This window comes from Variovorax sp. F042, from assembly GCF_057814215.1.
In genome coordinates, this window is record NZ_JBVASX010000016.1 from 1 (window position 1) to 57,671 (window position 57,671).

52 protein-coding genes (1 of these 52 running past the window's edge) are annotated in these 57,671 nt (G+C 64.8%); 24 read left to right on the forward strand and 28 right to left on the reverse strand.

Annotated elements, in window-relative coordinates; all coding sequences use genetic code 11:
• Positions 1-119: 119 nt before the first annotated feature.
• From ACZYSP_RS30820 to ACZYSP_RS30840, 5 genes are all read right to left on the reverse strand, one after another.
• A complete protein-coding gene (locus ACZYSP_RS30820) occupies positions 120-773 on the reverse strand; it encodes a tyrosine-type recombinase/integrase (protein ID WP_489018243.1) in 654 nt (217 codons plus the stop codon).
• 301 nt (positions 774-1,074) lie between these two features.
• Positions 1,075-2,124: a porin gene (locus ACZYSP_RS30825; protein ID WP_489018245.1), complete on the reverse strand. Its 1,050-nt coding sequence runs from the start codon at positions 2,122-2,124 to the stop codon at positions 1,075-1,077.
• Between the two features lie 137 nt (positions 2,125-2,261).
• Entirely contained in the window at positions 2,262-3,233 is a 972-nt protein-coding gene (locus ACZYSP_RS30830; RefSeq protein ID WP_177192783.1) for a Bug family tripartite tricarboxylate transporter substrate binding protein, read from the reverse strand.
• A gap of 129 nt (positions 3,234-3,362) precedes the next feature.
• Positions 3,363-4,232: an OmpA family protein gene (locus ACZYSP_RS30835; protein WP_489018248.1), complete on the reverse strand. Its 870-nt coding sequence runs from the start codon at positions 4,230-4,232 to the stop codon at positions 3,363-3,365.
• Positions 4,233-4,264: 32 nt separating this feature from the next.
• Positions 4,265-8,659, reverse strand: a complete 4,395-nt coding sequence (locus ACZYSP_RS30840) for an ESPR-type extended signal peptide-containing protein (protein WP_489018250.1) — start codon at positions 8,657-8,659, stop codon at positions 4,265-4,267.
• Between the two features lie 438 nt (positions 8,660-9,097).
• Here ACZYSP_RS30840 and ACZYSP_RS30845 point away from each other — a divergent pair, with 438 nt between their 5' ends.
• Positions 9,098-9,925 (forward strand): DUF7822 domain-containing protein, encoded by an 828-nt coding sequence (locus ACZYSP_RS30845; protein ID WP_489018252.1) that lies wholly within the window; start codon positions 9,098-9,100, stop codon positions 9,923-9,925.
• Here ACZYSP_RS30845 and ACZYSP_RS30850 read toward each other — a convergent pair whose 3' ends face one another.
• The 6 genes from ACZYSP_RS30850 to flgA form a co-directional block, all read right to left on the reverse strand.
• Complete coding sequence (locus tag ACZYSP_RS30850; RefSeq protein ID WP_489018254.1) at positions 9,926-10,717, reverse strand: 4'-phosphopantetheinyl transferase family protein; 792 nt, start codon at positions 10,715-10,717, stop codon at positions 9,926-9,928.
• Positions 10,718-10,987: 270 nt separating this feature from the next.
• Positions 10,988-11,821, reverse strand: a complete 834-nt coding sequence (locus tag ACZYSP_RS30855; RefSeq protein ID WP_489018256.1) for a winged helix-turn-helix domain-containing protein — start codon at positions 11,819-11,821, stop codon at positions 10,988-10,990.
• A 50-nt stretch (positions 11,822-11,871) separates the two neighbouring features.
• Positions 11,872-12,294: a YadA-like family protein gene (locus tag ACZYSP_RS30860; protein ID WP_307616167.1), complete on the reverse strand. Its 423-nt coding sequence runs from the start codon at positions 12,292-12,294 to the stop codon at positions 11,872-11,874.
• Positions 12,295-12,299: 5 nt separating this feature from the next.
• The gene (locus ACZYSP_RS30865) at positions 12,300-12,758 is read right to left on the reverse strand and encodes a flagella synthesis protein FlgN (protein WP_489018259.1); all 459 of its coding nucleotides are present in this window, start codon (positions 12,756-12,758) and stop codon (positions 12,300-12,302) included.
• Positions 12,755-13,078 carry a flagellar biosynthesis anti-sigma factor FlgM gene (flgM, locus tag ACZYSP_RS30870; RefSeq protein ID WP_093178608.1) on the reverse strand — a complete coding sequence of 108 codons (324 nt, stop codon included), beginning with the start codon at positions 13,076-13,078 and terminating at the stop codon, positions 12,755-12,757. The genes ACZYSP_RS30865 and flgM overlap by 4 nt, the downstream gene beginning before the upstream one ends.
• A gap of 74 nt (positions 13,079-13,152) precedes the next feature.
• Positions 13,153-13,881: a flagellar basal body P-ring formation chaperone FlgA gene (flgA, locus tag ACZYSP_RS30875; RefSeq protein ID WP_489018262.1), complete on the reverse strand. Its 729-nt coding sequence runs from the start codon at positions 13,879-13,881 to the stop codon at positions 13,153-13,155.
• A 220-nt stretch (positions 13,882-14,101) separates the two neighbouring features.
• Here flgA and flgB point away from each other — a divergent pair, with 220 nt between their 5' ends.
• From flgB to ACZYSP_RS30990, 23 genes are all read left to right on the forward strand, one after another.
• Positions 14,102-14,512, forward strand: coding sequence for a flagellar basal body rod protein FlgB (gene flgB, locus ACZYSP_RS30880; protein WP_093057952.1), 411 nt, complete (start codon positions 14,102-14,104; stop codon positions 14,510-14,512).
• A gap of 24 nt (positions 14,513-14,536) precedes the next feature.
• Complete coding sequence (gene flgC, locus ACZYSP_RS30885; RefSeq protein ID WP_093057951.1) at positions 14,537-14,959, forward strand: flagellar basal body rod protein FlgC; 423 nt, start codon at positions 14,537-14,539, stop codon at positions 14,957-14,959.
• Between the two features lie 50 nt (positions 14,960-15,009).
• Positions 15,010-15,693: a flagellar hook assembly protein FlgD gene (locus tag ACZYSP_RS30890; protein WP_489018265.1), complete on the forward strand. Its 684-nt coding sequence runs from the start codon at positions 15,010-15,012 to the stop codon at positions 15,691-15,693.
• A 49-nt stretch (positions 15,694-15,742) separates the two neighbouring features.
• On the forward strand, positions 15,743-16,963 hold the full coding sequence (flgE, locus tag ACZYSP_RS30895) for a flagellar hook protein FlgE (protein WP_093057949.1): 1,221 nt from the start codon (positions 15,743-15,745) through the stop codon (positions 16,961-16,963).
• Positions 16,964-17,006: 43 nt separating this feature from the next.
• Positions 17,007-17,753 carry a flagellar basal-body rod protein FlgF gene (flgF, locus tag ACZYSP_RS30900; RefSeq protein ID WP_093057948.1) on the forward strand — a complete coding sequence of 249 codons (747 nt, stop codon included), beginning with the start codon at positions 17,007-17,009 and terminating at the stop codon, positions 17,751-17,753.
• Positions 17,754-17,807: 54 nt separating this feature from the next.
• Entirely contained in the window at positions 17,808-18,590 is a 783-nt protein-coding gene (gene flgG, locus ACZYSP_RS30905) for a flagellar basal-body rod protein FlgG (RefSeq protein WP_093077317.1), read from the forward strand.
• Complete coding sequence (locus ACZYSP_RS30910) at positions 18,590-19,303, forward strand: flagellar basal body L-ring protein FlgH (protein ID WP_489018268.1); 714 nt, start codon at positions 18,590-18,592, stop codon at positions 19,301-19,303. Before flgG ends, ACZYSP_RS30910 begins: the two co-directional genes overlap by 1 nt.
• A gap of 119 nt (positions 19,304-19,422) precedes the next feature.
• Positions 19,423-20,514 (forward strand): flagellar basal body P-ring protein FlgI, encoded by a 1,092-nt coding sequence (locus ACZYSP_RS30915; RefSeq protein WP_093178601.1) that lies wholly within the window; start codon positions 19,423-19,425, stop codon positions 20,512-20,514.
• Between the two features lie 10 nt (positions 20,515-20,524).
• On the forward strand, positions 20,525-21,505 hold the full coding sequence (gene flgJ, locus ACZYSP_RS30920; RefSeq protein ID WP_093057945.1) for a flagellar assembly peptidoglycan hydrolase FlgJ: 981 nt from the start codon (positions 20,525-20,527) through the stop codon (positions 21,503-21,505).
• 34 nt (positions 21,506-21,539) lie between these two features.
• Complete coding sequence (locus ACZYSP_RS30925) at positions 21,540-22,022, forward strand: chemotaxis protein CheW (protein WP_093077315.1); 483 nt, start codon at positions 21,540-21,542, stop codon at positions 22,020-22,022.
• 66 nt (positions 22,023-22,088) lie between these two features.
• Entirely contained in the window at positions 22,089-23,654 is a 1,566-nt protein-coding gene (locus ACZYSP_RS30930) for a methyl-accepting chemotaxis protein (RefSeq protein WP_489018272.1), read from the forward strand.
• A 7-nt stretch (positions 23,655-23,661) separates the two neighbouring features.
• Entirely contained in the window at positions 23,662-23,943 is a 282-nt protein-coding gene (locus tag ACZYSP_RS30935) for a hypothetical protein (protein WP_093057943.1), read from the forward strand.
• An 18-nt stretch (positions 23,944-23,961) separates the two neighbouring features.
• Complete coding sequence (locus ACZYSP_RS30940; RefSeq protein ID WP_354337746.1) at positions 23,962-25,680, forward strand: methyl-accepting chemotaxis protein; 1,719 nt, start codon at positions 23,962-23,964, stop codon at positions 25,678-25,680.
• Positions 25,681-25,757: 77 nt separating this feature from the next.
• Entirely contained in the window at positions 25,758-26,282 is a 525-nt protein-coding gene (locus ACZYSP_RS30945; RefSeq protein ID WP_489018275.1) for a chemotaxis protein CheW, read from the forward strand.
• 63 nt (positions 26,283-26,345) lie between these two features.
• On the forward strand, positions 26,346-28,013 hold the full coding sequence (locus ACZYSP_RS30950; RefSeq protein WP_489018277.1) for a methyl-accepting chemotaxis protein: 1,668 nt from the start codon (positions 26,346-26,348) through the stop codon (positions 28,011-28,013).
• A gap of 77 nt (positions 28,014-28,090) precedes the next feature.
• Positions 28,091-30,031: a methyl-accepting chemotaxis protein gene (locus ACZYSP_RS30955; RefSeq protein WP_489018279.1), complete on the forward strand. Its 1,941-nt coding sequence runs from the start codon at positions 28,091-28,093 to the stop codon at positions 30,029-30,031.
• 3 nt (positions 30,032-30,034) lie between these two features.
• Positions 30,035-31,756: a methyl-accepting chemotaxis protein gene (locus ACZYSP_RS30960; protein WP_489018281.1), complete on the forward strand. Its 1,722-nt coding sequence runs from the start codon at positions 30,035-30,037 to the stop codon at positions 31,754-31,756.
• 19 nt (positions 31,757-31,775) lie between these two features.
• Positions 31,776-33,491, forward strand: a complete 1,716-nt coding sequence (locus tag ACZYSP_RS30965) for a methyl-accepting chemotaxis protein (RefSeq protein WP_489018283.1) — start codon at positions 31,776-31,778, stop codon at positions 33,489-33,491.
• A 102-nt stretch (positions 33,492-33,593) separates the two neighbouring features.
• On the forward strand, positions 33,594-35,558 hold the full coding sequence (gene flgK / locus ACZYSP_RS30970) for a flagellar hook-associated protein FlgK (protein WP_489018285.1): 1,965 nt from the start codon (positions 33,594-33,596) through the stop codon (positions 35,556-35,558).
• Between the two features lie 38 nt (positions 35,559-35,596).
• Positions 35,597-36,808, forward strand: coding sequence for a flagellar hook-associated protein FlgL (gene flgL, locus ACZYSP_RS30975; RefSeq protein ID WP_093077303.1), 1,212 nt, complete (start codon positions 35,597-35,599; stop codon positions 36,806-36,808).
• 1,302 nt (positions 36,809-38,110) lie between these two features.
• On the forward strand, positions 38,111-42,163 hold the full coding sequence (locus tag ACZYSP_RS30980; protein ID WP_489018287.1) for an RHS repeat-associated core domain-containing protein: 4,053 nt from the start codon (positions 38,111-38,113) through the stop codon (positions 42,161-42,163).
• A gap of 13 nt (positions 42,164-42,176) precedes the next feature.
• A complete protein-coding gene (locus ACZYSP_RS30985; protein WP_489018289.1) occupies positions 42,177-42,650 on the forward strand; it encodes an SMI1/KNR4 family protein in 474 nt (157 codons plus the stop codon).
• Between the two features lie 561 nt (positions 42,651-43,211).
• Positions 43,212-43,682, forward strand: coding sequence for a hypothetical protein (locus tag ACZYSP_RS30990; protein WP_489018291.1), 471 nt, complete (start codon positions 43,212-43,214; stop codon positions 43,680-43,682).
• 62 nt (positions 43,683-43,744) lie between these two features.
• Here the strand turns inward: ACZYSP_RS30990 and ACZYSP_RS30995 are convergent, their stop codons facing one another.
• From ACZYSP_RS30995 to fliF, 17 genes are all read right to left on the reverse strand, one after another.
• On the reverse strand, positions 43,745-44,059 hold the full coding sequence (locus ACZYSP_RS30995) for a hypothetical protein (RefSeq protein ID WP_489018293.1): 315 nt from the start codon (positions 44,057-44,059) through the stop codon (positions 43,745-43,747).
• 344 nt (positions 44,060-44,403) lie between these two features.
• A complete protein-coding gene (locus ACZYSP_RS31000) occupies positions 44,404-45,816 on the reverse strand; it encodes an amidase (RefSeq protein WP_489018295.1) in 1,413 nt (470 codons plus the stop codon).
• Between the two features lie 14 nt (positions 45,817-45,830).
• Positions 45,831-46,622, reverse strand: coding sequence for a transporter substrate-binding domain-containing protein (locus tag ACZYSP_RS31005; RefSeq protein WP_489018297.1), 792 nt, complete (start codon positions 46,620-46,622; stop codon positions 45,831-45,833).
• 77 nt (positions 46,623-46,699) lie between these two features.
• Positions 46,700-47,383 (reverse strand): GntR family transcriptional regulator, encoded by a 684-nt coding sequence (locus ACZYSP_RS31010; protein WP_489018299.1) that lies wholly within the window; start codon positions 47,381-47,383, stop codon positions 46,700-46,702.
• A 118-nt stretch (positions 47,384-47,501) separates the two neighbouring features.
• Positions 47,502-48,287 (reverse strand): flagellar biosynthetic protein FliR, encoded by a 786-nt coding sequence (fliR, locus tag ACZYSP_RS31015; protein ID WP_489018396.1) that lies wholly within the window; start codon positions 48,285-48,287, stop codon positions 47,502-47,504.
• Between the two features lie 28 nt (positions 48,288-48,315).
• Positions 48,316-48,585 carry a flagellar biosynthesis protein FliQ gene (gene fliQ, locus ACZYSP_RS31020; RefSeq protein ID WP_093058547.1) on the reverse strand — a complete coding sequence of 90 codons (270 nt, stop codon included), beginning with the start codon at positions 48,583-48,585 and terminating at the stop codon, positions 48,316-48,318.
• Positions 48,586-48,595: 10 nt separating this feature from the next.
• Positions 48,596-49,357, reverse strand: a complete 762-nt coding sequence (gene fliP / locus ACZYSP_RS31025) for a flagellar type III secretion system pore protein FliP (RefSeq protein WP_097198367.1) — start codon at positions 49,355-49,357, stop codon at positions 48,596-48,598.
• Positions 49,354-49,770 (reverse strand): flagellar biosynthetic protein FliO, encoded by a 417-nt coding sequence (gene fliO / locus ACZYSP_RS31030; RefSeq protein ID WP_093077289.1) that lies wholly within the window; start codon positions 49,768-49,770, stop codon positions 49,354-49,356. The genes fliP and fliO overlap by 4 nt, the downstream gene beginning before the upstream one ends.
• The gene (gene fliN / locus ACZYSP_RS31035) at positions 49,767-50,219 is read right to left on the reverse strand and encodes a flagellar motor switch protein FliN (protein WP_093077287.1); all 453 of its coding nucleotides are present in this window, start codon (positions 50,217-50,219) and stop codon (positions 49,767-49,769) included. Before fliN ends, fliO begins: the two co-directional genes overlap by 4 nt.
• Positions 50,212-51,213: a flagellar motor switch protein FliM gene (gene fliM / locus ACZYSP_RS31040; RefSeq protein ID WP_093058551.1), complete on the reverse strand. Its 1,002-nt coding sequence runs from the start codon at positions 51,211-51,213 to the stop codon at positions 50,212-50,214. Before fliM ends, fliN begins: the two co-directional genes overlap by 8 nt.
• Positions 51,214-51,240: 27 nt before the next feature.
• Positions 51,241-51,753 (reverse strand): flagellar basal body-associated protein FliL, encoded by a 513-nt coding sequence (gene fliL, locus ACZYSP_RS31045; RefSeq protein ID WP_489018303.1) that lies wholly within the window; start codon positions 51,751-51,753, stop codon positions 51,241-51,243.
• 151 nt (positions 51,754-51,904) lie between these two features.
• On the reverse strand, positions 51,905-53,326 hold the full coding sequence (locus tag ACZYSP_RS31050; RefSeq protein ID WP_489018305.1) for a flagellar hook-length control protein FliK: 1,422 nt from the start codon (positions 53,324-53,326) through the stop codon (positions 51,905-51,907).
• Between the two features lie 42 nt (positions 53,327-53,368).
• Positions 53,369-53,824: a flagellar export protein FliJ gene (gene fliJ / locus ACZYSP_RS31055; RefSeq protein WP_093058554.1), complete on the reverse strand. Its 456-nt coding sequence runs from the start codon at positions 53,822-53,824 to the stop codon at positions 53,369-53,371.
• Positions 53,821-55,284: a flagellar protein export ATPase FliI gene (gene fliI / locus ACZYSP_RS31060; protein WP_093058555.1), complete on the reverse strand. Its 1,464-nt coding sequence runs from the start codon at positions 55,282-55,284 to the stop codon at positions 53,821-53,823. Before fliI ends, fliJ begins: the two co-directional genes overlap by 4 nt.
• Positions 55,285-55,289: 5 nt before the next feature.
• Positions 55,290-56,084: a flagellar assembly protein FliH gene (gene fliH / locus ACZYSP_RS31065; RefSeq protein ID WP_489018307.1), complete on the reverse strand. Its 795-nt coding sequence runs from the start codon at positions 56,082-56,084 to the stop codon at positions 55,290-55,292.
• On the reverse strand, positions 56,071-57,069 hold the full coding sequence (gene fliG / locus ACZYSP_RS31070) for a flagellar motor switch protein FliG (RefSeq protein ID WP_093058557.1): 999 nt from the start codon (positions 57,067-57,069) through the stop codon (positions 56,071-56,073). The genes fliH and fliG overlap by 14 nt, the downstream gene beginning before the upstream one ends.
• Positions 57,062-57,671 carry the 3' portion of a flagellar basal-body MS-ring/collar protein FliF gene (fliF, locus tag ACZYSP_RS31075; protein ID WP_489018310.1) on the reverse strand. The gene runs 1,127 nt beyond the window's last position, so 610 of the gene's 1,737 nt are visible here — the last part of the coding sequence; its start codon lies off the right edge, out of view; its stop codon occupies positions 57,062-57,064. Before fliF ends, fliG begins: the two co-directional genes overlap by 8 nt.

A 57,671-nucleotide genomic window follows, 5' to 3' on the forward strand; every position in this document is an offset into this window, starting at 1 on the left:
CAATCATGTCCATGGTGATCACCTTGAATCCCTGCTGAAATTCTCAGCAGGTCAGTGGAACACCCTGGTCAATATTGGATTGGCACTTTGCGGTTTAGCTGGTCAAGATTGCATCGGCACTAACACTCTACCTTCTGAATTTTCCCGGGCGCCGGCAGCAACATGTCCAGGTGCCCCTTCCATCGTGCCGGGTTTTCTCCTGTGCGGTATTTGCGGACAGTGGCCCAGTCGAGAACGTTCTCGATTCGGCCTCGCAATCGTGATGCGGTTTCGTTCTTGATTTTCCAGATGGGCTCCAGCGCCGCGAGCACATGCTCTTGGCCTACGTCCCGAACGAGCAGGTTGCCCATGACTGGATAGGCGTAGGTTTTCAGGGTGCTGGCCCATTGAGTGCGGTGCTTAGGGTTCTTCCAGGTGTCCCCATGCGCCTCCAAGAACCCTTCGGCGGCTTGTTGGAACGTTTTTTCGGTCGCTTGCTGGGCGCGCAGTAGGCTGGCCGCCGCTTTACGTTGCGCAATGGGATCAATACCTTGATCGATCTCGTCGCGAGCTGCTCTTGCCTTTTCTCTGGCTCGAGCAAGAGGGACATCGGGAAAGCCGCCGAGCCCCATGTGCCGGCGCTTGGTGCCGACCATGGTGCGAAGTACCCATGAGCGAGCACCTGCGTCATTGACGTACAGATAAAGGCCGGACACGCCGCCAACGGCGTGGTTGCCTGGGGAGGTCAATCGGCCCACTTGGAGTGCTGATAATTCCTTTGCCTTGCGCGCCATGACTGTCCTGCATCCTTAGATATTGACCTACCATCCTTTCTACCATGAATTTTAGGATCGGAGCGGATCAGAAAGGATCGCTCAGGAATGCTGTTGAGGCGTTTCCCCAATGAGGAAGCATGAGAATCGGTCGACTTAGGACTACTTGGGACGTCGCAAAGGCAGACTCCCTCTCCTCCAAATACGCTTGCAAGCGGTTGATTGCTGAAAGCCTTCTGGCCTTTCATTCTTCTGCTGGCAAAGCCACTATCAAAAGCCGCAGTGATTTTTCACTGCGGCTTTTTTCTTGCAGCTGACCCGATCAGAAGTTGTGCGAAATGCCCAACTGCAGCCCGCGCGCTGCGCGTCCCGGCGTGCTGGCCGGCGCCGAGTCGGCAACCGTGTAAGCCGCATTGCCGCGGTTGCGGACAAGCGAGTAGGTGCCGTACAGCGCGGTGCGCTTGCTGAGGTAGTGCACGTAGCCGACGGCATATTGCGTCGCGTCGTCGCTGTCGATGCCCGGTCCGGAGCGGTTGGAGCGTGCCACCGAGGCCTTGATCACGCCCGGGCCGACCGGCACGCCCAGGCCCAGCATCACGTTGACCTGCTTGTCGCCCTCGGTCTTTTGCCGGTAGTAGTTCGCGTAGAGCTTTGCCAGCCCGAAGTCGTAAGTGCCGCCCAGGCTCGCCACGCTGTAGTCGTTGGGGCCGACCGGTGTCACGCCGTAGGCAGCCGCGACATCGACCGTGCCGTTGGTCCAGCCCAGCCGCCCGCCGCGGTAGCGGGCGCCGTCCTCGCCTTCGGGCAGGGCGTACATCGCCTGGCCGTAGAAGCCGCCCAGGCCCTTGGGCAGGAAGTAGCCCACGGAGTTGTTGGCTCGCGCCAGCGTGCGTGCGCCGCCGAGGCCGAAGGGCCAGCCTTCGACGATGTTGGCAGAGCCGCCGGCGCCCACGGTGCCGAAGGGCGAGAACTGCGAGATGTTCCAGAACGTGGGCGTGTAGTCGCGCCCGAGCCGCAACTCGCCGAAGCTGTTGTGCGACAGGCTCACCGTCGAGCGCCGGTGGAAGCCGACGCCCTGGACCTCGCCCGTGTCGGGCAGCAGTGCCATCTCCAGCCAGAAGCTCGCGACCAGACCGCCGCCCAGGTCCTCCGTGCCGCGAAAGCCGAGCCGGCTGGGGAAGATGTTGCCTCCCTGGTCCATCGACTTGACGGAGCGCCCGTCGCTTTTCGTGTACGTGAGATTCATGTCCAGCGTGCCGAAGAGCTGGACGCTCGATTGCGCTGTCGCGCCGGCGCTGGCGGCGATGCAGAGTGCGCCCGCAATGGTGTGCGGCAGCCGGCGGCGAAAGGGTAGGGTGGTTGTTGTCTTCATGCGTGTCTCCTCGTTGTAGAAATTGCGTGCGGAAATGGCGTGTGCCGACGCGCGGTGCTTGCACTGCAAGCACCGCGGCGTGAAAACCTCAGAAGAAGAATGGGGAGCGGCGTTTGTTCAGCCGCGCCGGGGCATCGTCAGTCGATGCGGATGCCCTTGGCCTTGATCAGCCGGCCCATGGTCTGGGCCTCGCGTTCGATGATGGCGCGGGTGTCGGCGGAATTCGTCGTCATCGGCTCCAGCCCGGCATCGGCGATCTGCCGCGCCATCTCCGGCGAGCGCGTCACGGTGGTGATCGCCCGGTTCAATTGCTCGACGATGGCCTCGGGCGTGCGCGCGGGCACCCAGAAGCCGAGCCAGGTCGACACGTCGTAACCGGGATAGCGCTCTGCAACGGTCGGCACGTCGGGCAGTGCTGCGCTGCGCTGGCTGCCGGTATAGGCCAGTGCCTTCACCCGGCCTGCCTTGATGTTCGGCAATGCCGAGATCGGGGGCTCGAAGCCCAGCATTACCTGCCCGCCGATCACATCGGGCATGGCGCCCTGCTTGTAGGGAACGTGCAGCATCTCGATGGCCGCTGCTTCCTGCAGCAGCTCAAAGCCCAGGTGCGAGGTGCTGCCCGAGCCGTAAGACGCGAAGCTCACGTGACCCGGCTGGCGCTTGGCCAGTGCGACCAGTTCTTCCGTATTGCGCGCGGGCACCGTGTTGTTCGCCACGATGAATGAGCCGCCCTTGAGCGCCTGCGTCACAGGCACAAGATCTTCCTTCGGGTTGTAGGGAAGCTTCGAGAGGAGAAACGGCGTCATCGTGAACGGGTTGCTCGTCGAGAACAGCACCGTGTAGCCGTCGGGCGTTGCCTTGGCCACCGCGTCCGTGCCAATGGTCGACAGTGCGCCCGGTTTGTTCTCCACGATCACGGGCACCTTCAGCAATCGCGAGAGCTGGTCGGCATAGCTGCGCGCGAAGATGTCGGAGCCGACGCCGGGTGGTGTTGGCGTCACGATCTTGATGGCTCGTTGGGGCCAGGGCGCGCTCTGTGCAAGCGCAGTGCCCATGGTGCATTGCAAGCCGGCGGCCCATAGCAAAGCCAGAGTGGTGATCCTCTTCATATGTCTCGTCTCCTGATAGTTGTGGGCGCATCCTAGGGAGACAAATCCATATCTGGAAATACTCATTCGAGATGCTTTTTTATACCTCCTTCGTATTGATGAATGAGTATGCGAGGCCCGCCGAAGAGTTCAGCGCTGCGCGAAGACCTCGATCTCGACGCGGCGGTTCGGGGCGAGACAGTCGATCAGCTCTGCCCGCCGTGTCTGCGCACATTGCACCTTCGGTTCCGATTCGCCCTTGCCCTGCACCTGCATGTTCTGCGCGGGCACGCCAGCTTGCACGAGGTAGTCGCGTACGGTGTTGGCGCGCGCCAGCGAGAGTGCCTGGTTGTAGGTGCTGCTGCCGAGGCGGTCGGTGTGGCCAGTGACCCTGATCGTGTCCACCGATTTGACGCTGCCCTTGATGTCGCTGGCCAGGGCGTCCAGCTTGCGTCGCCCTTCAGGCAGCAAGTCGGCCAGCGAGCGGCCGTCGAAGCGGAAGAGGCCGTCGGCACCGAGCGTCGTCTTCGCAGGAGCAACCACCGGCTGAGCGGCCGCGGCAGACCTCGTCACCACGGTTGGCTTGAGCACATCCGCGCAGCCCGGCCCCTTCCAGTACATCCCGTTGGTCAGCACGTCTGCATTGAAGCGAACCATGTACTGGCAGGTGATGTACTCCGGGCCCGCACCGGTGCGGAAGTGAAAGATGTAGTTCCATTCGCGCACGCCGCCCAGCCCTTCGCTGAAGTGCGGAAAACTCAGCAGTTCGCGCACCTGGTCCTTGCCCAGGCCGGTGCGCATGTTGCGCAAGGCCTCGACGCTCGGGAACGCGCCCTGCTGCCATTTGGCCGAGTTCAGCGCGGGAAAGTCTTCGTCCTTCGGCGGCGCCGGGTTCTCCGAAGCGGCTCGGGCCTGCATCTCCGGCGTGATGGTGTAGCTCGGGCTGGCGCAGCCGCCGGCCAGCAGTGCCGCGAGGCAGAGAACAGTGAAAGGAGCCTTGGCTTGAAGAAGCTTGTTCATGATGGGGTGCGTCCAGTTCATTCGTACGGCGATCAGTTGAAGACCCATTCCGCGCCCACGGTGGCGCCCACGCCGGCACGGCTGGTGGCCACGCCGCCGGTGATGCTCCAGGCGTTGTTCTCGGATGTGCGCCGGAAACTGACGCCCACCGCGCTCTGGCCCTTGAAGGAGCCCGCGCCGATGCGCATGACCGTCTTGCCAGGAACGTAGCTTCCGGGCATCTGCAGCGCCATGGCCGCGGCAACGCCTGCATAGGCGTTCTTCTCGACTCCGTCGAGGCGGTCGCTGAGGGCGTTGATGCGGTTGTTCAGGCCGCCGCTGACCGCATTGAGCTGGTTGACGTTGACCGCGTCGGTGCCCGCCACGCCCGGCGCCACGTTGTGCACCGTGACCGGCGCAGTGGCATTGCTGCCGCCCATGGTCACGCTGTTGTAGTTGGTCGTGCCGTCCGCGTTGGTGTCGTACTTGACCGTCGACTGATCGATCACTGCCACCTGGCCTTGCACGCCCCGCAGTTGCGAGACGTTGACCGCGTCGCTGTCGGCCGTGCCCGCGGCCACGCCGGTGATCTGGCGGAACTGGCCGCTGGCGGCATTGCCCACCGACACGGCCGCCAGCGTGCTGGTGGTCGCGCCTATGGCGATGCGCTGCGCGTCGGTGGCGGTGGGCGGCACATAGCCTGCCACGCCTGCCGCAGTCGAAGCCACCGAGCCAGCTCCCAGCGCCACGCCGCCGGCCTGCGTCACGCTGGTGCCCGCGCCCAGCGCCACGCCCTGCACCGCGGCGGCCGACGACTGCGTGCCCAGCGCGATGGAGTCGGCCAGGTGCGAGGTTGCACCCTGGCCGATTGCAATGCCGCCCGGTGCGCTCTGCTGCACGATGGCGCCGTTGCCGATGCCCACGCCGTTGTTGCCGTTGACCACCGTCTGCGGGCCGACCGCCACTGACTCCGTGCCGATGGCCAGCGAATCGGCCGCGGTGGAGTTGGCGTGGAAGTACTGGATGGGCGTGACCGCAAACGACTGCAGCGCGCCGCTGAGCTGGCGCACCGTGACGGCGTCCTGCGCCTGCGTGCCGTCGGCGACGTTGGTGATCTGGCGGTAGGTAGTGGCGCTGCCGACGGAGAGGGCGCCGAGCAGCGTGCGGTCGGTCGTGTTGAAGGGGATCAGCGAACTGCCCGCGGGGATGTTGCCGGTGCTGCCTGCGACTGCGCGGTCGGAGACGGAGCCTGAACCGAGAGCCACGGAGCCGGCGACAGTTGCACTCGCATCCTTGCCCGATGCGATGGCATCGGCGCCAGTCGCGCCGAGGTTGTCTTCGTTGCCGCCACCGGTCGAGTTGACGCTGTAATACCTGGTCTTGTTGGCGGTGACGGTGGTGCTGAGGTTCTCGATCGACTGGTTGGTGGCAAACAGCTGCGAGCCGTTGATGGCATCGGTCGAAGAGCCGGAAATACTGCCGGCCGCCACGTTGGTGATCGTGCGCTCGGCGCCCACCGCGCCGACGCTGACTGTGCTCGTCGGCGTAGTGCCGGCAAAGTTGTAGGTCGTGCCGTTGATGGTGGTGCTGGCCGTGCCGACTGCCACGCCCGTCGTGGAGCCGGAGCCCAGTGCCACGTCGCCAGCGTTGTTGGCCACTGCGTTCGGTCCGATGGCGACTGAATTCGTCCCCAGCGCCTGCGAGTCGGCCAGCGTCGAATTGGCGTGGAAGTACTTGATGCCCGCGCCGGTGTTGATGTCGTTGATCGTGTTGCCAAGGACGGTGATGTCGGTCGTGTTCTTGGTGACCTGCAGATTCGTTGCATTCAGCTGCGAGCCGTTGACCGCATCTGTCGACGTGTTGGAGAGCCTGCCGGCCGCCACGTTGGTGACCGTGCGCTCGGCACCCACTGCACCGACGCTCACCGTCGAGGCCGGTGTCGTGCCGGCAAAGTTATAGGTCGTGCCGCCGATCACGGCGCTGGCCGTGCCGACTGCCACGTCTGTCGTGGACCCCGAGCCCAGCGCCACGGCGCCGGCGTTGTTGGCTACCGCGTTCGGGCCGATGGCGACGGAATCCGTCCCCACCGCTTGCGAATCGGGCAGGGTCGAGTTCGCGTGGAAGTACTTGATGCCCGCGCCGGCGTTGATGTTGGTGATGTCGTTCGTGTTCTTCGTGACCTGCTGGTTCGTGCCGAACAGCTGCGAGCCGTTGATCGCATCGGTCGACGTGTCGGAGATGCGGCCAGCCGCGACATTGGTGATGGTGCGCTCCGCACCCGAAGCGCCGACGCTGACCGTGCTCGTCGGCGTGGTGCCGGCAAATTTGTAGGTCGTGCCGCCGACCACGGCGTTGGGCGTACCGACCGCCACGTCCGTCGTGGAGCCCGAGCCCAGCGCCACGTCGCGAGCGTTGTTCGCCACCGCCGTGTCGCCGAACGCGACCGCGCCCGCGGCCAGCGCCTTGCTGGTGCTGCCGATGGCCACGCTGCCCTGGCCGACCACGGTGTTCTGGTAGCCGATGCCGACTGCGCCCTGAGCCGCCGTGCCGGGCACGCTCACATCCTGGCCGCCGCCGCCGACCTTGTTGGTGTTGCCCATGGCCACCGAGCCGTTGCCGGTGGCGGTGTTGTCCAGGCCATTCGCGATCGCGCCGTTGCCGGTGGCGGTGTTCGGGTCGCCGATCGCCACGGCGCCATTGCCGCTGGCGACGTTGCCGGAGCCGATGGCCACCGCCTTGCCGCCGGTGGCCTTGGAACTGTTGCCGATCGCGACTGCATCGGCGGAGTCGGCGACGGTGTTGGTGCCCATCGCTATCGCATTGAGCGCCGAGGCATTGGCGCTGTTGCCGATAGCGACCGCCTGCGCTGCGGACGCATTGGCGAGTGCGCCCACTGCAGTAGCGTTCTGGCCGCTCGCTGCTGTGCCGAATCCCAGTGCGGTTGCGCGCGTGACGGTTGCCGCAGCGTTGTTGCCCATCGCCACGGTCCCGTCGGCCGCGGCGTTGGCTCCCGACCCCGCCGCGACCGAGCCGACGCCACTCGATAGGGCTTGGTTGCCCATGGCCAGCGAGAAATCCGCCGAAGCATTGGCGAGGTTGCCGAGCGCTGCCGAGCTTGTTCCTGCCGCGTTGGCCGACGTGCCGATGGCTGCGGCATCGGCGCCTACGGCGTTGCTCCCCCAGCCGCCAGCGAACCCGCGCAAGCCGCTGGCCGTCGAGCTGACACCGACCGCTGTGGAGTTCGCTCCCGAAGCATTGGCAAAGGTGCCCAGGGCGCTGGCGCCGGCCGCGGTGGCATTGGCGGAAGCGCCGAGCGCGACAGCATTGACGTTGTTTGCGAGCGTGCCCGTCCCCAGCGCCATTGCAGAGGTACCCGAAGCGACCGCAGTCGACCCGACAGCCACTGCGCTTTGTCCGGTCGCCTGGCTCTGGAAGCCCATGGCTGTGGTGTTGAGCTGGGACGCCGTCACATCCGTGCCGATGGCGACGGCGCCGACTGCAGTGGCCCCCGTTCCCGCGCCGGTACGCGAGCCGATGTAGACCGAATTCAGCTGGGACGCGATCGACTGGAAGCCGACGGCGATGGCGTTCTGAGCTGTTGCCTGGCTGCGGGTACCTTGCGCAACGGTATCCAATGCGGCCGCATTTGCGAGGTATCCAAGGGCAACGCTGCGCAGCCCGGTCGCCTTCGTGTTGAAGCCGATGGCGGTTGCGTACGTGTCGCTCGCAGTCACGTCCGTACCGATTCCGATCGAACTCTCGCTCAGCGAACCTGCCGTCGGGGCGGTGCGTGCGCCTAGATAAATGGAGTTGACTCCGGACGCACTGGCTCCGGAGCCAACAGCTACACCGTTGACTGCCGAACTCGTGGCGCCACCGCCCACTGCGACCACGCCCGTCGCCGAGGCAACGGCTGACGCACCCACGGCAACGCCGTTTCCAGTTGCTTTCGACTGCACGCCGATACCGATGGACCCCGCTCCAGTGGAGGCGACATCCGTACCGATGGCAATCGACGACTCTCCGGTTGCTCCGGTTCCTCCAGCGGTACGCGCGCCCAGGTAAAGAGCATTGACCGCCGAGGCAATAGCGCCGTAGCCGAGAGTCGTGGCATTCAGCCCCGTACTGCTGGCGTTAAAGCCTATAGCTGTGGCTCCGCCCATAGTCGCTTGGGACTGCTGACCTGCGCAAGTCGAGCTGCCGCTATAGACGTAGTACGGCCCCGCAGTGCAGATCGCTTGCGCCTGCGCCAGCGAGGCCCCTCCAAGCCCGCCCATGGTCAGCAGCGCGGTCATGATCCCCGAGCGCAGGCGCCTCGACGGGGGCAGCGTGAGTGCACCGGCCGTCACGCAACTCCCACTGCGCTTGCCGCGTGCGCAAGTGAGTTCCGACGCCGCTACCCAGGCGCCAAGGGATTCGTTCCAGAGCGAGCGATAAGTTGTGTTCATGAGCCCCATCCATCCGTTGGAAAACTATTGAATGGTCGTGAGGCCATTCCACTTAAGAAACACTTGGAAATTATTATTTCTAAATAAATCTTAAGAGGAGGGTGGGTATTTGCAACTAGCCATGTCGCATTTTGGAGTCATTGTGTCAAATTGATTTGTATTTTAAATCGAGCGTTATCGATGAATAGTAATATAAAAATACTAGTGAATTAAATGAATATCACAGTTGTTTTATTTTTTCAATGTAGTTATTTTTCTGAATCACTATTTTGATATCGGTGGCGACAGAAAAGTGATGCCTCTTATTGGTGCGTCTTTGATTTTGTTGAAGTTTTTTTCTTAATTTCAGGTTTCCTGGGAACAGTCATTCAGCCGGGCCTACCTCCTAGAATCGGGCAGTAGCGCTCGAACAATGGCGCGCGAATCAGGGAGTTCCAGATGGCCAACCGTTCCTATCTCTACAGCGTCAGCAATCGGCCCAGCGCATATGCCGACCGCCCGGAAACAATTTCGGGCCTGTCCGAATGGCCGTACGACGTGCCGTTCATGTACCGGCTTCTCATGTCGGGCGATCCGCAGCTGTGCGCCTCGCTGGTGTCGGATGGCTTCGATGACGACGAGCCGGAGCACAAGGTCAGGCTCCATGCGATCAGCAGCAGCTTCGATCCGGGCTTCGAGCGCGTGCGGCGTTTCATCGACATCGTGCGGTCTCTCCTGGCGGCGCAAGCATCAGCACCCGAGCCGCAACCTGCCGTTTCAGCGCAGCCGGTGTCTTTCCTCGGGCGTCTCAAGCGGCTGGTTTCGCCACAGACAGAAGCGGCCCCTGCTGTACCGGCGAGTGCGTCCACGGCGCCGGTGCATCTGCCCATCTGGCTTGACGAGACGATCGCCTTCCTCGAAGCCCATCGCGACCGCTATCTGCTGCTGGAGACGATCGAGCTCGACACCATGTCCGAATCAGATGAGGCGGCGCTGCGAGCCTGCGTGGAGCAGGAGATCGCGCGGTGTCTGCGCGTGGGCGCCGCCATCGATGCCCTGCCGGCCGACATCGCCGAGGCAGGGCGGCAGCTGAAACAGGCGACCACGCAGAAGTGCGCCGCCCCGCTCGACGCCTTTTTCGGGCTGCGGCTGGACGATGACTGCGACAGCACCCGCACCGGCGCCACGGAGCATCCGCTCGGCTTGCAGTGGTCGGAGGTGCTGTATTTCGGCCTGTGGAACCGAGCCGAATTCGAGGCGGAGCGCGGCCAATCAGCCAGTCAGTAGTCAGCTGCCTGCTGACCGGCGCGTCACCGTGCCCTGGAATTCCCCGAATGATGCAAGCAGCGGCGTTGCCTTCCGGCACAGGATCTGCATGTCTTGCGGTTGAGTTCGCTCAAGACAGAGGGCCACGGCATGTGCGTTGTCCGGCTGGAACTGCCAGAACTGCCAGCGCGCTGCGGAATCCTCGAGGCCGTCCTCGAAGTCGATAGCCACGCTGTGGGCGTCGTCGAAGCTGAAGGAAAACCGGTCCAGCGGCAGAGACAACCCCATTCCGCGCGCCTTGATATAGCTTTCCTTGAGCGTCCAGAGATCCCAGAAGCGTGAAGGCTGAAGCCCGGCCGGAAGCTGCTGCAGCTCTTTCGCCTCCCTGGCGGAGAAGAAGTTCTCCGCAATCTCCAGCGGGGCAGCCCTTGCCGTGTGCTCGACGTCCACGCCCACTTCGCGCTCCACCGCCAGCGCCGCCACGATGAGCGAGGCGCTGTGCGAAATATTGAAGCGAAGGCGCTGCGCCTGCGGCAGTGCATTGGCGATCCGGGGGCGCCCATAAGCGTTGTTCTCGAATTGCCAGTCCTGTGGGGCGATGGGCGCATAGCAGGAGAGAAGCGAGCGGATCAGCCCCCGCGTCATGAGATACCGGCGCCTGTCACGGGAGAAGTGGAAGCGCCCGTGCCTTTCGCGCTCTTCGGGCGCCAGCAGGGCCATGCCCTTTCCTTCGCAGGTGGCGTCGTCGTCCTGTTCGGGGACGTACAGGTGCCACAGGTGAACCTGGTGCGAGTCGATCTGCAGTTGTTGCATCCGCAATTCTTGCTCGGGTGGCGCGATCTTCCATGACGCCAGCGCTCTTATTTTCCGGCCTTCAGTTCGGCTTAAGGTTGCCGGCTGATACTCCGGTTGACGGTCTGTTGGCGTTGGTAGAGGTCGCTCAGGCACCCGCCCATTGGTGGCGGTTCCTCGAGGCTGGCGATCGTCACATTTTCAAGTGGCCCCGTTTCCGCGCCCGGTATTTCGTCGATGAATGGACGACCCGGCGTCGCCGCGGGGACGATTCCCAGGCCTGACAGGCTCCTACGCCCGTGCCCGGGAGATTGCCCCCAGCCAGATCGGCTCGTTCGACGTGTCCGGAAATCCCGAGTCGTCCACGGTGCCTGCAATCGGCGAGCCCGGCACATGGCGAAGCTCGTAGCCCCGTCCGTACACCGAGTGCAGCATGAACTCGCTGTCCTTGTGCAGCGACAGCTTGCGGCGGATGTTCGCCACGCAGCAGTCGAGCACCCGGCTCCTGCGCTCGACCTGCGAGTCCATCCACAGCGAGCCCAGCAGCCAGTCGCGCTCCAGCAGCCGGCCGGTATTGCGAAACAGCAGCAGCGCCAGCTCGAATTCGCGCGGCTTCAGGCGGATGTCCTGCCCCTTGTGCACCACCACCTTGCGGCTGCCGATGAACTGGTAGTCGCCGAACAGCGCATTCACCGATGGCGGATGCAGCAGCGTCTCGTTGCGCCGCAGCGCCTCTCGCACGCGCAGCTCCACTTCGAAGTCGTCGACCGGCAGCACCGCGAAATCGATGCTCGCGCCCTGCGCTTCGGGCTCCGCTGCCTGCAGCACCTCGGCCAGCAGCTCGCGCTGCAGCGCATTGGCGACCAGGAAGATCGGCAGGCGCAGCGCCTTGCACATCGACGTCAGCACCGGCCACGCGCCCTCGTCCTTCAGCACCACCAGCAGCAGGTCGAAGTGGCTCCCTTGCGTGCCGCGCGTTACCGCGCGCAGAAAGTCGTCGCTGCTGTCGAAGGAAACCGGCGCGCAGCCCATCAGGCTCAGCCGTTGTCCCCATGCCTGCGCCTGGGCCTTGTCGCAACCCACCATGGCCACCTGGCGCGAGCCGCCGTGAGCGTCGTTGTTCATGATGTCGAGGGGTTCCGTGTGTTGGTGGTGGTGAGGGTGGAAGGGCTGCTTCAGCGGTCGCCCGCGCGCGGCAGCTTCCAGCCGATGCCGGCGTTGAAGCCCCAGTCCCGGCCTGCGTTGGCGATGGCCATGCCCCAGGCCATCTGCCCGTCGTCCGAAAGGGTCTTGAAGCCGAGGCTCGCCGCCGTGTAGCCCTTGTAGGTGCCGACGGCCAGGCCCACCGTCTTCTCGCCGGGGTAGAGCGTGGGCACGTACGCAGCCGTCATGGCCACGGCCATCGCCGTGCCCGAGTACGCGATGCGTTCCACGTCGCGCAGGGCAGCGGGCACCTGTTGCAGCTGGCCGAGGTTGACCGCGTCGCCCGGCAGGGCGCCCGGCGCCACGTTGGTGACAAGCACACCGTCCGCCGCGCTCGCCACGCCATGCAGGGCGGTGGCGCACAGCCACAGCATGACCAGCAGCCCGGCCCGCACGGCGATCAGCCCGCCGCGAGGCGGTTGCCGCTGCCCGCCTGTGTCTTGCGTACGCCGTCCGGTCCGTAGAACAGCTGCGCGCTGGCCTGCAGGAAGTGCAGGGCCTGTTGCGTGAAATCGAGATGCGCGTAGACCATCGAGCCGTTGCGCAGGTTGTGGCCTCTTGCCTGCCCGGCAAGCTCCAGCAGTGCAGCCCAGGCTTGCGCCACGTCCGGGCCGCCGGCTGCTGCGGCAGCATCGGCACCCACGCGGCCAGGCTCGAAGCCCAGCGCCGCCTGCATGGCTTCGCGCTGCGTGTCCAGTTCGGCCATGCGATCGAGCAGCACGGTCTTCTGGCCGGCAATGGTCGCCAGGTCGGTGAACGCGCCGTCCGCCATTGCCTGGGCCTCGCGGTCCAGCACCGAAAGGAATTCCTCGATGCAGGCACTCTCGGTGCGCAGGTGGGTCAGCAGGGTGGGCTTCATTCGTTGCCGCCCTTGCCGCTGTTCGGGTCGAGCCTGGGGTCGAGCAGGTCTCGCACGCTTGCCAGCAGGCCGTCGGCGATGCGTTCGGGGCGGATCTGGTAGCGCCCCGCGCGGATGTCCTCGCGGATCGCCGCCACGCGGGCCGCATCGAAATCGCTGGCAGTGCCCGCGGCGCTGGGCAGCGAATGAACGTGCGCGGAAGCCGGCGCCGCCTCCTTGGGGCGCTGGGCGGCATCGGCGCCGGTCACCGTAGCCGCGCCCGGCGCGGGCGTTGGGCGATGAGGGGGCGTGGCCGAAGGGGCGGGTTGATCGATTTTCAAGGTGATTCCTCAGGGGCTGACCCGTATATCGGCAGCTTGGGCAAGAACTTTAGGCAGGGCGTGCACGAAGCTGCTTACTGGGCGAGCTGGATCTGTCCCTCTTCGTCCGCCACGCCGCTGACCAGCCGCCCGTCGCGGGTCTTGGCCTGCACCACGGCACCGACGACGGCCCCGGTCATGGCCTTGCCCTCGGTGCTGACGACGAAGCCCTGGCCCTGCGCCACGACTTTCACCGCCTGCCCCTGCTGGATGACGGTAACGCCGCGTACCAGCTCCTTGCGCAGCGGCGCGCCCGGCGCCACCCGGTTGACCGTCACCACGCCGGCCAGTTCGGCCGCGCTGGTGATGACCGAGCGCGGCAGCCGCGTGAGGTCGCCGGTGCGCTCGGTAACGTCGCCCGCGCCCAGCGGCCGGCCCGAATCGATGGCGCGCGCGGCCACGAAATAGCTGCCTTCCACCGCGACGTGTGCCTGCACGTAGCGCGTCCACGGCCGCTCCGCCTGGCAGCGAACGCCCACCGACACGCGCCCCCAGGGCGTCGCGCCCGGCGGCAGAAAGGCTTCGGGCGCATCGCAGGCGGGCAGGTTGGAGGTGCTGCGTGCGTCGATGTTGATCGTCACCTTGCCCGGCAAGCCCGCCGTCTGCACCTGCAGGTATTTCTCGATGACCGTATTGACATCGGCGGCATTGGCATTGGCATCGGCAGCGGCGGCGGCGGCGGCGGCGGCGGCGAACGCGGACGCCATGCACACCATGGCCACCAGTGCCGGCAGGCTGCGGTTGCGAAGCTTGAAGAGGGTCATCGGGTGTGTCGGAAAAGAGGGCCTGGATTGCGGCGCGCCACGGCAAGAGGGCGCATGCCGCCGCCCGGAAATTCTAGAAATCCGCCCGCCGATCGAAGGTGCGAGCAGCAGGCGAAAACCCCCTTTGTTCGGGCGATTGCAAACGCGATGCATGCATAGACTCGCTTTCCATCTGTCGCTGCGCTTGCGCATTGGCGACGCCTCAACGGATGGAAAAAAGATGATCGACAAGCTGGATGCGGCGCTTCGTTTCAACCGCGAAGCCCTCAACCTCCGCGCCGAGCGCCAGGAAGTGCTCGCGGCCAATATCGCCCATGCAGACACGCCCAACTACAAGGCGCGCGACTTCGACTTCGGCTCGCGCCTGAGCGAAGCCGTCGAGCGCGGCCGCGCGTCGGCGCAGTCGGTGTCGCTGGCCACTACCTCGTCGCGCCACCTTGCAGGGCAGGCGCAAGCCGCGTCCGACAAAGACCTGCTCTATCGCGTGCCCAACCAGTCGAGCCTCGACGGCAACACCGTAGAGATGGACGTCGAGCGCATCGCCTTTGCCGACAACGCACTGCGCTACGAGTCCAACCTCACCGTCATCAATTCGAAGATCAAGTCGCTGCTCTCGGCGATCCAGCAGTAACAAGAAAGAAGAGCGGCCGCCACCATGCCCTTCAACAGCACTTCCATGAACATCTTCAACGTGGCGGGCTCCGCCATGACCGCGCAATCGCAGCGCATGAACGTGACCGCCAGCAACATGGCCAACGCCGAGAGCGTGGCCGGCCCCGACGGCATGCCCTATCGCGCGAAGCAGGTGGTGTTCCAGGTCGAGCCGTCGGCATATGGCGCCGGGGACATCGGCGGCGTCAAGGTCGCGGGCGTCATCGAAGACCAGTCGCCGCCGCGGCTCGTGTTCGATCCGAAGAGCCCGCACGCCAACGCCGAAGGCTACGTGGCGATGCCCAACGTCAACGTGGTCGAGGAGATGACCAACATGATTTCCGCCTCGCGCAGCTACCAGGCCAACGTCGAGGTGCTCAACACGGCCAAGACGCTGATGGTCAAGACGCTGTCCATCGGCCAGTAGACCTCTCGCCAGATTCATCAGATCCACCAGAACAGAACAGGCACCACGCCATGGCCATCTCCGACACCTCGTCCATCACCGGTCAGAACGCCACTTCAGCGGCGACCAGCAGCAACGTCTCGAACGAAGACAGTGAGCAGCGCTTTCTCAAGCTGCTCGTCACGCAGCTGAACAACCAGGACCCGCTCAACCCGATGCAGAACGCCGAGCTCACCTCGCAGCTCGCGCAGATGAGCACCGTGAGCGGCATCGAGAAGCTCAACAGCACGCTCTCCGGCCTGGTGAACCAGACCAGCTCCAACCAGCTGCTGCAGGCCACCTCGCTGATTGGCTACAACGTGCTGTCGCCGGGCGACACGCTCACCACCAAGACTCCCGAAGAGGGCAAGGAACCTGCCTCGCAGGCCTTTGCCGTGGAGCTGCCGGGCACTGCCTCCGACGTCGACATCAAGATCGTCGACGGCACCGGCAAGGTCGTTCGCACCATCAGCGCCGGCTCCATGACCGAAGGCGTCAACGCCGTCACGTGGGACGGCAAGGACGACACGGGCGCCGTGGTGCCCGCGGGCGCCTACCGCTTCACCGTCGACGCCACCAACGGCAGCGCGACCGTGAAGGCCACCTCGCTCACCTTCTCGCAGGTGGCCGCGGTCAAGCAGGGCACCAACGGGGTCTCGCTCGAACTGATGACGGGCAACAACATCAGCCTGTCCGACGTGCGGCTGTTCCTCTGAGCTTTTTCCTCAAAACGCATTCAACGCAGCATCGAACCAAGGAACCAACATGGCTTTTTCCCAGGGCATCAGCGGACTCGGCGTGGCCGCAGCCAACCTCGACGTCATCGGCAACAACATCGCCAACTCGGGCACCGTCGGCTTCAAGTCGGCCGCCGCCACCTTCCAGGACGTGTACGCGGGCTCGCGCGTCGGCCTGGGCGCATCGGTGTCGGGCGTGACGCAGAACTTCACGCAGGGCGTGACGCAGTCGAGCAGCCGCCCGCTGGACGTGGCCATCCTCAACGGCGACGGCTTCTTCCGCCTGAGCAGCCCCAGCGGTGAAGTCATGTACTCGCGCAACGGCCAGTTCACGCGCGACAAGGACGGCTACATCGTCAACGCATCGGGCCTGCGCCTCACCGGCTTCGGCGTGAACGCCAGCGGCGGCATCAGCGGCGGCACGCCGGCGGCCATCCAGATCCCGACCGCGGCCATGACGCCCAAGGCCACGACCGGCATCAACGCCGAGTTCAACCTCGACGCGCGCCTCACCACGCCCACCAAGACGCCCTTCAACGCGGCCGACTCCGACACCTTCAACTACTCGAACGCCGTCGGTCCCATCTACGACTCGCTGGGCAACCCGCACGACGTGTCCGTGTACTTCGTGAAGAGCGCCACCCCCGCCAACACCTGGAGCGTGTACGGCACCTCCGACGGCGCGGCGCTCAACGCCGGCGCAGCGCTCACCACGCTGACCTTCGACTCCGCCGGCAAGATGACCGCGCCGGCCAACGGCCAGCTGAACATCGGCCCCATCACCTTCACCAACGGCGCCGCGGCGCTGAGCGCCACGGTCGACCTCTCGGGCACCACGCAGTTCGGCGCGGCCAACGCCATGAGCAAGCTCGCGCAGGACGGCTACCGCTCGGGCGAACTCACCTCGTTCTCGATCAACGCCGACGGCACCATCACCGGCAAGTTCTCCAACGAACAGACCAAGCTGCTGGGCCAGATCGTGCTGTCGTCGTTCGCCAACCCGAACGGCCTGGAGCCCAAGGGCGACAACGTGTGGGCTGAAACGCAGGCCTCGGGCAACGCGCTCACCGGCACCCCGGGCGAAGGCACCAAGCTCGGCGCGCTGCAGTCGGGCGCGCTCGAATCGTCCAACGTCGACCTCACCTCCGAGCTGGTCAACCTGATCGTCGCGCAGCGCAACTACCAGGCCAACGCGCAGACCGTGAAGACGCAGGACCAGGTCATGCAGACGCTGATGAACATCCGCTGACGCGGCAACAGCAACGCAGAACGACTGACACCAGGAGCACCCAGTGGATCGAATGTTGTATGTCGCCATGAGCGGCGCCAAGCAGGTCATGGAACAGCAGGCCTCGGTTGCCAACAACATGGCGAACGTTTCCACGCCGGGCTTCCGCGCGCAGATTGCCAACTTCCGCGCGGTGCCCGTGGTCGGCCAGGAGGCGCCCACGCGCGCCTTCGTGGCGGCCACCACGCCCGGCGCCGACTTCACCCATGGCCCGTTGACCGAAACCGGCCGCGAGCTCGACGTGGCCGTGAGCGGCGAGGGCTGGCTGGTGGTGCAGACGGCTGACGGCGGAGAGGCCTACACCCGCGTGGGCAACCTGCAGATCAGCGCCGACGGCCAGCTCACCACCATGGGCGGGCGCCCGGTGGTCGGCGACAACGGCGCGCTCACCGTTCCGCCCGGCTCCAGCGTGAGCATTGCCACCAACGGGCTGGTGGGTTCGCGCGACGCATCTTCGACCACGCTCACGGGCATTGCCGAAGTGGGCCGCCTCAAGCTGGTCAACCCGCCGGTCGCCGATCTCGAACGCGGCGACGACGGCCTGTTCCGCATGCGCGCCGGCCAGCCACCCGCCGAGGCCGACGAGGCCGTCACGCTCGTTACCGGCGTGGTCGAGGGCAGCAACGTCAACCCGGTCGAGGCCATGGTGGCAATGATCGCGAACGCGCGCAGCTTCGAGATGCAGATGAAGTCGCTGCAGACCGCCGACACCAACGCGCAGGCCGCCAACAAGCTGCTGGCCTACGGCTGATCCGCTGATCCGTAGCAGCCCGCCCCGCAACACACCCGCAGGATTTTTCAAAAAATGATTCGCTCCCTCTACATCGCCAAGACCGGCCTCGACGCGCAGCAGACGCAGCTCGACGTGGTTTCGAACAACCTCGCCAACGTCGGCACCACCGGCTTCAAGCGCAGCCGCGCCGTGTTCGAAGACCTGGTCTACCAGAACCTGCGCCAGGTCGGTGGCCAGTCGTCGGACCAGACCCGCCTGCCTTCGGGCCTGCAGGTCGGCACTGGCGTGCACGTGGTTGCCACCGAGCGCATCCACTCGCAAGGCAACCTCACCAAGACCGACAAGCCCACCGACGTGGCCATCAACGGCAGCGGCTTCTTCCAGGTGCTGATGCCCGACGGCACCACCTCGTACACGCGCGACGGCTCGTTCCAGACCGACCGCGACGGCCAGCTCGTTACCGCCAGCGGCTTCCCTGTGCAGCCGGCCATCACCATTCCGGCCAACGCCACCAGCATCACCGTGGGCCGCGACGGCATCGTCTCGGTGGTGCAGGCGGGCAGCACGAACACCGTGCAGGTCGGCCAGCTTCAGCTTGCGACGTTCGTCAATCCGACGGGCCTGCAGAGCAAGGGCGAGAACCTATATGCGGAAACCGACGCTTCCGGCGCGCCCAACCAGGTGAACCCCGGCATCGACGGCGCTGGCGTGCTGAGCCAGGGCTACGTCGAAGCCTCGAACGTGAATGTGGTGGAAGAGCTGGTCAACATGATCGCGACGCAGCGTTCGTACGAAATCAACAGCAAGGCGGTCCAGACTTCGGACCAGATGCTGCAGCGCCTGGCCCAGCTGTGATGTTGCGGGGTGTGCGTCTTCTTCGTGGGAATGGCGCGGCCGCGAGGGCGCTGCTGCTGCTTGCCGCCGCAGTGCTGGCCACGGGCTGCGCGCAGATTCCGCGCGAGCCGCTGGTGCACCAGCCGATGACGGCGCGCGCCGACAACTACGCGGCAATGCAGCCGCGGCGCGCGCCCGGCGCGATCTTCCAGGACGGTCCCGGCGCCAACGCGCTGTTCGAAGACCGCCGCCCGCGCAACGTCGGCGACATCCTGACCATCGTCATCAGCGAGAAGGTCAACGCCACCAAGAACTCCGGCGCCAACGCCAGCCGCACGGGCAGCACGACGGGCGTGTTCTCCGCCATTCCCAAGCTCATCGGCGGCCTGCTCGATGGACAGGGCACGAATCTCTCGGGCACCAACAAGCTCGACGCCAAGGGCGGGGCCAACGCCAACAACACCTTCAACGGCGTGATCACGGTCACGGTGACGGACGTGATGGGCAACGGCAACCTGCTGGTGAGCGGCGAGAAGCAGATGGGCATCAACCAGGGCACCGAGTACATCCGCTTCTCGGGCGTGGTGAACCCGCGCACCGTATCGGGCAACAACACCGTGCCTTCGACGCTGGTGGCCGATGCGCGCATCGAGTACTCGGCCAAGGGCTACATCGACGAGGCGCAGACCATGGGATGGATGCAGCGCATCTTCCTCAACGTCATGCCATTTTAAAAATGACTTACCCCCAGGCTTCGCGCACTTCGTGTCGCTACTCCCCCCCCCTTGCAGGGGGCAACGCCTGCGGCCCGGCGAAGCCGGTTCCGCGGCATTCCACGAATTTTTCGGCTCGCTTGCGCATCGCGGCGTTGGCCGTGTTGGGTGCTTTGTTTTTTGCGCCTGTGCATGCAGAGCGGCTCAAGGAGCTCGCCAGCATTCAGGGGGTGCGGGACAACCCGTTGATCGGGTACGGGCTGATGGTGGGTCTGGACGGTACTGGCGACCAGACTATGCAGACGCCGTTCACCACGCAGAGCCTGAACAACATGCTGCAGCAGCTGGGCATCACGATTCCGCAGGGCGTGAACATGCAGCTGAAGAACGTGGCGGCGGTGATGGTGACGGCTACGCTGCCTTCGTTCGCGCGGCCGGGGCAGAACATCGACGTGACTGTTTCTTCGATGGGCAATGCGAAGAGCCTGCGTGGGGGCACGCTGCTGATGACGCCGCTGAAGGGTGTCGATGGGGCGACCTATGCGGTGGCGCAGGGGAACATGGTGGTCGGCGGCGCGGGTGCCGCGGCCAACGGGAGCAAGGTGCAGGTCAACCAGCTGAGCTCGGGTCGCATTCCGGCCGGGGCGCTGGTGGAGCGCACTGTGGAAGCGCCTGTTGGTGCTGAAGGTACGTTCTCCATCGAGCTCAACCGGTCGGACTTCGGCACCACGCAGCGCGCGGTCGATGCGATCAACCGGCAGTTCGGCTCGGGCACGGCCGAGGCGGTCGATGCGCGGTCGATTCGCGTGCGTGCGCCGGAGCCACAGCAGCGCGTGGGTTTTCTCGCGCGGCTCGAAGATATTGAAGTGACGCCCACGCAAGCCGGGGCCCGGGTGGTGGTCAATGCGCGCACCGGGTCGGTGGTGATGAACCAGGCCGTTCGCGTGAAGGACTGCGCCGTTGCGCATGGCAACCTGTCGGTGGTCATCAACACCGAGCCAGTCATCAGCCAGCCGGGAGCGCTTTCGGGCGGCAGCACGGTGGTGGCGCAGACATCGCAGATCTCGGTGAACCAGGGCGGCGGCGCGATCCAGATGGTGCGCGGCGGTGCTTCGCTGTCGGACGTGGTGAAGGGCCTCAACAGCCTGGGCGCGAATCCGCAGGACCTGGTGTCCATCCTCCAGGCCATGAAGTCGGCCGGCGCACTGAGCGCCGAGCTGGAAATCATCTGAGGTCGATGCGATGACGCTACCGGCCACTACCGACCGCAGCGGCGCGCTCGACCAGCGCTTTGCGCTCGACGTGCAGGGCGTCGATGCCCTGCGGCGCACCGTGCGCACTTCGCCGGAAGAAGGCCTGCAGCAGGTCTCGCGGCAGTTCGAGGCGCTGTTCATGAACATGGTGCTCAAGAGCATGCGCGAGGCAACGCCCTCCAGCGGGTTGTTCGAGAGCCAGGACCAGAAGGTGTATCTCTCGATGTTCGACCAGCAGCTCACGCAGAACCTTTCGGGGCGCGGCGTGGGGCTGGCCGAGGCCATGCTCGCGCAGCTGCGGCGCAGCATGCCGTCGGGTCCGCCCGATGCGGATGCCGACGCCGAAATCGGCACCAAGCCCATGTCGCTCGAACCGCGCGGCGGCTTGCCGTACGGTCCGCGCGCAGGCATTCCCATTGGCTCGGCGCCGACTGCCCGCGTGGGTGCCGACCTGAGCGTCTATCAATTCAACAGCGAGCGCCGCGCACCCGGTGCTGGTAGTGCGAATGCCTCGCTGCAAGGGCAGGTCGATGATTTCGTGGGCCGCATGGGTGCGTCTGCGCAGGCCGCGAGCACGGCCAGCGGCGTGCCCGCGCCGCTGATCCTTGCGCAGGCCGCGCTCGAGTCCGGCTGGGGCAAGCGGGAGATTCGCGCCGACGACGGCACGCAGAGTTTCAACCTGTTCGGCATCAAGGCCGACCGCAGCTGGAAGGGCGCGACGGTCGAAACCACCACCACCGAATACGTCGACGGCGAGCCGCAGAAGGTGCGCGCCAAGTTCCGTGCCTACGCTTCGTACGAAGAAGCCTTCACCGACTACGCGCGCTTCATCACCCGCAACCCGCGCTACGCGAACGTGCTGGCCACCGACGACCCGACCGAGGCCGCGCACGGCCTGCAGCGCGCGGGCTACGCCACCGATCCGCGCTACGGCGAGAAGCTCGTTCGCATCATGCAGAAATTCGGGTGAGCCGCGCTCGCGCACACCACATCAAGGAAACCCCATGGCAAAGACCCAAGAAACCGCAGCAGGCAGCCGCCTGGAGGTCGTGACCTTCAAGCTGGGCGAAGAGGAATACGGCATAGACATCCAGAAGGTGCAGGAGCTGCGCGGCTACGACGCGGTGACGCGCATTGCAAATGCGCCGGAGTACATCAAGGGCGTGGTCAACCTGCGCGGGATCATCGTTCCGATCATCGACATGCGCATCAAGTTCAAGCTGGGCGACCCGACGTACGACCAGTTCACGGTGGTGATCGTGCTGAACATCGCAGGTCGCGTGGTGGGCATGGTGGTGGACAGCGTGTCGGACGTGATCACGCTGACGGGCGAGCAGATCAAGCCTGCGCCGGAGATGGGCTCGGTGCTGGACGCGGACTACCTGATCGGGCTGGGCACGCTGGAAGAGCGGATGCTGATCCTGGTGGACATCGACCGGCTGATGTCCAGCGACGAGATGGGCCTCGTCGAAAAGATCGCCGCCTGAAGGCCGGGCGCGCACGCCAACGCCAATCAGAACAACGACACACAGAGGTTCCGCGAGGAGACGCACATGAAAGACTGGAAGATCGGACGGCGCCTGGGTGCCGGCTTTGCACTGGTGCTGGCGCTGGTGGTCATCACCGCGGCCATCGGCGTGCTGCGCCTGCAGGGCGTGGGCGATGCGACGGAGGCCATGGCCGGGCAGTCGCTGACAAAGGAACGGCTGGCGGCCGCCTGGCAGCTGGGCACCAACACCAACAGCGTGCGCACCTTCTCCCTGCTCAAGAGCGACGACGTGGCCGTGCAGGAGTATCTGCAGAAGAACATCACGGCCACCAGCGCTGTCATCACCGAAACGCAAAAGAAGCTCGAGGCCATGCTGGCGTCGCCAGAAGAGCTGGCGCTGAGCGCCGACATCAAGAAGAAGCGCGGCGAATACGTCGAGCTGCGCAACCAGATCCTCAAGCTCAAGGCCGACGGCCGCAAGGAAGAGGCCACGAAGCTGACTGACACGCAACTGCTGCCCGCGCTCGACGGCTACGACGCGAGCATCCGCGCCATGGTGGGCCACCAGCAGAAGGAGATCGACAGGACCGCTGCCGGCATCGGCGCGCAGTACCGGTCGGGCCGGGCCTGGCTCGTCGGGCTGGCTGCTTTCGCGGTCGTTGCCGGATCGGTGATCGCATGGCTGCTGACGCGCAGCATCGTGCAGCCCATCGCCGAGGCACTGCTGATCGCCGAGACCGTGGCCTCCGGCGACCTGAGCCAGGAATTCGAGACCGAGCGCGGAGGCGACTTCGGCCGGCTGCTGCGCGGCATGGGCGAGATGGAAGACACCCTCACCGATCTGGTGACGCGCATCAAGGCTTCGACCGATTCGATCGCGGTGGCCTCGCGGCAGATTGCGGCCGGCAACCAGGACTTGTCTTCGCGCACCGAGCAGCAGGCCAGCTCGCTGGAACAGACGGCGGCTTCGATGGAAGAGCTGACTTCGACGGTGAAGCAGAACGCCGACAACGCACGTCAGGCGAACCAGTTGGCCGTCTCGGCCTCCGAGGTCGCGGTGAAGGGCGGCAGCGTTGTCTCGCAAGTGGTCGACACCATGAGCTCGATCAATGCATCGTCGAAAAAGATCGTCGACATCATCGGCGTGATCGACGGCATCGCGTTCCAGACCAACATCCTGGCGCTGAACGCGGCGGTCGAAGCCGCACGCGCCGGCGAGCAGGGCAAGGGCTTTGCCGTTGTCGCGTCGGAAGTGCGCAACCTGGCGCAGCGCTCGGCAGCGGCGGCCAAGGAAATCAAGACGCTCATCGGCGACTCGGTCGAAAAAGTCGAGGCCGGCAGCAAGCAGGTTGGGGAAGCCGGCCGCACGATGCAGGAAATCGTGGGCAGCGTGCGTCGCGTGACCGACATCATGGGCGAGATCACCGCTGCCAGCCAGGAACAAACATCAGGCATCGAGCAGATCAACCAGGCCATCACGCAGATGGACCAGGTCACGCAGCAGAACGCAGCGCTGGTCGAAGAAGCCTCGGCCGCAGCCCAGTCGCTGCAGGAGCAGGCCGACAACCTCGTGCGCGCCGTCAGCACCTTCAAGCTCGACGCCGACGTCGAAGAAGTAGAGACGGTCTGAAGCACCCATGCGCACACGTCTCAGCCCCAGGCTTGCCCTGCGCCTCGGCGTGGGCTTCGCCATTCTGTTGCTCTTGCTGGCCGTCGCGCTGAGCCTCGGCTTCAAGGCCGGCGCCGGCTACGAATGGGCGCGCCTGACGGTGTGTGCATTGGGCGTGGCTGCATTGCTCACCGCCGGTGTCGTCGCGTGGCTCGTCACGAGTTCGGTCACCCGTTCGACCCACGACGCCGCGAAGGTCTCCGACCGGCTCGACAGGGTCTTCCAGCACGTCAATGCCCAGGATTCCTGAAAACAAGCTCTCCACCCCATGAACTCATTCATCAATCTCAAGATCGGCACCCGTCTCGGCGCGGGCTTTGCCACCGTGCTCCTGCTGCTGGCCGGCATTGCCGGCCTCGGCCTCAGCGCGATGTCGAATATCCAGTTGCGGCTGGACGGCATCGTCAACGGCAACAACGTCAAGGTGGCCTCGGTCAACAGGATGCTGGACGCGGTCCGCGACATCGCCATCCTCGATGGCAACCTGATCCTGCTGACCGACACCGACGCCATGCGCGAAGAGTCGAAGAAGGTTGCCGCCGCGCGCGACCGCTTCACCGAAAACCGCGCCGTGCTGGCGAAGCTGCTGGCCACTTCCGATGGCAAGGCGCTGCTCGCGCGCATCGACGAGAAGGTGGCCGTGCTCGTGCCGCTGAGCGCTCAACTGTCCGAATTCGCGTTGCAGAACAGGAACGACGAGGCAACTGCAATCTTCATCTCGAAGTTCCAGCCGGCCACGCGGGCGCTGCTCGAGGAGCTCGACGCCATGAGCCAACGCCAGGGCAAGCTTTCGCAGGAGGCCGAGGAAGAGGCCCACGCCGGCTACGTATGGTCGCGCAACCTGATGCTGGCACTGGGCGCCCTCGCGGTCCTGCTTGGTGCGGCCATTGCATGGCTCATCACGCGCTCGATCACCCGGCCCATCGGCGAGGCCGTGCAGGTGGCCGAGAAGGTGGCGGCGGGCGACATCAGCTCGCGCATCGAGGTGCAGTCGAAGGACGAGACCGGCCGGCTGATGCTCGCGCTCAAGGAGATGAACGAGAGCCTGGTGAAGATTGTCAGTGAAGTGCGCACGGGCACCGAGACGATTGCGACGGCTTCGAACCAGATCGCCTCGGGCAATCAGGACCTCTCTTCGCGCACTGAAGAGCAGGCGAGTTCGCTGGAGCAGACGGCTGCTTCGATGGAAGAGCTGACCTCGACCGTGAAGCAGAACGCGGACAACGCTCGTCAGGCGAACCAGCTTGCAGTCTCGGCCTCGGAAGTGGCTGTGAAGGGCGGCAGTGTCGTCTCGCAAGTGGTCGACACCATGGGCTCGATCAATACGTCGTCGAAAAAGATCGTCGACATCATCGGCGTGATCGACGGCATTGCGTTCCAGACGAACATCCTCGCGCTCAACGCCGCAGTCGAAGCTGCCCGCGCGGGCGAGCAAGGTAGGGGCTTTGCGGTGGTGGCTTCAGAAGTTCGCAGCCTCGCGCAGCGCTCGGCAGCCGCCGCCAAGGAAATCAAGACGCTCATCGGCGACTCGGTCGAGAAGGTCGAAGAGGGCAGCAAGCAGGTTGCAGAAGCCGGCCGCACGATGGACGAAATCGTCGGCAGCGTGAAGCGCGTGACGGACATCATGGGCGAGATCACTGCCGCAAGTCAGGAACAAACCTCCGGCATCGAGCAGATCAACCAGGCCATCACGCAGATGGACCAGGTCACGCAGCAGAACGCCGCACTGGTTGAAGAAGCTTCGGCCGCAGCCCAGTCGCTGCAGGAACAAGCCAGCAGCCTCGTGCGCGCCGTGAGCGTCTTCAAGCTCGACGTCAACGCCGTCGCCACCACGCGGCCCAGCTTCACGCGCATCACGCCGATTCCGAAGCCCGCCAAGCCGGCACCGAAGCGCCCCGCCAAGGCCTTGCCCACCCGACGGGAGCCTTCTGGCGCTCCTCAACTCGCCATGGCCGGCAACGCCAAGGGCGACTGGACCGAGTTTTGAGAAAAAAGGACTCAAGTTCAGCGATCCGATGCCGATAACAGGATGAACCCGTTCCCTGTTATCGAAGGAAGAGAGCAATGAGTCTGAACAAGGCAAGAGATCCACTGCAGAAAGCCGCCTCGGCTTCGCCAGCGTCCACCGGCGTGAACCGCCTGGAGGTCGTGACCTTCAAGCTGGGCGAAGAGGAATACGGCATAGACATCCAGAAGGTGCAGGAGCTGCGCGGCTACGACGCGGTGACGCGCATTGCAAATGCACCGGAGTACATCAAGGGTGTGGTGAACCTGCGCGGGATCATCGTTCCGATCATCGACATGCGCATCAAGTTCAAGCTGGGCGACCCGACGTACGACCAGTTCACGGTGGTGATCGTGCTGAACATCGCAGGTCGCGTGGTGGGCATGGTGGTGGACAGCGTGTCGGACGTGATCACGCTGACGGGCGAGCAGATCAAGCCTGCGCCGGAGATGGGCTCGGTGCTGGACGCCGACTACCTGATCGGGCTGGGCACGCTGGACGAGCGGATGCTGATCCTGGTGGACATCGACCGGCTGATGTCCAGCGAAGAAATGGGGCTCGTCGAAGCCGCCGCCACTGCCTGACACCGGCGCCATGGCCACGTGGCCAGGCTCGGCCCCACACATTCACCTTTCAAGGCCTGCACCATGAAATTTCTCTCGAACCTCCGCATCGGCAACCGGCTGGCCATGGCTTTCGCCATCGTGCTGGGCTTGACCGTGATCTCGACCGCCATCGCGCTGGTCTCTGCGCGCAACAACGCGGAAGCTACGCGGGTCATGATGCAGAGCCCGCTCGCGAAGGAGCGGCTCATCTCCGACTGGTACGTGCTTACCTACTCGGCCATCGCCCGCACCTCGATGATCGCGCGCACGACCGACGAGACCCTGCCGGTCGTTTTTGCCGACGTGATCTCCGACAGCACGAAGAAGGGCAGCGAGACCATTGCCAAGGTCGAGAAACTGCTGGTGACCGAGGAGGAGAAGGCCGTCCTGAAGTCCATTCTCGATTTGCGCGCGAAGTACCAGACCGCCAAGGACGACGTGGGCAAGGCCAAGGCCAGCGGCAATGCGGTGGACACCGCGCGCGCCTTCAAGGAGTCGTTCCAGCCGGCCGCCAAGGCCTATGAAACCCGCGTGCTCGACCTGCTGTCGATGGAGCGCCAGGCCATCGACGACATGAGCCAGGCCATCGACGCGGCGAACACGCGCAGCTTCAACCTGCAATTGCTGCTGACGGTGCTGACGGTGGTCAGCGGCGGCATCTTCGCGTTCTTCATTTCACGCAGCATCGTGCGCCCGCTGGCGCAAGCCGTGCAGGTGGCCGAGACCGTCGCTGCCGGCGACCTGAGCATGCACATCGAAGTGGAAAGCCGCGACGAAGCAGGGCAGCTGATGCAGGCGCTGAAGAACATGAACGCCAACCTGGCGAAGGTGGTGGGCGAAGTGCGCACGGGCACGGAGACGATCGCTACTGCTTCGGGGCAGATTGCTTCGGGCAATCAAGATCTGTCTTCGCGTACTGAAGAGCAGGCGAGTTCGCTGGAGCAGACGGCTGCTTCGATGGAGGAACTGACCAGCACCGTCAAGCAGAACGCGGACAACGCGCGGCAGGCGAACCAGTTGGCCGTCTCGGCCTCCGAGGTCGCCGTGAAGGGCGGCAGCGTCGTCTCCCAAGTGGTGGACACCATGGGCTCGATCAATGCATCGTCCAAGAAGATCGTCGACATCATCGGCGTGATCGACGGCATTGCCTTCCAGACCAACATCCTGGCGCTGAACGCGGCGGTCGAAGCTGCCCGCGCAGGTGAGCAAGGCCGAGGCTTTGCCGTAGTGGCTTCAGAAGTTCGCAGCCTGGCTCAACGCTCCGCTGCTGCAGCCAAGGAGATCAAGACGCTGATCGGCGACTCGGTAGAAAAGGTCGAAGAAGGCAGCAAGCAGGTGGAAGAGGCTGGCCGCACGATGGACGAAATCGTCGGCAGCGTGAAGCGCGTGACGGACATCATGGGCGAGATCACCGCTGCCAGCCAGGAGCAAACGTCAGGTATCGAACAGATCAACCAGGCCATCACGCAGATGGACCAGGTCACGCAGCAGAACGCCGCACTGGTCGAAGAGGCTTCGGCAGCCGCTCAATCGCTGCAGGAGCAGGCCAGCAGCCTCGTGCAGGCCGTCAGCATCTTCAAGCTCGACGAAGGCCGCCAAGCCGCGCCTCGCGCGCAGGCCAGAACGCAACCGGCCAAGCGCGTCGGGTCGCCCTTGCCTGCGACACCGCAGCTTGCGGTGGCCGGTGCCGGTGACTGGCGCGAGTTCTGAACCATAGGCTTTCTGTAGTTATGAAAACCGCGAACCCCGCGAGGCGCGATCCCGCCTTCGTCTCCCTGGCTCGCACCATGACCCTCGGCGCCGTCGCAGGCATGCTCCTGGTGGTGACGTTGGTGCTGGCCGTTTTCTACGCGCTGGCCTCTTCGCAGCAGCAGCGCAGTGCCGCGCAGTACGCCAATGCCAAGGCCGAAGCCGTCGCCCGCTCGCTGGACATCTTCGACCAGACCATGCGCCTCACGGCGGAGAACGCCTTCGGCGTCTTCCGCCGCCAATTCGCGTCCAGCTTCGTTCTCGACGGAGCCGCGCAGGGAGCGCTGAGCAGCGACGGCACGCCCATCGACGCCAAGCGCATCGCGGAGGTGGATGCCTTCGCGCGCGATTTCCCCGGCGCCAATGCCACGGTGTTCGTAGCGCAAGGCGAAGATTTCCGCCGCGTCACCACCTCGGTGAAGAAGGAAAGCGGCGAACGCGCCGTCGGCACGCTGCTGGATCGCAAGAGCGGCGCCTATCCGGTGCTGCGCGAGGGCAAGCGCTTCGTGGGGCGCGTCATGCTGTTCGGGCGCCCCTACATGACGGTCTACGAGCCGGTGCGCGATGCAGCTGGGCGCGTCGTCGCGGTGCTCTACATCGGGCTGGACATTTCTCAACAGCAGGCTTCCTTCGGCGAAGCCGTGGGCAAGACGCGGATCTTCGAGACCGGCGGGCTCTACATCGTCAACCCCAGCGGCGGTGCCGATGCGGCGACGCTGGTCTTTCATCCGACGGCGGCCGGCAAGAAGCTGAGCGAGCTTCTGCCTGGTGACGAGTCGGCCGCCTGGCTGTCGCGGGTCGCGGCGCCTGACGCCATGTGGATCGACGACGCACGGGCGGTGCTTGCATCCGCAGCGAACGGGCAGCGGCGCTATGCCTCTGTGGCCAGGAGCGAGGCGACGGGCTGGCTGGTGGTGGCCGAGCTTTCCGCTTCGGAGGTGCTCGCAGGGCTCTATCGCCAGATGGCCTGGATCGGCGCCTGCATTGCGCTGGCGGCCCTCGTGTTGGGGGCGGCGCTGATCGTCTTCATCCGCCGCACCGTGCGGCCACTGAGCGTGCTGAGCGAGCATGTGCAGGCTCTCGGCCAGGGCGACCTGTCGCAGCGGTTGGACTCGGCCCGCCGTGACGAGATGGGCGTGATCACCCGCGCCGTGGAAAGCATGCGCGAAGGCCTGGCCGGCGTGGTGGGCGGCGTGCGCGAAGGCACCGATGCCATCGCCACCGCCTCGGGCCAGATCTCCGCCGGCAACCAGGATCTTTCGACGCGCACGGAGGAACAGGCGAGCTCGCTGCAGCAGACCGCTGCATCGATGGAAGAGCTCACCAGCACCGTGAAGCAGAACGCCGACAACGCGCGGCAGGCCAACCAGCTGGCGCTGTCGGCCTCCGAGGTGGCGCTCAAGGGCGGCGATGTGGTCAGCCAGGTGGTGGACACCATGGCCTCGATCCATGCCTCGTCGAAAAAGATCGTGGACATCACAGGCGTGATCGACGGCATCGCCTTCCAGACCAACATCCTGGCGCTCAACGCCGCGGTGGAAGCAGCGCGCGCGGGAGAGCAGGGCAGGGGCTTTGCCGTGGTGGCCGCCGAAGTGCGCAACCTCGCGCAGCGCTCGGCCGCAGCGGCCAAGGAAATCAAGGGTCTGATCGATGACTCGGTCGGCAAGGTCGATGCGGGCACCGCCCTGGTGGGCGAGGCCGGAAGGACCATGGAAGAAATCGTGGGCAGCGTGAAGCGGGTGACCGACATCATCGGTGAAATCAGCGCCGCGAGCCACGAGCAGACCTCGGGCATCGAACAGATCAACCAGGCCATCACGCAGATGGACCAGGTCACGCAGCAGAACGCGGCACTGGTCGAGGAAGCCTCGGCCGCAGCCCAGTCGCTGCAGGAACAGGCCGGCAGCCTCGTGCAGGCCGTCAGCATCTTCAAGCTCGGCGAAGGCCGGCAACACACGGTATTGGCCTTCTCGGCCTGAAAAATGATCAAGTCTTTCTACAACCTCAAGATCGCGACCAAGCTGCTTGCGTCGTTCATCGCCGTCCTCGTGCTGACGGCCTGCCTCGGCGTGATTTCGGTGATGCAGCTCGGCAAGGTTCACGAGATGTCCACCGACCTCTCGACCAACTGGCTGCCGGCCACGCGCTCGCTGCTGGAGCTGAAGGGCATGGTGGCGAGCTACCGGGCGCAGGAGACGGAGCATGCCTTGTTGGGTTCGTTCACCGAAATGACTGCGCACGAGAAGGCGATGGACGAGTCGTGGGCGGTGCTGCAGAAGAAGCGCGCCGAATATGCGACGCTCATCTCGGAGCCCGAGGAGCGCGAGCTCTATCCGGTGTTCGAGAAGCTGCTGGCGCAATACGCGCTCGAGCACAACAAGATCGTCGCCATCTCCAATACGCAGGACATCGACCAGGCGGCCAATCTGATTCGCGGCAAGTCGCAGACTTTGAGCCGCGAGATGAACGCGACGCTGGACAAGCTGACGCAGGTGAACCTGGCAGGCGCCCTTCGCGCGGGCCAGACGGCCGACGCGGTGCACGGGCGAGCCAGGCTCTGGGTGCTGGGCCTGCTGCTGGGCAGCATGGCGCTAGGCCTGGGGCTGGCGCTGTGGATCGCACGCATCGTCGCGCGGCCGCTGGCGGAAGCCGTGAAGGTGGCGCAGTCGGTGGCGGCAGGCGACTTGACCAGCCGCATCGAGGCACGGACGACGGACGAAACCGGGCAATTGCTGGAGGCTCTGAAGGGCATGAACGACAGCCTCGTGAAGATCGTGAGTGAAGTGCGCACGGGGACCGACACCATTGCCACGGCTTCGAGCCAGATTGCTTCGGGGAATCAGGATCTGTCTTCGCGCACGGAAGAGCAGGCTAGCTCGTTGGAGCAGACGGCTGCCTCGATGGAAGAGCTGACCTCGACGGTGAAGCAGAACGCGGACAACGCGCGGCAGGCGAACCAGCTGGCCGTGTCTGCCTCTGAAGTTGCCGTGAAGGGCGGCAGCGTTGTCTCGCAAGTGGTCGACACCATGGGTTCGATCAATGCATCGTCCAAGAAGATCGTCGACATCATCGGTGTGATCGACGGCATCGCATTCCAGACCAACATCCTCGCGCTGAACGCGGCAGTCGAGGCGGCACGCGCCGGCGAGCAGGGCCGTGGCTTTGCTGTCGTCGCCTCCGAAGTGCGCAGCCTCGCTCAGCGCTCGGCTGCCGCCGCCAAGGAAATCAAGACCCTGATCGGCGACTCGGTCGAAAAGGTCGAAGAGGGCAGCAAACAAGTTGCAGAGGCTGGCCGCACGATGGACGAAATCGTCGGCAGTGTCCGCCGCGTGACGGACATCATGGGCGAGATCACCGCTGCCAGCCAGGAGCAAACGTCAGGCATCGAACAGATCAACCAGGCCATCACGCAGATGGACCAGGTCACGCAGCAGAACGCAGCGCTGGTCGAAGAAGCTTCGGCCGCAGCCCAGTCGCTGCAGGAGCAGGCTGGCAGCCTCGTGCAGTCCGTCAGCATCTTCAAGCTCGACGCCAACGCCGCGGCCACAACACGCCCCGGCTTCACGCGCATCACCCCGATCGCCAAGCCCGTCAAGCCCGAGCCGAAGCGCCCCGCCAAGGCCTTGCCCACCCGCCGCGAACCCGCCGCAGCCCCACAGCTCGCTGTAGCTGGGGATGCAAAGGGCGACTGGACGGAATTCTGAGTCTGCTGGAGGAAATCAAATGAACTTGAAGAACCTGAAAATCGGCACCCGCCTGGGCCTCGGCTTTGCGGTCGTGCTGCTCCTGATGTTGGTCATTGCCGCCACCGGCATGCAGCGCCTTGCGAGTGTGGGCAAGGCCACGGAAGACATGATGCAGAACGCGCTGGTCAAGGAGCGCCTGGCCAACCAGTGGTCCAACCTGCTCGGGCCGGCAATCGTCAATTCGTTCGCGATGGTCAAGGCGACAGACCCCAAGGCGGTCGCCTACTTCGAGAAGGGCCGGGCCGACAAGTCGGCGCTTATCAACCCGGTGCAGAAGAAGCTCGAGGAACTGCTGACCTCTCCGGAAGAGAAGAAGCTGTATGCCGGCGTGGCCGATGCTCGCGGCGTCGTGCTCGCGACCATCGGGAAGATCAACAAGCTCAAGACCGAGGGGAAGAACGAAGAGGCCATGGAAATGGCCGACAACCAGTTCGCGCCCGCACTCACCGTCTACGAGGAGGCCGTGGCCAAGCTCGCGGCGTATCAGCGCGACCGCATCGACGAACTGGCGCAAGACATCGAAGCCAACCATACGACCGGCGAGACCACGTTGATGGTGCTGTCGGGCATTGCGCTGGTGCTGGGGGCGTTGTTTGCATGGCGCCTGACACTGGGCATCGTGCGTCCGCTGGGGCATGCGGTGGAAGTGGCAGAGACGGTGGCCGCGGGCGACCTGAGCACGCATATCGAGGTGGAAAGCCGCGACGAGACGGGGCAGCTGATGCACGCGCTGCGAGAGATGAATGCGAGCCTGGCGAAGGTGGTTGGTGAGGTGCGTACGGGCACGGAGACGATCGCCACTGCTTCGGGGCAGATCGCCTCTGGCAATCAGGATCTATCTTCGCGCACGGAAGAGCAGGCGAGTTCGCTGGAGCAGACGGCTGCTTCGATGGAGGAGCTGACCAGCACCGTCAAGCAGAACGCGGACAACGCGCGGCAGGCGAACCAGTTGGCCGTCTCGGCCTCCGAGGTCGCCGTGAAGGGCGGCAGCGTCGTCTCCCAAGTGGTGGACACCATGGGCTCGATCAATGCATCGTCCAAGAAGATCGTCGACATCATCGGCGTGATCGACGGCATTGCCTTCCAGACCAACATCCTGGCGCTGAACGCGGCGGTCGAAGCCGCGCGTGCGGGTGAACAAGGCCGTGGCTTCGCAGTGGTGGCCTCGGAAGTCCGCAGCCTCGCACAACGCTCCGCTGCTGCAGCCAAGGAGATCAAGACCCTGATCGGCGACTCGGTAGAAAAGGTCGAAGAAGGCAGCAAGCAGGTGGAAGAAGCTGGCCGCACGATGGACGAGATCGTCGGCAGCGTGAAGCGCGTGACCGACATCATGGGCGAGATCACCGCTGCCAGCCAGGAGCAAACCTCGGGCATTGAGCAGATCAACCAGGCCATCACGCAGATGGACCAGGTCACGCAGCAGAACGCCGCACTGGTTGAAGAGGCTTCGGCAGCCGCTCAATCGCTGCAGGAGCAGGCCGGCAGCCTCGTACAGGCGGTGAGCGTCTTCAAGCTCGATGCCAACGCCGTCGCCACCACACGCCCCGGCTTCACGCGTATCACCCCAATCCCGAAGCCCGCCAAGCCAGCACCCAAGCGCCCCGCCAAGGCCTTGCCCACCCGGCGCGAGCCTTCTGGCGCCCCGCAACTCGCCATGGCCAACGACGCCAAGGGCGACTGGACCGAGTTCTGACCCGATCGACCCTCAACTTTCGGCTGGCGCTGCCGATATAGACCCAGAGGCATCCAGGCGATGCCACCTCATTTCACACACCTCATCGACAGGTAAAGCCATATGTCCGGAAGTTTGTTCTACACGGGTCTGAGCGGCCTCGGCGTTGCACGCACCGCGCTGATGACCACGGCCCACAACACAGCCAACGTGTACACCGCCGGCTACAGCCGCCAGGTGGCAGAGATCGCCACGGGCAACGCCACTGGCACAGGCTCGGGCTTCATCGGCTCGGGTGCCAACGTCACGACCGTCTCGCGCAGCTACGACCGCTACCTGACGGCGCAGCTCTCTATTGCGCAGTCGACCTCGGCTGCGCTTGCCACCAACAGCACGCAGATCAACCGCATCGACACCCTGCTGGCCGACAAGACCTCGGGCATCGCGCCGCTGATGCAGAGCTTCTTCACCAGCGTGCAGGGCGTGGCCAACACACCGGCCGACCCGGCGGCGCGCCAGCAGATGATCAGCTCGGCGCAGGCGCTGGCCAGCAAGTTTCGCGCGACCGACCAATACCTGTCGGACCTGAACTCCTCCGTCAATGAGCAGATCGTTGGCAGCGTGGACCAGATCAACACCTACGCCAGCAAGATCGCCAGCCTCAACCAGCAGATCAGCCAGATCAGCGCCATGGCCGGCGGCCAGCCTCCCAACGACCTGCTCGACCAGCGCGACCAGCTCGTGAGCGAGCTGAGCCAGGTGGTCGACGTGAAGGTGCTGCAGCAGGACAACGGCAAGTACAACGTGTTCATCGCCACCGGCCAGTCTTTGGTGACGGGCGACTACGCCGCCACTATGGCCGCGGTGAACTCCGCCGCCGACCCGTCGCGCAAGGCCGTGGCGCTGCAGGGCTTTGCCGGCAACACGACCGAGCTGTCAGATGGCGTCATCACCGGCGGCACGCTCGGCGGGCTCATGAGCTTTCGACGTGACACGCTCATTCCCACGCAAAACTCCATCGGCCGGCTCGCCATGTCGGTGGCCGACGCCGTGAACGCGCAGAGCAAGCTGGGCGTGGACCTCAGCGGCGCACTGGGCAAAGACTTTTTCACGCAGTCCGTGCCGGGCGTGCTCTCCAACGCAAAGAACGCGGGCAACCTCGAGCTCACCGGCACGCTCTCGAACGCGTCGCAACTCACGACCAGCGACTACAACGTGAGCGTCACCGACGTGGCCGGCACGCTGACCTACTCGGTCACCCGCCTGTCGGACAAGCAGTCGATGGGCTCCTTCACCACCTTCCCCATTACCTTCGACGGCGTGAGCCTCGCGGCCGCCAGCGGTACCGCGCAGGCCGGCGATTCGTTTCTGGTGCAGCCCACGCGCACCGGCGCGCGCGACCTTGACGTGCTGACGCTCGACCCCGCCAAGGTGGCCGCGGCATCGCCCATCGTCACCGGCAATACCGTCGGCAACAAGGGCTCCGGCGCGCTGGGCGCGGCCACGGTGGATGCGAGCTACCCCGCAACGCCGCTGGGCGGCACCGTCACGCTGAGCTACGACGCGACCACCGGCAACCTGACCGGCTTTCCGGCCACCTCGGCCGTGACCGTCACGCTGGCCGATGGCACCAGCACCAGCTACGCGGCCGGCACGCCCGTGCCCTACACCGCCGGCGCGAAGATGAGCTTCGACGGCGTCACCGTTGCAATGACCGGCGCGCCCGCGCAAGGCGACACCTTCACCATCGGCAAGAACACCGCGGGCGTGTCAGACGGCAGCAATGCGCTGCTGCTGGGCGCGCTGCAGCGCAAGACCACCATGGCCAACGGCACCGCAACCTTCAACGGCGCCTACTCGCAGATCGTCAGCGAAGTCGGCAACCGCGCCATGGCCGTCAAGGTGGCAGCCACCACGCAAGACAGCGTTACCAGCCAGATCAAGGCCAGCCAGCAGGCCATCTCGGGCGTGAACCAGGACGAGGAAACCGCCAATCTGCTGATGTTCCAGCAGATGTACCAGGCGAATGCGAAAGTGATCCAGACCGCCTCGACCATCTTCGACACCATCCTCGGCATTGGCAGCTGAGCCAGCCCAACGTCAAGCAGATTCAACAAGGCAAAGCGATGCGCATCAGCACCCAATCCTTTTACGAACAGAACGTACTGGCCATGGGCCAGCAGCAGCAGAAACTGTTCAGGGTCCAGCAGCAGCTGGCGACCAACTCAAAATTTCTCTCGGCCGGCGACGACCCTGTGGGCGCCGCTCGCGCACTCGGCGTCAGCCAGACGCTCTCGGAAATCTCGCAGTACGCCACCAGCCGCCAGCGCGCGTCGCGATCGCTCTCCACCGAGGAGAACGCGCTCAACTCGGTGACCTCGATCCTGCAGAACATCAAGGCCCTGACCGTGCAGGCCGGCAACGGCACGCTGTCGGACGCCGACCGCGCATCGCTCGCCACCACCATCCAGAGCAGCTACGACCAGCTGGTGGGCATCGCCAACTCCGACGACGGCAACGGCCAGTACCTGTTCGCAGGCTTCAAGAGCGGCTCCCCGCCCTTCGTGGCCACGGCCAGCGGCGGCGTGCAGTACGTCGGCGACCAGGGCCAGCGGCTGATGCAGGTTGACGTGGCGCGCCAGATGTCCACATCGGACGACGGCCGCAGCGTCTTCCAGTCGGTGCAAGGCGGCGCGGGCTATGTGGCGTCAGGCGCCGCGGGCAACACCGGCACCGGCGTGTTCGGCTCCGTCAGCGTGACCGACGCCACCGCGCCCAACTACGGCAAGGACTTCACCATCACCTTCAGCGCCACCGACTACACGGTGACGACCAAGGACACGCCGCCCGTGGTTGCAGCCACCGGCCCTATCTCGGCGGACACGCCCATCAACTTCGGTGGCGTGCAGATCAAGATCACCGGCACGCCGGCGGCTGGCGACAGCTTTGATGTGTCTACCGCGAAGAATGCCGGCACCGATGTGTTCGCTGCGATCGGCGAACTGGTGAGTGCGCTGCGCACGCCGCTGAGCGGTGGTGGCGCGGCTGCGCAGGCGAAGTTGCAGAACGCGCTGGCCACAGCCAACGTGAAGGTGACGAACGCGCATGACAACGTGCTGACGGTGCTTTCTTCTGTGGGCTCGCGGCAGAGCGAGATCGATGCGCTGGACTCGGGTGGGGGGGATCGCAAGCTGCAGGAAGAGTCTTATCTGTCTTCCATTGAAGACCTGGACCCGTACAGCGCGATTGCGGAGTTTTATCAGCGGCAGTCTTCGTTGCAGGCGACGCAGATGACGTTTGCTAAGTTGAATAGCATTTCGTTGTTTAACTATTTGTAGAGGGACGCAGCTGTGTTTAGGGGCAGTTGAAACCTCTCTCAGGTTCTTTGGTGAAGATGAAATCTGACTCTGAATCTCTTCGAAAGATGTGAAGAAGGACGCGAAGCCGTTGATTCCCGCCCTCTCCCTGGCTGGAAGGCGACCACAGGGGGCTGGGCACGGGCATGACTTAACGGGGGGCGTCGGTCTGGTGGTTCTCTTTAATAGATAGCCCCCGTTAACTGAGGCAGTGATCTACATGCCGATTCGGGCCGAGAAGCCCAGGGCCACGAGCATTCGGCCCGACGGGCATGCATTCCCTGGGTGATGCCTCTTTGAGATTCATCATCGAGGTCTATCTCTGCTGTACCTCAGTCGCTGCACTCCTTCGCCCTGCTGGCGCAGACGACCTTGGGCTAGACCAAAAAGTGGAAGCGGTCTCATCACCTTGGGATGCATGGCACTTCGCGCCGCTATGTCAGCGCTCCTTGAAGCATCGGCGCCGGTCGCCATGACCACGCGACATGAGTTGGGCTGGCGTGTCCTCAGGCCCGCGTGTAGTCGCTCATCGACAACAGTGCCCAGATGTGTTGCGTACTTTTCCATTCAGCGCATCGACTAAACCCCCCGTGCCGTTGATCTGTCGTTGTTTGCATGTGGCCTTTCGGCTAACCTGAAACAACTTGTACGGAGTGCGCTGTGTGGCAGTGCGCGTCATCTGAGAGGGTGATCGATTGTTCAAGAAATGCCGAGTTTCGCGGCTCGTAAAGAGCAGATCGTTGATGCTCAGAAGCACAAACGAGAAGCATGAGGGAGAGTGTGATGAGGGTGTTGAAGACGCAGGGGAGCATTGCTCGATGGGAGCACCCGATAAGGGTGTATGCGTTCTTATGGACGGGACTGGACGGTAACCAAGCTTCTCGGCACGTCGCGCTCCTTGTGCGATTGCTGATCGTCGGGATCTTGTGGATGGGCAGCACTGCAAACGCCTCTTTCACGACGACGGTCCGCTATTACATGCAATCGCCCCTAGTGGCCTATTCGACTGCGTCGCTTGCGTGTCAAGCTTCCGTAGATCTGCAGCGAGCGAGCTCAGGTCCCGATATACGCATATCTGGGGAAGGCCCAGTTCAAGCGCCTCCAATCTACGGAGGCGGTGACTATTGCCGTATCACGCAAGAGTATCTGAATAACCCGAACAACCCGCCACCGACGGTAGCCTACTACTCAATTGGTTCGGTGGCCGATGCGTGCCCGGCGTACAGCGATTCAATCAGTCCTGGCACTTGCGAGTGCAAATTCGGATACCGCGAACAAGGCAGCATGTGTATTCCCGCGCCCCCACCTCGCGAAATCTGCACTCGCCCCGTTGCTGGCCTTGTGTTTGGCAATCCAATCGTTCCCGCGACAGGTGACAAGCTGCAGATCGATAGGGACTATGAAGATGGTGGCCCCAACCCGCTTTCTTTCGTTCGCACCTATCGCAGTACATGGGGTCTCCATTCAGATCGGGCCTCGATTGGCTTGGGTCGCGCATGGACGCACAACTATGCCGAACGGCTGGCAATCAGCACCACGAGCGTGACTGCTTTCGACGCAGAAGGTCATGCGCAGACGTTCACTCAAACAGGAGGCTCCTGGTCGACGATCGGCGAACCCGATGCGCTCACGCCAGTTCCGAGAGGCTGGCGTTACTACAGGGCGCAGGATGGTGCAACGCTGAACTTCGATTCGATGGGGCGGATTCAGACGCTCATCGCTCAAAACGGCTGGACCACAACATACGCATACGACGGTGCCGGTCGTCTTGCAACCGTCTCCAATGGGTTTGGCAGAACGCTCACTCTCTCGTATGACCCCGTTGGGCAACTGGGCACGGTAACGACCCCCGACGGCCGAACACTGAGCTACACCTACAGTGCGTCGGGAGAAGTGGCCAGCGTCACCTACCCGGACGGCAAGCGCCGCAGCTATGCCTACGAATGGAGTAGTTACTCGCATCACCTCACTACGATTTTCGATGAATCGAACACGCGGTTCGCGATGTTCTACTACGACAGTGCGGGGCGAGCCACCGCGACTAGCCGGGACGGCGCTGAGCGCTACGACGTCAGCTACCCAACATCCAACATTGCCTCAGTCCGCGATCCACTCGGTACGCTGCGATCATTCAGCTACGGAAAGGCGGTTGGCCAGCTGGTGGTGACGGCGAGCTCCCTGCCATCCGGAAACAATGAAGCGGATGCCTCCTCCCGTGTTCAGGACGCCAACGGCCTGATCACTTCGGAGACGGACTTCAAGGGCGCGGTGACCGTCACGACCTGGGACGTTACCCGCCGTCTGCCCACCACCGTGGTCTACGCCTCCGGCACCCCCGATGCACGAACAGTGACCACCCAATGGCACGCGACCTTCTCGCTGCCCGTGCTGGTCACCGAGTCCGGCCGCACCACTGCCTACACCTACGACGCCCTCGGCAATATGTTGTCGAAGACGGTGACCGACACCGCGACCAACAAGGCCCAGCTCTGGCAGTGGACCTACAACACGTCGCAGCTGGTTGATGCAGCCACGGAGCCCAACGGTGCTGCATCGAGCTACACCTACGACACTCGAGGCAACGTCCTCACCGTCACGAACGCCCTGGGCCACGTCACCAGCTACGCCTACGACACAGCCAACCGCGTCGTCAGCTCAACTGCCCCCAGCGGCCTCGTCAGCACCTACACCTACGACTTGCGCGACCGCCTGCTGACCCAATCCGTCGGCGGTCTGACCACGGTCCTGACCTACAAGCCCTACGGCACGGTCGAGACAGTCACGTTGCCCGCCGGCCTCGTCCTGACCTACACCTACGACGCAGCCCATCGCCTGACTGGCTGGAGCAACAACCGAGGCGAGAGCGGCACCTACACCCTGGACGGCATGGGCAACCGCACCGCCGAGCAGATCAAGGACAGCGCCGGCAACGTCGCCTGGAGCGTGGCGCGCACGGTCAACAACATCAACCGCCTCTCCGCCAAGACCGAAGGCCCCAATCAGTCCAACACCTTCGGCTACGACGCCAACGGCGAACTAATCAGCTCGACCAACGGCCTGAACCAGAGCACCCAGTACGGCCTGGACAACCTGCGCCGCGTCAAGGCCGTGACCGACGCGGCCAACGCCAGTGCCACCCTCGCGTACAACGCCCTGGATGCGGTGACAGCAGCCAGCGACTTCAAGGGGGTCGTGACCAGCTACACCCGAGACGCCCAAGGCAACGCAACAACCGAGAGCAGCGCCGATACAGGTGGAGCCAGCACCCAGTACGACAACCTCGGCCTGCCCACCCAGATCACCGACGCCCTCGGCCAGGCGACAACGATTACGCGCGATGCATTGGGCCGCCCGACAAGCCTGGTCTTCGCCGACGGCAAGACCACCACCCTGCGCTACGACCTCACGGCCAACAGCAAGGGGTATCTGTCCGAGATCGTCGACCGCAGCGGCACCACCGAGTACACCCGAGACACTTTCGGCCGCGTCACCCTCAAGAAGCAGACCCTGGCCAACGGCAGCCTCCAGCAGGTCAGCTACGCCTACAACCCCAATGGCACGCTGGCCAGCATTGGCTACCCCAACGGCGGCGGCGTGCTCGCGCACACCTACGACAGCACCGGCCGCCTCACAGGCCTGAGCCTGAACGGCACCCCGCTGGTCACCGGCATCGCCTGGAACCCGCTGGGCCAGCCCACGGCGTGGACCTGGGCGTTCGCGAGCCCCTCCATCGCAGCCAGCCGCACCTACGACACCGCAGGCCGCCTGACCGCCACCGAGTTCAGCGGCTACACCTACGACGCAGCAGGGCGCATCACCAGCCTGACGCAGAACCTCTACCAGCCCGGCGACACCGACCCGACCCACAGCACCATCGCCAATGCCAACGTCACCTGGAGCGTGGGCTACAGCGCCGTGGGGCGCATCGTGAGCTTCAACGCCACGGGCAACACGGCAGGCTTTGGCTACGACGCCAACGGCAACCGCAGCAGCAGTACCCGCGCTGTCGATGGCACGAGCACCAGCCGCACCTACACGGTGGGATCGACAAGCAACCAGCTCACGGGCTTCAGCCAGACCATCAACGGCGCGAGCAGCACGAGCGTGAGCTACGGCTACAACGCCAACGGCGACCTCTTGACCGATGGCCTGCGCAGTTACACCTACGATGCCGAAGGCAGGCTGGCCGCAGCAACGACGGGTGCGACCGATGTCAGCCCGACCACGCGCTATGCGCACAACGCGCTGGGGCAGCGGGTGTTCAAGACCGAGCCGCTGTACCCGCCCAGCCAGGGCGACGAGGCCGACCCGGGCTTCATGCAGAGCCTGATCGCGTTCTTCACGAAGCTGTGGAGCCCGAGCACGACACAGGCGGAGCAACTGGGCTATGCGTACGTCTACGACGAGCAGGGCACGCTGATTGCGGAGGTGGGCAGCGGGGGCACGAACAGTGCGGGGCAGAACCAGTACATCTACCTGCCGACGGGCAATGGGCCGATGCCGATTGCGGCTGTGATCAATGGCGCCACCTATGCCATCCACAGCGATCACCTGAACACGCCGCGCAAGCTGACGAACGAGGATGGCCAGGCGGTCTGGCAGTGGGGCTACAGCGCGTTTGGGGAAGAGGAGCCGACGACGGCGGCCAAGCGGTTCACGGGGCCGACCACGATACCGAGCACGGGTATGACCTCCATTGCAGACGTGACCTTCAATCTGCGGTATCCGGGGCAGTATGCGGATAAGGAATCGGGGTTGTTCTACAACTATTTCCGCTCATACGATCCGAGGACTGGTCGCTATCCGCAGGGTGACCCTATTGGACTTAATGGGGGGTGGAACAGGTTCGCTTATGGGGATGGGAATCCCCTGCTTTTCAGCGATCCAATGGGGTTGCTGACATGGAAATCATGGTGGGACGGATCAATCTCTGGGTTTCAATCTGGAATAGATGATCCGTTGGGCGCGCTTTCCATGACAGTCCAAGGACTTGTCCCAGGCGAGGGGCCTCTTGTCAACGCGATCGGAAGAGGATTGGGTGGCCTCAAGACGTTATGTCTTGGGAGGCGAATTAAAGAGAATTCGGCCATCGGACCTGCATTGGGTTGGACCAAAAAGGGTGCAAACACTGATGCCTCTAGGATCGCGGAAGAAATCGCTACGAAAGAGGCGATGCAGGCTTCCGATGTACAAAAGCTTGTAAAAGATGGTTTCACCAAGACTCAGCTTGAATCGGTAGCAAAAAAACTCGAAGATTCGGTGAGTAAGACGGACAATAAATTAATTCAAAATAGAATTGAACACCTGAAAAAAGCAATCAACCTTTGGCCGTATTAAAGAGAGTCTGAAAATGAATAGCCAAACTGCAATAAAAAACCTACTCGCCCATTGGAGGGGGCAGCGATCTCTACGGTTGCCTCATGGGATTTCATTGAGAGAGATTGAATTGTTTGAGGATGAAAATAAGGTGCATCTTCCGACTGAATTTTCTGATTATTTGAGATTGGTAGACGGATTTGGTATTGGAGATGCCGAATCTAGTCCTGAAAGCTGCGATGGAGAGGGATTTGAATTCTACGCACTCGCAAAACAAAAAATCATCAATCCTGGATACTTGATTTTTTGTAGCTGGCCATACGGATTAATAGAGTATGCAATATGTTGCGTGAAAAACTCTAGAAAAAATGGGGTCGTGGTGCGAGTGATTGACGATGATGGGGGGTATCTTTTGGCGAACAATTTTTCTGATTTTATTTCCCTGTATTTGAAGGATTTAGTTCATGTGTATTCTTCTGAGGCAGAAATTGTCGTATTCAGAGATTAAAAAATCCGGGGATCGGGGTCCAATTTTTTGGAGTGCGCCATATTTGGCATTAAAGACGGTGTGCTGACCATTCATAATATCGTTGATTACCACAATTGAAGATATATGACTTGGGAGTATCGAGTAATGAGCCGAAACGGAGAGGTCGCTATCTACGAGGTTTACTACCATGAAGACGGTAGAGTAAAGGGGTACAGCGCGGAACCAGCGGTCCCTGCGGGCGAAACCGTTGAAGAGCTACGAGTCAACTGCGATTTGTACCTTGCTGCACTCGGGAAGCCAGTTCTCGAATACAGCAGTTAGCGGGGTTCAAGTTCAAGTCTTGCTCGTTGCCCCTGATCTTCAAAAAACAAAAAAAGCCGCCTGCCACTCCTTAGCCGTTAAGGCTGGGGTTGGCGGGCGGCGTTGCTAGGCGTGCAAGTCACAGGGCCAGATGGCTATCTGGCGATGCTGCCTACGCTGCGTGGAGGCTATGGATACGCTGGCATTTGGAGTTGGTATCTTTGGGGTTTCAAAGGGTCTCCCGGATCGATGATCACCCACTCGCCACAGAAGTGACACATGAAGCTGAAAAAGCGCCAAGCTCTCCTGTTGATTGCAGTTCTGATGATCGGGTTCGTGGTTGCGCTCCTTCCTGTATTTCGTGTTGATCCTCACGAGTTGACGCAACCACTTACGATCCTCGGCGCACAAGCGTGGGCGGATGGTGGATCAATTCAGCTTGAAGTTCGCGGAGCAAATGGCAAGAGGCTAGCCATTGAGCGAGTTGGGAGCCTGGAAGTAGAACGCTCACAACAGAAGATGTATTTGGTCAACGCCGTTTTCTGGTTCTTCCCGTGGCGACGGGTTGTGGAAAGGGGCTCTGCTCTTGAAACAGAAACGCACGAGATGCTGGAGACATGGCTCAAAGAGTCTCTACCACCAAAGCAGAGAGAACTATTGAAACGCAACGACCCCCTTGCTTTTCAAGAAACTCCGGGCGAAGTCGTCATGGCATACGACATCGCAACCTGGATCACTGAACGGCATTAGTCGGATGCTCGTTCGATCAGTTTTTTCTCAGCGAAGGTCCTTGCCGTTGATGCTGAATGTGTTCATTGCGAACTTACTTTGCTTAGGGCAACACGCAGCGACTGCATCGTGGTGTCGGCTGCTTCGATCCGCCGCTGCAATTCCTCATTGACCACCCGCACCAGCGCGCTGAGTTCGGTGCGGGTCGGATAAACCTCTTCCGTATCGTTCACACCTTGCGGGACGAGGAGTTTTTCAAGACACGCATAGGCACGATGCACAGCGTGAAGGCTGTCGATGTCATCGCACGCCTGCAGCGCAAGCGATTCAACGCTGGCGGCTTCAGAAGATTCGGGAACTGAGGTGACGTGCGCGGACGCGCGGGTGAATCCAGCCATGAATGGCCTCCGAGGGTTTCGGTTTGCTGAAACCGACGCACTCAACGCCAATTGAGGGCGGCGGCTCGACGAGTTGGCGTACCGGGAAACCACTTGCGTGAAACCGGCCGGGCTCGCGCCCGCCCATCGAGCCGCCAAAACTGGAGGCACGAACGACAAAGCCGCAGACCCTGCGGGTGACTGCGGCTTTCGTCGCAGTGATTTCAGCGGGACGCCAATCCCGATCACGCCTGTTTTTGACATGACGGGCGCAGTATAGCCACGCAGACATCTGCGATCGAGAGGAGCGCGATGCCCCTACGGCCCGCAGTTCCAACCCAAATGCCGGGTGGAACCTCCTCATTTCAGTCCGTTGAGTGAAACCCTTCGTCCCACAGCGCAGGCCATGGAAACGCCTCTTCATACTGCATGGCCAATGCCAGCAGTTCGGCATCGTGGCCGGCCGATGCGACCAGCTGGATGCCGGTCGGCAGGCCCTCTGCATGCGCGCTTGGCAATGCAATGGCCGGCAAGCCCGCGGCATTGGCGAAGGCGGTGAAGACGGCATGTCCGCGCGGGCCGACTTCCGTGTCCGCAATCCGCTCTGGGTGGCTCTGTTCACAGGGCCAGGGCAGGGCGGCCGTCGCGGGTGTGAGGATGAAGTCGTAGCGGGCGAAGACGACTTCCATCTGTCGCTCGAGTTCACGCACTTTCGCCAGCACGTCGAACAGGCCGGACGCATCGAGCTTCAGGCCGGCGTCGAAATTCGCCTGCGCGACCGCGCCGCAGCGTGAGAGATCCGGGTGAACGCCCTCGGGCAATCCGAACTCGGGCCATTGCCATGCGCGCTGGAGCATCCAGGCGAGCCCTGCATTGGAAAGCGTCGGCCACAGCGCGTTGATCGCCTCCGACCAGTTCACCTGCTGCTGTGCTTCGTCCACCGCATGCCCCAACGCGGCGAAACCCTCGGCCGCGCGACGCACCGACGCGGCAATGTTGGGGTCGACGGCATGGGTGCCGAAACGGGGCACGAAAAGAATGCGAGACGGCGTGGGCCGGCCGGCCTCCAGGCGCGACCCTGCGATCGCCTCCGTCAGATGCTGTACGTCTTTCACGCAGCGACCGATTCCGCCGGCCACTTCGTAGTCGAGGAATATCTCGGGCAAGCCGCGCTCCCTGCACACGAGGCCGCGCGAAGGCTTGAATCCCACAAGACCGCAATGCGATGCAGGCCGGCGGATGGAGCCGCCGCCATCGGTGGCCAGGGCCAGCGGCCCCAGGCCCGCCGCGACCGCCGCCGCGGCACCGCCCGACGATCCGCCCGGCGTCAGCGCGGTGTTCCAGGGGTTGCGGGTCGTGCCGTGTAGCGCGTTGGAGGTGCAGCCCTGCATCGCGAATTCAGGCAGGTTCGATTTGCCGAACAGCACGGCGCCTGCTGTGCGCAGGCGCGCCACGGGCAGCTCGTCGTGCGATGCGACAAAGCCCTGCAGCAGCTTGCTTCCCCACGACGTGGGAAGACCCGCGACGTGCATGTTGTCCTTGACGCTCATTGGCACGCCGTCGAGCGGGCCCAGCGGCCGGCCGGTGGCCCAGCGTGCCGCGCTGGACGCCGCCGCACGCCGCGCACCTTCCCGGTCGAGTGCCACGAAGGCGTTGAGCGACGGCTCGCAAGCCTCGGTGCGTGCCAGGCACGCCTGCAGCGCGTCGAGGGGCGTGAACAACTGCTTTGCGTACCCGGCGGTCAGCTGCGCCGCACTGAGGCGCCATGGCTCGTTCATGTCGTGGGAGCGCCTTACTGCGGCAAATCGCCGGCGGGGCGGCCCAGCCACTTGACGGCCAGCTTGTCGAGTTCGCCGCTCTTCTTCGCATCGAGCAAGATCTCGTTGACCTTGAGCCGCAGCGCGTCCTCTCCCTTGGCCACGCCGACGAAGTTCGGGGAATCCTTCAGCACGAACTTGAGCTCGCTTCCGAGTTGAGGGTTCTTCGCCATCATGGTGCTCGCCACCTGGGCGCTGGTTGCCACCAGCTGCGTCTGTCCGGCGACAAAGGCCGAGATGGTCGCGTTGTTGTCCTCGAAGCGGCGCAACTCCACGGAGGCCGGCGCCACCTTGGTGAGTTCCGCGTCGTCCACGGAGCCGCGCGTGACGGAGATGGATTTGCCCGCAAGCTCAGCCGGCGCCTTCACGGACAGCGTCTTCGGGCCGAACACGGCGATGAAGAAGGGCGAGTAGGCCACCGTGAAGTCGATGACTTTCTCGCGCTCCGGGTTCTTGCCCAGCGTCGAGATCACGAGGTCGGCCTTCTTGGTCTGCAGATAGGGGATGCGGTTCGCCGTCGAGACCGGAATCAATTCGACCTTGGCACCGAGCTTGCCGGCGATCAGCCGCGCGACTTCGATGTCCAGCCCCTGGGGCGCCATGTCCGGGCCGACCGAGCCGTAGGGCGGAAAGTCGGTGGGAATCGCGATCCGGACCGTCTTGCTCTTCGTGATCGTGTCCAGCGCGTTCTGTGCGTGCGAGGCGCCGGCTGCGAGAAAGGTCAGGGCGACTGCGAGGCCGAGGGAAAGGTGGCGTTTGCTGAACATGGTGGCGTGCTCCAGGGTTGGGATGGGCGTTGAGAAGAAGTCGGCAGGGAAATCGGGGGCGCGTGGCAGGGGATGCTTCACCGGGGCGCAGACACCGGCGTGAGCGCGAGCCGCAGCTCGGCCAACGGGTCGGGCGTCTGGTCTGCGGGCACCCGCAGCTTGAGTTGCCAGGTCGACAGGTGGGTGAAGACGCGCTGTTCGGCCAGGGCCATGTCGCCGGCTTCCAGCGCCTCGACGATGGCGCTGTGCTCGCTGAAGGAGTGCGCAGCCTCGTCTTCCGACTGGTAGCGCAAGGCGATCAGCATCGTGCGTGCGGTGAGGTCGCGAACCGTGGCCGCGAGCACGCTGTTTCCCAGGCATTCGGCCAGGCAGACGTGAAAGTCTCCCAGCAGGAAGCTGCGCGCGCCCACATCGGTGCCTTCGACCGCTTCGCGCTGACGCTTCAGGTGTGTGCGCAGCCGCTGCAGCGCCCTGGAGGCCAGAGGCTTGCTGCACCGGATGAGGCCGGTCTCGATCACGAGGCGCGCGTCGAAAGCGGCCTGGGCTTCCTCCGGCGACAGCTCGACCAGGTACCACCCGCGACGCGCGCTGGCCTTCACCATGCCGCGGACCGACAAGGTGGTGAGCGCCTCGCGCACCACCGCGCGCGGTGCATCGAAGAGGTCGCACAGTTGCTGTTCGCCGAGGCGGGCACCCGGTGCGAGCTTCTTGGCGAGGACGGCCTCGACGATGCGCTCGCTGATGTCGGTGGAAGATGGCATGAATCTGATCAAGCAGATCTCATGCCATCTGATTAATCAGTTTGATGCACCAGTTTGGATCTTCATGCGATCCGGGTCCTTTGCATCACCTTTGAATCACCTTTGAATCACCTTTGAATCAGGGCCGCAGCCCCTGCGTAACCCGCAACATGTTCCCCACAGCCTCCCCAAACCGAGGCTCCAGAAACGCCCCCAGATTCGGCATCAACAACTGCATCATGAAAATCCCCGCCAGCAGCGTCAGCGGAAAGCCCACTGCGAAGATGCTGAACTGCGGCGATGCCCGATTCAGGATGCCCATGGCCAGGTTCAGCGTAAGCAGCGCGGTAATCAGCGGCAGCGCCAGCATCAGCCCGCTGGCAAAGATGTCGCCCCCGGCCAGCACCAGGAACATCCACCCACCAGACGCAAGCGGCGCATCGGCAATCGGCAGTGTTTGAAAGCTCTCAGCCAGCGCATTCACCATCAGCAGATGCCCGTCGAGCGCCAGGAAGATCAGCATCGCCAGCATGTTCAGCAGGCGCGACACCACCATGGTGCTGCCATGGCTCATCGGGTCGAAGAACGATGCGAACGACAAGCCCATCTGCAGGCCGATGTATTCACCCGCGGCCAGCACGGCGGTGAACACCAGCCGCACGGTGAAACCCATGGCCACGCCGATCAGCACCTGCTGCACGATGATCCACACGCCGCCGGCGGACACCACCGGCACCGTGGGCAGCGCCCCGATGGTGGGCGAGATGACGAAGGCCAGCATGGCGGCAATGGCCACCTTCACGGGCCGCGGCACCCACGCTTCGCCGAAGATCGGCGCGGTGCTCACCAGTGCGAGCATGCGCACAAAGGGCCAGAGGAAAGCCACCATCCAGCCCTCGAGCTGGGCCGAGGTGACCGAGATGATCGACGGGGTCACGTCACCTCAAATCACGTCACGCCAGCATTTGCGGAATGCCGGCGAACAGCGCGCGGATGTAGTCGAGCATGCGGTCCAACATCCATGGACCTGCGATCACCAGCGTGGCGAACACGGCCAGCAGCTTGGGAATGAAGGACAGCGTGGCCTCATTGATCTGCGTGGCCGCCTGGAAGATGCTCACTATCAGGCCGATGATCAGCGCCACCAGCAGCAGCGGCGCGCCGATGAGCAGCGAGATTTCCATGGCCCTGTAGCCCATGGTCATGACGGATTCGGGGTTCATCTCTGCGTACCTAGAGGTAGAAGCTTTGCGCGAGCGCGCCTATCAGCAGTTGCCAGCCGTCGGCCAGAACGAAGAGCATCAGCTTGAAGGGCAGCGCGATGGAAGCGGGCGGCACCATCATCATGCCCATGGACATCAGCACGCTGGCCACCACGAGGTCGATGATGAGAAACGGTATGAAGATGGTGAAGCCGATCTGGAACGCGGTCTTCAGCTCGCTGATGACGAAGGAGGGCAGCAGTATGCGCAGCGGCACGTCTTCGGGGCCCTGCATCTCGGGCACCTTGGCGAGCCGGGCGAACAGGGCCAGGTCGTTCTCGCGGGTCTGCTTGAGCATGAAGGTCTTGAAGGGCGCAATGCCGCGCTCCAGCGCGGTGTCGGCGCTGATCTTGTTCTCGGAGAAGGGCTTGTAGGCCTCGTTGTAGGCCTTGTCGAGCACCGGCGACATCACGAAGAAGGTGAGGAAGAGCGACAGCCCCACCAGAATCTGGTTGGGCGGCGAGGTCTGCGTGCCGATGGCGGTGCGCAGCAGGCCCAGCACGATGAGGATGCGCGTGAAGCTGGTCATCGACAGCAGCAGCGCGGGCAGGAAGGTGAGCGAGGTCAGCAGCACCATGGTCTGCACGCTCAGCGACCAGGTCTGGCTGCCGCCGGGGCCGGGCGTGCTGGTGATGCCGGGCAGGCCCTGCGTCCATGCAACGGCGGGCAGCAGCGTGGCGGCGAGCAACAGCAGCGCGGCGCGCATGCCGCGGCGCAATGCGGGGTTCTTCATGGGGCAGGACGATGCGGCTTGCCCGAGAGGGCTTCACGCAGCTTGCGGGCAAAGAGTTCGACAGGTGTGGGTGCGACCGATGGCGACGCGGAGGCTGCAGCAGCCGCATGGGCCTGTGCCGGCAGCGTGTGCAGCGTGTTGACCTGGCTCGGCGTAACGCCCAGCACCAGCCAGGTGTCGCCCACTTCCACCACGACCACGCGCTCGCGCTGGCCGACTGCGGCGCTCGACACCACCTTCACCAGCTGGCCGCTGCCCAGGCGCTGGAGGCCGAAGCGCCGCGCCAGCCAGGCGCACAGAAAAATCAGGCCGACCACCGCCGCCATGCCGAAGCCGGCCTGCAGCAGGCCCGATGCGCCGACGGCGGCCGGAGCCACGTCGTGAACGGGCGTGGGCACGGTGGGAAGGCTCATGCGCGCGCGAGCTTCTGCATGCGCTCGGAGGGCGTGACGATGTCGGTCAGGCGAATGCCGTACTTCTCGTTCACCACAACCACTTCGCCTTGCGCAATGAGGTAGCCGTTGATCAGCACGTCCAGCGGCTGCCCGGCCAGGCCGTCGAGCTCCACCACCGAGCCCTGCGACAGCTGCAGCAGGTTCTTGATGGTGATGCGCGTGCGGCCGATCTCGGCGGTGAGCTGCACCGGCACGTCGAGCACGCGAGCGATATCTACCGGCGTGGTGGACGAGTGCGCGGGGGCCGGCGCGTCCTGGATCTGCTGGAAGACCTGCGCGGTGGCTGGCGCGAATGTGGGTGCGGGGGCGGGTTCGGATGCGGCAGGGGCCGAGGCGGCCGTCTGCTCGGCCAGGGCGCTGGCCCAGTCGTCCGCGTCGCTGCTGCCGGAAGAGGTGTTGTCAGTCATGGTCGTTCTTCAAATCGCTGTCTTGGTGGGAGATCATGTGTTGCACGCGCAGCGCATAGCGCTCGTTGGAGGTGCCGTAGCCGCACTCCATCACCGGCACGCCGCCGACCTTGGCGACGACCGTCTCGGGCAGCTCGATGGGAATCACGTCGCCGATCTGCAGCTTCATCACTTCGCCCAGCGTCGATGGCATGGTCACGAAGTCGGCCACCAGCTCGACGTCGGCGGCCTGCATCTGGCGCGACATCTGCTTGACCCAGCGCTTGTCGACCTCGACCTCGTCCTGTATCGGGTTGGACAGCAGGTCGCGGATCGGCTCGATCATCGAGTAGGGAATGCACACGTGCAGGAAGCCGCCGACGGGGCCGAACTCGATCTGCAGCGTGGTGTTGATCACCACCTCGTTGGGCGCGACGATGTTGGCGAGCTTGCCGTGCATCTCGGCGCGCACGTAGTCGAAGTCGAGCGGAAACACCGGCTGCCATGCGTCGCCATAGCATTGCAGCGACAGGTCGAGCAGGCGCTTGATGATGCGCTGCTCGGTGCGCGTGAAGTCACGGCCTTCCACGCGCACATGGTAGCGGCCGTCGCTGCCGAACAGGTTGTCCACCACGAGGAACACCAGCTTCGGGTCGAACACGAAGAGGGCGGTGCCGCGCAGCGGCTTCATGTGGATCATGTTGATGTTCGCGGGCACCGGCAGGTGCCGCACGAACTCGCCGTACTGCTGGATCTGCACGGGCCCCACCGAGATGTCGGGGCTGCGGCGCATGAAGTTCAGCAGCGCGCCGCGCAGGCCGCGCGCAAAGCGGTCGTTGATGACCTCCAGCGTGTGCATGCGGTTGCGCACCACGCGGTCGGGCGCGCCGAGGTCGTAGGCCGGAAGGCCGTCCTTCGGCGGTGCGGGGGAGGCCGCCTGGTCGAGGTCTCCGCCGGTGACGCCTTGCAGAAGCGCATCGACCTCGTCCTGGGAGAGCACCTGTTCATACGCCATGGATCGCTTGTCCGAAGGAAGAGGTGGTCACTGCACGACGAACGTGTTGAAAGAGACGCTGGAGATGCCCAGTTCGGGCGTGTCCGGGGCCAGCGGGGTGCTCAGCGCCTTGCGGATCTCCTCGGCCAGCTTGGCCTTGTCTTCCGGCGCCACCACCGATTCGGGCGCGCGGTTCGACAGCAGGAGCAGCAGGCGGCTGCGCACCTCGGGCATGAACTCGACGAGCTGCGCCTTGGTCTGCTCGTCGCGCACGCGCACCGCCATGCCGATCTGCAGGAAGCGGCCGCGGCCTTCCGACTGCAGGTTGACGGTGAGCGGCTCGAGCGTCAGGAAGATGGGCTTCTCGGGCGTCGGCGCCTTGGCCGTTTCGGTGGAGGCGGCGCCCATGAAGCGGGGCAGGAAGACATACGCGGCCGCGCCGCCGGCAGCGATCAGGCCGACGGCGATCACGATTCCGATCAGCAGCTTCGAGGAGCGGCGTGGGGCCAGCGTTGCGGAGATGGCCGGTGCGACAATTGCGGCGGGTGATGAGGTAGCCATGGTTAAGCGGTTTTTCTTGTCCGATCTATTCTTTGCGAAGTCCCTCGCGAACGAACGGCCGAACAAGCGCACAAAGGCGTTTCATATCCGTTCATTGCGGGGCGCCGCACAGGGCGCCGTCGCGGGCGGGGGGCGAATGTGTTGCCGGGGCTCAGGCGAAGGTGTCCACCCCGGCTGCGTTGTTGGAAGCACCCGCGCGCACGGCGGCGAGGGGCGCAATTGCCGGGGCGCTTGCCGTGGTGCGGCCTGTGCCGGGGTAAGGGGAGGCCGCCTGCTGCCGCGCGGCGTTCTGCTGCTGTTGCTGGCTTTGCTGCTGTGCAAAGGCGGCGTCGTTGCCGAAGGGCTGGCGGGTTTCCGCGCCGACCGAGGTCTGGCCCAGCGTGATGCCCTGCTCCGACAGCGAAGTGCGCAGCTGTGGCAGCGCGGCCTCGATGGCCTTGCGCACGCTCTCATGGGCCGACACGAACATGGCCTGCGCCTGGTTGTCGCCCATCGACAGCGTCACCTTGAGCGGGCCGAGGCCGGCTGGGTTCAGGTTGAGTTCGGCCGTGTGATTGCCGCTGGTGCTCATGCGCGCCAGTTGCTGGCCGAGAGCCGGCGCCCATTTGTCGCTGCCGACTTCGGGGGCGATGGTGTGCACGGGGGCGCGTGTGGCGGCCGTGTCGTTCGCGCTGTTTGATGAAGCGGTTGCTACAGCGGCGGGCTGCTGGAGCGCGATGGGTGCCACGGGTGGCTGGGCGTCCGTGTCGCTGGCGGTCGCGGCTGCCGCTGCTGCAATGGGCGCGGTCTTGGCTTGTGCGTCGTCGGCCGCTTCGGGTTGCTGCGCGGCGCTGGCCAGTTGCTCGGCGGTGGTGGCGCTCACGGGGGCGCGCGATGCGGCGCCGCGGCCGGTCGCGGCGGTGCCGACCGGCGAACCGGCGGGAGTGGATGCGGGCTTCGCGATGCCGACGGACATGGTCTGTGCCGCGATGGCGGCGCGGGCGAGTTCGTGCAGCGAGGCGGCTGGTGCGGTGTCGGCCTGGAGTTGCGCAGCCTGGGTGGCGGGCAGTGCGGCCGTCGCGGGTTTCGTGGCGGCATCTTTCGAGACCACAGCGGCTTCGGGTGCGGCCGATGCATCGGCGACGGCTGCATCGGCACCAAGCGTCTTTGCGGCAGCGGCCTGCAGGGCCGGGTCCAGCGGAATGTCTGCCGCACCGGCGGGCGCCGTTGCGGCGGTGGCGTCGGCCGCGCCTTCACCTTGCTGCTGTTGAGCAGAGCGCCCCGCGAGCGTCAGCGCATGCAGCGGCGTGTGCGCCGTCCCGAGAAAGGCGAGGTTCGGATCGGCGGGCAGTGCGTCTTCTTTCTTCGTGTCTTCATCCGCGCCGGGCTTGTGCACGGGCTTGCGGTCGATGGCGGCGACATCCTGTGCGCCGTCTTTCGGCGCCGCGTCGCCGTGGCTGCCGTTGCTCGCGCGCGAACGCTCCAGCGCCGCGCCAAAGCTGCGGCCCTGGTCTTCGTCCGCGCCGCGGTTGCGCACGCCGGTCTGCGCGGCAGGCTGGCTGGTGGCGTTCGTCATGACGGGGGGCGTGATCATGAGAGTCATGTCGGTTCCTGCGTGGAGATTCAATCAGTGGACTCAAAGAGTCGGGTGCGAGGCGCGGTCGAAGAACTTGCGCGCCGCGCGCTCGTCGCTGTCGCGCTGCTCGCGCTTGGCCTCGGCCATCATTTCCTGCATGCGCACGCGCTCGGCCAGCGTGTCGAAGGAGCTCAGGCGGCGCTTCTGCTGCTGCCAGTCGGTGCGGCCGGTGTCGAGCCGGGTCTCGGTCTGCGCCGCGATGGCGCGCTGCTGCTCGATGGCGCCGTCCAGCGTGCCCAGAAAGTTGCGGTAGTTGCGCCACTGCGAAGAAGGCAGGCCGTCGCGCATCAACGCGTCGAGCTGGTCGTGATAGTCCTGCCGGTACTGCAGCAGCAGTTCGAGCTTCTGGCTGGCGTTGAGGTGCGCGTTCTGCAGCGCACCCAGGCGCCGTGCGGCGTCGTCGGTCTGCGTGTGCGCCAGGTCGATCAGCATGCCGAGAGGGAGCTTGCGTGTCATTTCGTGAATCTCTGCGGTGTTGTTGTCGTGGATGCGCGCTGCTCGGTCGCGAACAGGCCTTCGAGGTGCCCGATCGACTCGGCGTAGCCCGCGCGTTCGTCCATCGACTGCTGCAGGAAGCCTTCGATGCGCGGGTACATCGCGATCGCCTGGTCGAGCTGCAGGTCGTGGCCGGGCGCATAGGCGCCCACGCTGATCAGGTCGCGGTTGCGCTGGTAGCGCGAGAGCATCTGCTTGAAGCGGCGCACCGAGTCGTACTGCGAAGACGGAATCAAGGCGGTCATGGCGCGGCTGATGGAAGCCTCGATGTCGATGGCGGGGTAGTGCCCGGCCTCGGCCAGCGTGCGCGAGAGCACCACGTGGCCGTCGAGAATCGCGCGCGCCGAGTCGGCAATCGGGTCCTGCTGGTCGTCGCCCTCGGACAGCACCGTGTAGAACGCGGTGATCGAACCGCCGCGCCCCTGCGCATCGCGTGCGCCGTTGCCCGCGCGCTCCACCAGCGCCGGCAGCTTGGCGAACACCGATGGCGGATAGCCCTTGGTGGCAGGCGGCTCGCCCACGGCCAGCGCAATCTCGCGCTGCGCCATCGCGTAGCGGGTGAGCGAGTCCATGATGAGCAGCACGTCCTTGCCGCGGTCGCGGAAGTATTCGGCCAGGCAGGTTGCATACGCCGCGCCCTGCAGGCGCAGCAGCGGCGAGTTGTCGGCGGGCGCGGCCACCACCACCGCGCGGGCCAGGCCTTCTTCGCCCAGCGTGTTCTCGATGAAGTCTTTCACCTCGCGGCCGCGTTCGCCGATCAGGCCGACGACGATGACCTCGGCGCTGGTGTAGCGCGCCATCATGCCCAGCAGCACGCTCTTGCCCACGCCGGAGCCGGCGAACAGGCCCATGCGCTGGCCGCGGCCGACGGTGAGCATCGCGTTGATGGCGCGCACGCCGACGTCGAGTACCGAATCGATGGGCGCGCGCGACAGCGGGTTGACGGGCGGCGTGCTCAGCGGCACCTTGCGCGCGATGTCGAGCGGGCCGAGCCCGTCGAGCGGCCGGCCGGCCGCATCGACCACGCGGCCGAGCATGCCTTCGCCCACGGGCAGGCGCTTGGTGTGGGCGTTGCCGATCATGCCGGCTGCATCGGGCTCCGGCGAGCCGGGCCGCGCGAACACGCGCGCTCCGGGCACGAGGCCCGCCACTTCGGTCTGCGACATCAGGAACAGGCGGTCGCCGGCGAAGCCAACGACCTCGGCTTCGGCGTGGCGCTGCGGATGGCCGGGCGGCAGTTCGATCAGGCAGTCGCTGCCCACGGGCAGTTGCAGGCCCACGGCTTCGAGCACCAGACCGACGGCGCGTGTGAGGCGGCCCGAGGCGATGGTGGTCTCGCAATGCGCGACGTTGGCGCGCGCTTTCTCCAGCGCAGCGCGCACCGATTGCAGATGGGCGTTGGGGGCGGCGGTGGTCTGCATGGGCGTCAGAGCGAGTCGGCCTGCCCGTCGGCATCGCCGTGCAGCGAGGCGGTCACGCGCTTCCAGCGCGTGCCGAGCGTGCCGTCGAGTTCGCCGGTGGCGGACTGCACGCGGCAGCCGCCGCGCGCGATGGTGTCGTCGGCGCGCACCTGCCAGCCGGCGGCTTCGATCTCATTGCCGAGGCTGTTCTTCACCAGTGCCACGTCGTCGGGGTTCAGCAGCAGGCGCGGCTCACCGCGCAGCGCGGGCTCGGTGTTGAGCAGGTCGCGCACCACAGGCAGCACCCATTCGGGCTCGGCCTTCAGCGTGCGGTGCACCACCTGGCGCGCCACTTCGAGCGCGAGCGCGAGCACGGCCTGCGAAAGTTCTTCCTCTGCGCGGCGCAATGCATCGGGCAGCGACTGGGCCAGCGCGCGCAGGCGTTCGGCATGCACGCTGGCGGCCGCGAGGCCGGTGGCCAGCCCTTCGGTGTGTCCGACCTTGCGGCCTTCGGCAAGCCCGGCGACGCGGCCCTCGGCCTCGCCGTCGATGCGGGCTTCCCTGCGGATGCGCGCTATGTCGGCAAGGTCGACCCTGGGGGCGGGCGGAGCAGGTGGCGGGCCGTTGCGCTCCGCGCCCTTGCGGCTGGCGGGTGCCTTGCCGTCGATGGTGCCCATCTCCCAGCGCTCCCAGGCCGAAAGCGTGGGAGTGGGCGAGGGCGCAGGCTTCGGTCCGGCCGCCGCATGGCGCGCGGCGGCATGGATGGCGGCAAGCCGTTCGCGCGACTCGCCGAAGGCGCCGTTGGTGTCAGACGAAGTCATCGGTGCCAGGCGCCGCGATCACGATTTCGCCAGCCTCCGCCAGACGGCGGGCGACTTGCAGGATGGCCTTCTGCTCGGTCTCGACCTGCGACACGCGCACGGGACCGCGCAGCTCCATGTCTTCGCGCAGCGTCTCGGCGGCGCGCTGCGACATGTTGTTGAGGAACTTGTCGCGCAGCTCCATCGGCGCGCCCTTGAGCGCGATGATGAGCGAGTCGGACTCGATGTCCTTGAGCAGGCGCTGGATGCTGCGGTCTTCGAGGCCCAGCAGGTTCTCGAACACGAACATCTCGTCGACGATGCGCTGGGCCAGCGCCTCGTCCTGTTCGCGCACATGGGCGATGGCTTCTTCTTCCACGCCGGTGCTCATCAGGTTGACGATCTCGGCCGCGGTGCGCACACCGCCCAGGCGGCTGCGGCGCACGCCCTGGCCCGCGAGCATCTCGGTGAGCACGTCGGTCAGCTCGTTCAGCGCCGATGGCTGCACGCCGCCGAAGGTGGCCACGCGCATGATCACGTCGTGGCGCAGCCGCGCCGGCAGCTTCTCCAGCACTTCCGATGCCTTCATGCGGTCCAGGTGCACGAGCAGCGTTGCCAGGATCTGCGGATGCTCGTCGCGGATGAGCTCGGCCACTTCGCCGGCCTCGAGTTCGTTGAGCCGTTCGATGCCGCCGTGCGGCTCGTCGGGCTGCAGGATGTCCTCGAGCAGGTTGCTGGCGCGGTCGTCGCCCAGCGCCTTCTTCAGCACGGCGCGGATGTAGCTGGTCGAGCCCAGGTGCAGGGCCGACAGCTGTTCGGTCTCGTGGCGGAATTCGGAGAGCACGGCAGCCAGCTCGTCCTTGGAGACGGAGCTGAGCTTCGACATCGCAAGGCCCAGCGCCTGCACCTCGGAGGTGGGCAGCTGGTGCAGCGCGGCTGCGGCGCGGTCTTCGCCCAGCGCCATCAGAAGAATGGCGCTCTTGCGGGTTCCCATTTCGCTATTCATCGTTGTGCATCCAGTGCTGGATCAGGGTGGCCACCAGCTTCGGGTCCTTGTCGGCGGCCTGGTGGGCGTATTCCATGTCGGCCTTGCGGCGGTTGGCCTCGCGCTCGCGCAGGCTTTCGTCGGGGGAGGGCGCGTTCGGGTCCGGCTCCGCGGCCGGCGCGAACGCGGGGCCGGCGGACGCTGCGGGTGCAGGCGGGGGAGCCAGGTGCCGGCGCATCAGCGGGCGCAGCACGGCGAACCAGGCGAAGAGCGCGAGCAGCCCGTACAGCAGGTACTGGCCCAGCGTCTTGCCGAGCTCGATGTTCTCTCGGTCGCGCCAGAACGGCACCTCGGGCGCGGGGGCGCTGTCGGCGTCGCGGGCGAAGGCGCTGTTGACCACGTTGAGCGAGTCGCCGCGATCCTGGCTGAAGCCCATGGCTTCCTTCGCGAGGTTGCGGATCTGCTCCAGCTCGGCCGGAGTCAGCGCGCGGCTGCTGCTCTTGCCGCTCGCGTCCACCGCATCGCGGTTGTTCACCACCACGGCGACCGACAGGCGCTTCACGCCGCCGGCGGCCTGCTGCACGTGGCGGATGGTGCGGTCGAGCTCGTAGTTGGTGGTGGTG

Coding starts and splice junctions, on each gene's coding strand:
- ACZYSP_RS30995 (WP_489018293.1), bottom strand. CDS start 44,059: ATGGCTGGATTCACCCGCGCGTCCGCGCACGTCACCTCAGTTCCCGAA.
- ACZYSP_RS31005 (WP_489018297.1), bottom strand. CDS start 46,622: ATGTTCAGCAAACGCCACCTTTCCCTCGGCCTCGCAGTCGCCCTGACC.
- ACZYSP_RS30825 (WP_489018245.1), bottom strand. CDS start 2,124: ATGAAGACAACAACCACCCTACCCTTTCGCCGCCGGCTGCCGCACACC.
- ACZYSP_RS30940 (WP_354337746.1), top strand. CDS start 23,962: ATGAACTCATTCATCAATCTCAAGATCGGCACCCGTCTCGGCGCGGGC.
- ACZYSP_RS30840 (WP_489018250.1), bottom strand. CDS start 8,659: ATGAACACAACTTATCGCTCGCTCTGGAACGAATCCCTTGGCGCCTGG.
- fliQ (WP_093058547.1), bottom strand. CDS start 48,585: ATGAACCCCGAATCCGTCATGACCATGGGCTACAGGGCCATGGAAATC.
- ACZYSP_RS30925 (WP_093077315.1), top strand. CDS start 21,540: ATGGCAAAGACCCAAGAAACCGCAGCAGGCAGCCGCCTGGAGGTCGTG.
- ACZYSP_RS30910 (WP_489018268.1), top strand. CDS start 18,590: ATGTTGCGGGGTGTGCGTCTTCTTCGTGGGAATGGCGCGGCCGCGAGG.
- ACZYSP_RS30930 (WP_489018272.1), top strand. CDS start 22,089: ATGAAAGACTGGAAGATCGGACGGCGCCTGGGTGCCGGCTTTGCACTG.
- ACZYSP_RS30835 (WP_489018248.1), bottom strand. CDS start 4,232: ATGAACAAGCTTCTTCAAGCCAAGGCTCCTTTCACTGTTCTCTGCCTC.
- ACZYSP_RS30955 (WP_489018279.1), top strand. CDS start 28,091: ATGACCCTCGGCGCCGTCGCAGGCATGCTCCTGGTGGTGACGTTGGTG.
- ACZYSP_RS31010 (WP_489018299.1), bottom strand. CDS start 47,383: ATGCCATCTTCCACCGACATCAGCGAGCGCATCGTCGAGGCCGTCCTC.
- ACZYSP_RS30850 (WP_489018254.1), bottom strand. CDS start 10,717: ATGCAACAACTGCAGATCGACTCGCACCAGGTTCACCTGTGGCACCTG.
- ACZYSP_RS30960 (WP_489018281.1), top strand. CDS start 30,035: ATGATCAAGTCTTTCTACAACCTCAAGATCGCGACCAAGCTGCTTGCG.
- ACZYSP_RS30965 (WP_489018283.1), top strand. CDS start 31,776: ATGAACTTGAAGAACCTGAAAATCGGCACCCGCCTGGGCCTCGGCTTT.
- ACZYSP_RS31000 (WP_489018295.1), bottom strand. CDS start 45,816: ATGAACGAGCCATGGCGCCTCAGTGCGGCGCAGCTGACCGCCGGGTAC.
- ACZYSP_RS30980 (WP_489018287.1), top strand. CDS start 38,111: ATGTGTATTCCCGCGCCCCCACCTCGCGAAATCTGCACTCGCCCCGTT.
- fliH (WP_489018307.1), bottom strand. CDS start 56,084: ATGACTTCGTCTGACACCAACGGCGCCTTCGGCGAGTCGCGCGAACGG.
- flgK (WP_489018285.1), top strand. CDS start 33,594: ATGTCCGGAAGTTTGTTCTACACGGGTCTGAGCGGCCTCGGCGTTGCA.
- ACZYSP_RS30820 (WP_489018243.1), bottom strand. CDS start 773: ATGGCGCGCAAGGCAAAGGAATTATCAGCACTCCAAGTGGGCCGATTG.
- flgB (WP_093057952.1), top strand. CDS start 14,102: ATGATCGACAAGCTGGATGCGGCGCTTCGTTTCAACCGCGAAGCCCTC.
- ACZYSP_RS30855 (WP_489018256.1), bottom strand. CDS start 11,821: ATGAACAACGACGCTCACGGCGGCTCGCGCCAGGTGGCCATGGTGGGT.
- fliI (WP_093058555.1), bottom strand. CDS start 55,284: ATGCAGACCACCGCCGCCCCCAACGCCCATCTGCAATCGGTGCGCGCT.
- flgL (WP_093077303.1), top strand. CDS start 35,597: ATGCGCATCAGCACCCAATCCTTTTACGAACAGAACGTACTGGCCATG.
- ACZYSP_RS30935 (WP_093057943.1), top strand. CDS start 23,662: ATGCGCACACGTCTCAGCCCCAGGCTTGCCCTGCGCCTCGGCGTGGGC.
- ACZYSP_RS30990 (WP_489018291.1), top strand. CDS start 43,212: ATGAAGCTGAAAAAGCGCCAAGCTCTCCTGTTGATTGCAGTTCTGATG.
- flgJ (WP_093057945.1), top strand. CDS start 20,525: ATGACGCTACCGGCCACTACCGACCGCAGCGGCGCGCTCGACCAGCGC.
- ACZYSP_RS30845 (WP_489018252.1), top strand. CDS start 9,098: ATGGCCAACCGTTCCTATCTCTACAGCGTCAGCAATCGGCCCAGCGCA.
- ACZYSP_RS30945 (WP_489018275.1), top strand. CDS start 25,758: ATGAGTCTGAACAAGGCAAGAGATCCACTGCAGAAAGCCGCCTCGGCT.
- fliG (WP_093058557.1), bottom strand. CDS start 57,069: ATGAATAGCGAAATGGGAACCCGCAAGAGCGCCATTCTTCTGATGGCG.
- flgA (WP_489018262.1), bottom strand. CDS start 13,881: ATGACCCTCTTCAAGCTTCGCAACCGCAGCCTGCCGGCACTGGTGGCC.
- flgE (WP_093057949.1), top strand. CDS start 15,743: ATGGCTTTTTCCCAGGGCATCAGCGGACTCGGCGTGGCCGCAGCCAAC.
- flgC (WP_093057951.1), top strand. CDS start 14,537: ATGCCCTTCAACAGCACTTCCATGAACATCTTCAACGTGGCGGGCTCC.
- ACZYSP_RS31050 (WP_489018305.1), bottom strand. CDS start 53,326: ATGATCACGCCCCCCGTCATGACGAACGCCACCAGCCAGCCTGCCGCG.
- fliM (WP_093058551.1), bottom strand. CDS start 51,213: ATGGCGTATGAACAGGTGCTCTCCCAGGACGAGGTCGATGCGCTTCTG.
- ACZYSP_RS30985 (WP_489018289.1), top strand. CDS start 42,177: ATGAATAGCCAAACTGCAATAAAAAACCTACTCGCCCATTGGAGGGGG.
- ACZYSP_RS30950 (WP_489018277.1), top strand. CDS start 26,346: ATGAAATTTCTCTCGAACCTCCGCATCGGCAACCGGCTGGCCATGGCT.
- flgG (WP_093077317.1), top strand. CDS start 17,808: ATGATTCGCTCCCTCTACATCGCCAAGACCGGCCTCGACGCGCAGCAG.
- fliL (WP_489018303.1), bottom strand. CDS start 51,753: ATGGCTACCTCATCACCCGCCGCAATTGTCGCACCGGCCATCTCCGCA.
- fliJ (WP_093058554.1), bottom strand. CDS start 53,824: ATGACACGCAAGCTCCCTCTCGGCATGCTGATCGACCTGGCGCACACG.
- ACZYSP_RS30830 (WP_177192783.1), bottom strand. CDS start 3,233: ATGAAGAGGATCACCACTCTGGCTTTGCTATGGGCCGCCGGCTTGCAA.
- fliO (WP_093077289.1), bottom strand. CDS start 49,770: ATGAGCCTTCCCACCGTGCCCACGCCCGTTCACGACGTGGCTCCGGCC.
- fliN (WP_093077287.1), bottom strand. CDS start 50,219: ATGACTGACAACACCTCTTCCGGCAGCAGCGACGCGGACGACTGGGCC.
- ACZYSP_RS30890 (WP_489018265.1), top strand. CDS start 15,010: ATGGCCATCTCCGACACCTCGTCCATCACCGGTCAGAACGCCACTTCA.
- ACZYSP_RS30865 (WP_489018259.1), bottom strand. CDS start 12,758: ATGAAGCCCACCCTGCTGACCCACCTGCGCACCGAGAGTGCCTGCATC.
- fliP (WP_097198367.1), bottom strand. CDS start 49,357: ATGAAGAACCCCGCATTGCGCCGCGGCATGCGCGCCGCGCTGCTGTTG.